The sequence below is a fragment of the Bacillus sp. ISL-75 genome (genome assembly GCF_018613095.1).
In genome coordinates this window covers 1-57671 of the sequence record NZ_JAGGQX010000042.1, presented here as the reverse complement: position 1 = coordinate 57671, position 57671 = coordinate 1, and the positions used below count along the sequence as shown (strand labels likewise).

At 39.0% G+C, this 57671-nt stretch carries 60 protein-coding genes and 1 pseudogene; 8 read left to right on the top strand and 53 right to left on the bottom strand.

Features of this window, described 5'->3' with window-relative positions; translation table 11 throughout:
- Positions 1 to 208: 208 nt before the first annotated feature.
- Both J7E63_RS17810 and rpsU read right to left on the bottom strand, forming a co-directional pair.
- Positions 209 to 655 (bottom strand): GatB/YqeY domain-containing protein, encoded by a 447-nt coding sequence (locus J7E63_RS17810; RefSeq protein WP_088089026.1) that lies wholly within the window; start codon positions 653 to 655, stop codon positions 209 to 211.
- Between the two features lie 15 nt (positions 656 to 670).
- Positions 671 to 844 (bottom strand): 30S ribosomal protein S21, encoded by a 174-nt coding sequence (gene rpsU, locus J7E63_RS17805; RefSeq protein ID WP_007087607.1) that lies wholly within the window; start codon positions 842 to 844, stop codon positions 671 to 673.
- A 216-nt stretch (positions 845 to 1060) separates the two neighbouring features.
- Between rpsU and J7E63_RS17800 the strand changes: the two genes are divergently transcribed.
- Positions 1061 to 2002: a Na/Pi symporter gene (locus J7E63_RS17800; RefSeq protein WP_215014743.1), complete on the top strand. Its 942-nt coding sequence runs from the start codon at positions 1061 to 1063 to the stop codon at positions 2000 to 2002.
- Between the two features lie 63 nt (positions 2003 to 2065).
- Here J7E63_RS17800 and deoC read toward each other — a convergent pair whose 3' ends face one another.
- The 13 genes from deoC to gpr all read right to left on the bottom strand — a co-directional run bounded on the left by deoC (position 2066) and on the right by gpr (position 17053).
- The gene (gene deoC / locus J7E63_RS17795) at positions 2066 to 2740 is read right to left on the bottom strand and encodes a deoxyribose-phosphate aldolase (protein WP_215014740.1); all 675 of its coding nucleotides are present in this window, start codon (positions 2738 to 2740) and stop codon (positions 2066 to 2068) included.
- Between the two features lie 119 nt (positions 2741 to 2859).
- The gene (gene mtaB / locus J7E63_RS17790) at positions 2860 to 4224 is read right to left on the bottom strand and encodes a tRNA (N(6)-L-threonylcarbamoyladenosine(37)-C(2))-methylthiotransferase MtaB (RefSeq protein ID WP_215014737.1); all 1365 of its coding nucleotides are present in this window, start codon (positions 4222 to 4224) and stop codon (positions 2860 to 2862) included.
- Between the two features lie 5 nt (positions 4225 to 4229).
- On the bottom strand, positions 4230 to 4979 hold the full coding sequence (locus tag J7E63_RS17785; RefSeq protein WP_215014735.1) for a 16S rRNA (uracil(1498)-N(3))-methyltransferase: 750 nt from the start codon (positions 4977 to 4979) through the stop codon (positions 4230 to 4232).
- Positions 4980 to 5087: 108 nt separating this feature from the next.
- Entirely contained in the window at positions 5088 to 6029 is a 942-nt protein-coding gene (prmA, locus tag J7E63_RS17780) for a 50S ribosomal protein L11 methyltransferase (RefSeq protein WP_168245124.1), read from the bottom strand.
- Between the two features lie 18 nt (positions 6030 to 6047).
- Positions 6048 to 7178 (bottom strand): molecular chaperone DnaJ, encoded by a 1131-nt coding sequence (gene dnaJ / locus J7E63_RS17775; protein ID WP_168245125.1) that lies wholly within the window; start codon positions 7176 to 7178, stop codon positions 6048 to 6050.
- A 122-nt stretch (positions 7179 to 7300) separates the two neighbouring features.
- Complete coding sequence (gene dnaK / locus J7E63_RS17770; protein WP_088089033.1) at positions 7301 to 9133, bottom strand: molecular chaperone DnaK; 1833 nt, start codon at positions 9131 to 9133, stop codon at positions 7301 to 7303.
- A 31-nt stretch (positions 9134 to 9164) separates the two neighbouring features.
- Positions 9165 to 9764, bottom strand: coding sequence for a nucleotide exchange factor GrpE (grpE, locus tag J7E63_RS17765; RefSeq protein WP_251033596.1), 600 nt, complete (start codon positions 9762 to 9764; stop codon positions 9165 to 9167).
- Positions 9765 to 9895: 131 nt separating this feature from the next.
- On the bottom strand, positions 9896 to 10927 hold the full coding sequence (hrcA, locus tag J7E63_RS17760; protein WP_215014745.1) for a heat-inducible transcriptional repressor HrcA: 1032 nt from the start codon (positions 10925 to 10927) through the stop codon (positions 9896 to 9898).
- A 134-nt stretch (positions 10928 to 11061) separates the two neighbouring features.
- Positions 11062 to 12195: a radical SAM family heme chaperone HemW gene (gene hemW, locus J7E63_RS17755; RefSeq protein ID WP_215014731.1), complete on the bottom strand. Its 1134-nt coding sequence runs from the start codon at positions 12193 to 12195 to the stop codon at positions 11062 to 11064.
- Positions 12196 to 12276: 81 nt separating this feature from the next.
- On the bottom strand, positions 12277 to 14112 hold the full coding sequence (lepA, locus tag J7E63_RS17750; protein ID WP_214731552.1) for a translation elongation factor 4: 1836 nt from the start codon (positions 14110 to 14112) through the stop codon (positions 12277 to 12279).
- Between the two features lie 139 nt (positions 14113 to 14251).
- Positions 14252 to 14578: a DUF3679 domain-containing protein gene (locus tag J7E63_RS17745; RefSeq protein ID WP_088089038.1), complete on the bottom strand. Its 327-nt coding sequence runs from the start codon at positions 14576 to 14578 to the stop codon at positions 14252 to 14254.
- A 20-nt stretch (positions 14579 to 14598) separates the two neighbouring features.
- Positions 14599 to 15801 (bottom strand): stage II sporulation protein P, encoded by a 1203-nt coding sequence (gene spoIIP, locus J7E63_RS17740; protein ID WP_215014723.1) that lies wholly within the window; start codon positions 15799 to 15801, stop codon positions 14599 to 14601.
- Between the two features lie 127 nt (positions 15802 to 15928).
- A complete protein-coding gene (gpr, locus tag J7E63_RS17735; protein WP_214731558.1) occupies positions 15929 to 17053 on the bottom strand; it encodes a GPR endopeptidase in 1125 nt (374 codons plus the stop codon).
- A 217-nt stretch (positions 17054 to 17270) separates the two neighbouring features.
- On the opposite strand from gpr, the gene rpsT reads away from it, so the two are divergent.
- A complete protein-coding gene (rpsT, locus tag J7E63_RS17730) occupies positions 17271 to 17531 on the top strand; it encodes a 30S ribosomal protein S20 (protein ID WP_088089041.1) in 261 nt (86 codons plus the stop codon).
- A 42-nt stretch (positions 17532 to 17573) separates the two neighbouring features.
- On the opposite strand, the gene holA is transcribed toward rpsT, so the two are convergent.
- Entirely contained in the window at positions 17574 to 18590 is a 1017-nt protein-coding gene (holA, locus tag J7E63_RS17725) for a DNA polymerase III subunit delta (protein ID WP_215014721.1), read from the bottom strand.
- A gap of 300 nt (positions 18591 to 18890) precedes the next feature.
- Between holA and J7E63_RS17720 the strand changes: the two genes are divergently transcribed.
- Entirely contained in the window at positions 18891 to 19025 is a 135-nt protein-coding gene (locus tag J7E63_RS17720) for a YqzM family protein (protein ID WP_026563518.1), read from the top strand.
- A 75-nt stretch (positions 19026 to 19100) separates the two neighbouring features.
- On the opposite strand, the gene J7E63_RS17715 is transcribed toward J7E63_RS17720, so the two are convergent.
- From J7E63_RS17715 to J7E63_RS17705, 3 genes and pseudogenes are all read right to left on the bottom strand, one after another.
- Entirely contained in the window at positions 19101 to 21428 is a 2328-nt protein-coding gene (locus J7E63_RS17715; RefSeq protein ID WP_215014719.1) for a DNA internalization-related competence protein ComEC/Rec2, read from the bottom strand.
- A gap of 88 nt (positions 21429 to 21516) precedes the next feature.
- A pseudogene (locus J7E63_RS17710) lies at positions 21517 to 21963 on the bottom strand (ComE operon protein 2); the annotation flags it as partial.
- A 73-nt stretch (positions 21964 to 22036) separates the two neighbouring features.
- Entirely contained in the window at positions 22037 to 22675 is a 639-nt protein-coding gene (locus J7E63_RS17705; protein WP_215014717.1) for a helix-hairpin-helix domain-containing protein, read from the bottom strand.
- Positions 22676 to 22762: 87 nt separating this feature from the next.
- Here J7E63_RS17705 and comER point away from each other — a divergent pair, with 87 nt between their 5' ends.
- Complete coding sequence (gene comER, locus J7E63_RS17700; protein WP_215014715.1) at positions 22763 to 23587, top strand: late competence protein ComER; 825 nt, start codon at positions 22763 to 22765, stop codon at positions 23585 to 23587.
- A gap of 56 nt (positions 23588 to 23643) precedes the next feature.
- Here comER and J7E63_RS17695 read toward each other — a convergent pair whose 3' ends face one another.
- Genes J7E63_RS17695 through J7E63_RS17660 form a run of 8 tightly spaced genes read right to left on the bottom strand, consistent with a single transcriptional unit; the run spans position 23644 to position 28713 of the window.
- Positions 23644 to 24402 (bottom strand): class I SAM-dependent DNA methyltransferase, encoded by a 759-nt coding sequence (locus J7E63_RS17695; protein WP_215014713.1) that lies wholly within the window; start codon positions 24400 to 24402, stop codon positions 23644 to 23646.
- Positions 24399 to 24755, bottom strand: coding sequence for a ribosome silencing factor (rsfS, locus tag J7E63_RS17690; RefSeq protein ID WP_168245136.1), 357 nt, complete (start codon positions 24753 to 24755; stop codon positions 24399 to 24401). Before rsfS ends, J7E63_RS17695 begins: the two co-directional genes overlap by 4 nt.
- 3 nt (positions 24756 to 24758) lie before the next feature.
- Positions 24759 to 25325 carry a bis(5'-nucleosyl)-tetraphosphatase (symmetrical) YqeK gene (gene yqeK, locus J7E63_RS17685; protein ID WP_215014711.1) on the bottom strand — a complete coding sequence of 189 codons (567 nt, stop codon included), beginning with the start codon at positions 25323 to 25325 and terminating at the stop codon, positions 24759 to 24761.
- Positions 25315 to 25884, bottom strand: a complete 570-nt coding sequence (locus tag J7E63_RS17680) for a nicotinate-nucleotide adenylyltransferase (protein ID WP_215014709.1) — start codon at positions 25882 to 25884, stop codon at positions 25315 to 25317. The genes yqeK and J7E63_RS17680 overlap by 11 nt, the downstream gene beginning before the upstream one ends.
- Before the next feature lie 24 nt (positions 25885 to 25908).
- On the bottom strand, positions 25909 to 26199 hold the full coding sequence (gene yhbY, locus J7E63_RS17675) for a ribosome assembly RNA-binding protein YhbY (protein ID WP_088089051.1): 291 nt from the start codon (positions 26197 to 26199) through the stop codon (positions 25909 to 25911).
- On the bottom strand, positions 26193 to 27032 hold the full coding sequence (gene aroE, locus J7E63_RS17670) for a shikimate dehydrogenase (RefSeq protein ID WP_168245140.1): 840 nt from the start codon (positions 27030 to 27032) through the stop codon (positions 26193 to 26195). Before aroE ends, yhbY begins: the two co-directional genes overlap by 7 nt.
- Positions 27033 to 27087: 55 nt before the next feature.
- The gene (gene yqeH, locus J7E63_RS17665) at positions 27088 to 28194 is read right to left on the bottom strand and encodes a ribosome biogenesis GTPase YqeH (protein WP_214731574.1); all 1107 of its coding nucleotides are present in this window, start codon (positions 28192 to 28194) and stop codon (positions 27088 to 27090) included.
- Positions 28195 to 28197: 3 nt separating this feature from the next.
- On the bottom strand, positions 28198 to 28713 hold the full coding sequence (locus tag J7E63_RS17660; protein WP_168245142.1) for a YqeG family HAD IIIA-type phosphatase: 516 nt from the start codon (positions 28711 to 28713) through the stop codon (positions 28198 to 28200).
- A gap of 473 nt (positions 28714 to 29186) precedes the next feature.
- On the opposite strand from J7E63_RS17660, the gene J7E63_RS17655 reads away from it, so the two are divergent.
- Positions 29187 to 29327 carry a sporulation histidine kinase inhibitor Sda gene (locus J7E63_RS17655; protein ID WP_098259603.1) on the top strand — a complete coding sequence of 47 codons (141 nt, stop codon included), beginning with the start codon at positions 29187 to 29189 and terminating at the stop codon, positions 29325 to 29327.
- 72 nt (positions 29328 to 29399) lie between these two features.
- Here J7E63_RS17655 and J7E63_RS17650 read toward each other — a convergent pair whose 3' ends face one another.
- The gene (locus J7E63_RS17650) at positions 29400 to 30185 is read right to left on the bottom strand and encodes a phosphatidylserine decarboxylase (RefSeq protein WP_215014705.1); all 786 of its coding nucleotides are present in this window, start codon (positions 30183 to 30185) and stop codon (positions 29400 to 29402) included.
- A gap of 131 nt (positions 30186 to 30316) precedes the next feature.
- Here J7E63_RS17650 and pssA point away from each other — a divergent pair, with 131 nt between their 5' ends.
- Both pssA and sigK read left to right on the top strand, forming a co-directional pair.
- On the top strand, positions 30317 to 30856 hold the full coding sequence (gene pssA, locus J7E63_RS17645; protein WP_088089057.1) for a CDP-diacylglycerol--serine O-phosphatidyltransferase: 540 nt from the start codon (positions 30317 to 30319) through the stop codon (positions 30854 to 30856).
- A 158-nt stretch (positions 30857 to 31014) separates the two neighbouring features.
- Entirely contained in the window at positions 31015 to 31728 is a 714-nt protein-coding gene (gene sigK, locus J7E63_RS17640) for an RNA polymerase sporulation sigma factor SigK (RefSeq protein ID WP_066257756.1), read from the top strand.
- A 204-nt stretch (positions 31729 to 31932) separates the two neighbouring features.
- Here sigK and J7E63_RS17635 read toward each other — a convergent pair whose 3' ends face one another.
- Together J7E63_RS17635 and J7E63_RS17630 are read right to left on the bottom strand one after the other, a co-directional pair.
- Positions 31933 to 32901, bottom strand: coding sequence for a F510_1955 family glycosylhydrolase (locus J7E63_RS17635; RefSeq protein WP_215014703.1), 969 nt, complete (start codon positions 32899 to 32901; stop codon positions 31933 to 31935).
- Positions 32902 to 32936: 35 nt separating this feature from the next.
- Positions 32937 to 33617: a response regulator transcription factor gene (locus J7E63_RS17630; protein WP_215014701.1), complete on the bottom strand. Its 681-nt coding sequence runs from the start codon at positions 33615 to 33617 to the stop codon at positions 32937 to 32939.
- A gap of 191 nt (positions 33618 to 33808) precedes the next feature.
- Here J7E63_RS17630 and J7E63_RS17625 point away from each other — a divergent pair, with 191 nt between their 5' ends.
- Positions 33809 to 35608, top strand: coding sequence for a M3 family oligoendopeptidase (locus J7E63_RS17625; RefSeq protein WP_215014700.1), 1800 nt, complete (start codon positions 33809 to 33811; stop codon positions 35606 to 35608).
- Between the two features lie 454 nt (positions 35609 to 36062).
- On the opposite strand, the gene J7E63_RS17620 is transcribed toward J7E63_RS17625, so the two are convergent.
- The 23 genes from J7E63_RS17620 to J7E63_RS17515 all read right to left on the bottom strand — a co-directional run bounded on the left by J7E63_RS17620 (position 36063) and on the right by J7E63_RS17515 (position 57581).
- A complete protein-coding gene (locus J7E63_RS17620; protein ID WP_215014698.1) occupies positions 36063 to 36203 on the bottom strand; it encodes a YrzI family small protein in 141 nt (46 codons plus the stop codon).
- A 195-nt stretch (positions 36204 to 36398) separates the two neighbouring features.
- Positions 36399 to 36524 carry a hypothetical protein gene (locus J7E63_RS30200; RefSeq protein WP_285289947.1) on the bottom strand — a complete coding sequence of 42 codons (126 nt, stop codon included), beginning with the start codon at positions 36522 to 36524 and terminating at the stop codon, positions 36399 to 36401.
- A 162-nt stretch (positions 36525 to 36686) separates the two neighbouring features.
- Positions 36687 to 37820, bottom strand: coding sequence for a bifunctional cystathionine gamma-lyase/homocysteine desulfhydrase (locus J7E63_RS17615; protein WP_215014696.1), 1134 nt, complete (start codon positions 37818 to 37820; stop codon positions 36687 to 36689).
- A 1-nt stretch (position 37821) separates the two neighbouring features.
- A complete protein-coding gene (locus J7E63_RS17610; protein WP_215014694.1) occupies positions 37822 to 38745 on the bottom strand; it encodes a PLP-dependent cysteine synthase family protein in 924 nt (307 codons plus the stop codon).
- A gap of 17 nt (positions 38746 to 38762) precedes the next feature.
- Positions 38763 to 39458, bottom strand: coding sequence for a 5'-methylthioadenosine/S-adenosylhomocysteine nucleosidase (gene mtnN / locus J7E63_RS17605; protein ID WP_215014692.1), 696 nt, complete (start codon positions 39456 to 39458; stop codon positions 38763 to 38765).
- 313 nt (positions 39459 to 39771) lie between these two features.
- A complete protein-coding gene (locus J7E63_RS17600; protein ID WP_215014690.1) occupies positions 39772 to 40470 on the bottom strand; it encodes a YrrS family protein in 699 nt (232 codons plus the stop codon).
- A 116-nt stretch (positions 40471 to 40586) separates the two neighbouring features.
- Positions 40587 to 42347 carry a peptidoglycan D,D-transpeptidase FtsI family protein gene (locus J7E63_RS17595; protein WP_215014687.1) on the bottom strand — a complete coding sequence of 587 codons (1761 nt, stop codon included), beginning with the start codon at positions 42345 to 42347 and terminating at the stop codon, positions 40587 to 40589.
- 76 nt (positions 42348 to 42423) lie between these two features.
- The gene (gene greA / locus J7E63_RS17590) at positions 42424 to 42900 is read right to left on the bottom strand and encodes a transcription elongation factor GreA (protein WP_098934406.1); all 477 of its coding nucleotides are present in this window, start codon (positions 42898 to 42900) and stop codon (positions 42424 to 42426) included.
- Positions 42901 to 43063: 163 nt separating this feature from the next.
- A complete protein-coding gene (udk, locus tag J7E63_RS17585; protein ID WP_088089069.1) occupies positions 43064 to 43699 on the bottom strand; it encodes a uridine kinase in 636 nt (211 codons plus the stop codon).
- 1 nt (position 43700) lies between these two features.
- Positions 43701 to 44972 carry a peptidase U32 family protein gene (locus J7E63_RS17580; protein WP_214731598.1) on the bottom strand — a complete coding sequence of 424 codons (1272 nt, stop codon included), beginning with the start codon at positions 44970 to 44972 and terminating at the stop codon, positions 43701 to 43703.
- 14 nt (positions 44973 to 44986) lie between these two features.
- Positions 44987 to 45916 (bottom strand): peptidase U32 family protein, encoded by a 930-nt coding sequence (locus J7E63_RS17575; protein WP_215014685.1) that lies wholly within the window; start codon positions 45914 to 45916, stop codon positions 44987 to 44989.
- On the bottom strand, positions 45913 to 46563 hold the full coding sequence (locus tag J7E63_RS17570; protein ID WP_215014683.1) for an O-methyltransferase: 651 nt from the start codon (positions 46561 to 46563) through the stop codon (positions 45913 to 45915). The genes J7E63_RS17575 and J7E63_RS17570 overlap by 4 nt, the downstream gene beginning before the upstream one ends.
- Positions 46564 to 46863: 300 nt before the next feature.
- A complete protein-coding gene (gene mltG / locus J7E63_RS17565; RefSeq protein ID WP_215014681.1) occupies positions 46864 to 47988 on the bottom strand; it encodes an endolytic transglycosylase MltG in 1125 nt (374 codons plus the stop codon).
- A gap of 204 nt (positions 47989 to 48192) precedes the next feature.
- Complete coding sequence (locus J7E63_RS17560) at positions 48193 to 48507, bottom strand: DUF1292 domain-containing protein (RefSeq protein WP_088089074.1); 315 nt, start codon at positions 48505 to 48507, stop codon at positions 48193 to 48195.
- A gap of 12 nt (positions 48508 to 48519) precedes the next feature.
- The gene (gene ruvX / locus J7E63_RS17555) at positions 48520 to 48936 is read right to left on the bottom strand and encodes a Holliday junction resolvase RuvX (RefSeq protein ID WP_215014679.1); all 417 of its coding nucleotides are present in this window, start codon (positions 48934 to 48936) and stop codon (positions 48520 to 48522) included.
- 3 nt (positions 48937 to 48939) lie between these two features.
- Entirely contained in the window at positions 48940 to 49206 is a 267-nt protein-coding gene (locus J7E63_RS17550) for an IreB family regulatory phosphoprotein (RefSeq protein WP_066257787.1), read from the bottom strand.
- Between the two features lie 113 nt (positions 49207 to 49319).
- Positions 49320 to 51956, bottom strand: coding sequence for an alanine--tRNA ligase (alaS, locus tag J7E63_RS17545; protein ID WP_215014677.1), 2637 nt, complete (start codon positions 51954 to 51956; stop codon positions 49320 to 49322).
- 346 nt (positions 51957 to 52302) lie between these two features.
- On the bottom strand, positions 52303 to 53382 hold the full coding sequence (locus tag J7E63_RS17540; RefSeq protein WP_215014675.1) for an AI-2E family transporter: 1080 nt from the start codon (positions 53380 to 53382) through the stop codon (positions 52303 to 52305).
- Between the two features lie 131 nt (positions 53383 to 53513).
- The gene (locus tag J7E63_RS17535; protein WP_088089078.1) at positions 53514 to 53651 is read right to left on the bottom strand and encodes a YrzQ family protein; all 138 of its coding nucleotides are present in this window, start codon (positions 53649 to 53651) and stop codon (positions 53514 to 53516) included.
- Positions 53652 to 53737: 86 nt separating this feature from the next.
- Positions 53738 to 53929, bottom strand: a complete 192-nt coding sequence (locus J7E63_RS17530) for a hypothetical protein (protein WP_168245164.1) — start codon at positions 53927 to 53929, stop codon at positions 53738 to 53740.
- 11 nt (positions 53930 to 53940) lie between these two features.
- Positions 53941 to 54417 (bottom strand): PRC-barrel domain-containing protein, encoded by a 477-nt coding sequence (locus J7E63_RS17525; protein ID WP_215014673.1) that lies wholly within the window; start codon positions 54415 to 54417, stop codon positions 53941 to 53943.
- A gap of 33 nt (positions 54418 to 54450) precedes the next feature.
- On the bottom strand, positions 54451 to 56895 hold the full coding sequence (gene recD2, locus J7E63_RS17520) for an SF1B family DNA helicase RecD2 (RefSeq protein ID WP_215014671.1): 2445 nt from the start codon (positions 56893 to 56895) through the stop codon (positions 54451 to 54453).
- A gap of 32 nt (positions 56896 to 56927) precedes the next feature.
- Entirely contained in the window at positions 56928 to 57581 is a 654-nt protein-coding gene (locus J7E63_RS17515; protein WP_215014669.1) for a tetratricopeptide repeat protein, read from the bottom strand.
- Between the last annotated feature and the right edge of the window lie 90 nt (positions 57582 to 57671).

Below are 57671 nucleotides of genomic sequence, written 5' to 3'. Positions count from 1 at the left end.
AACCTGTTAGTTTGCTCGCACTCTTCTAGAGAGTTACTTTGTCACAGGGCTTCAACCTTAGAATTTCTTCACCAGTTGCCTGTCAGCTACTAAGCGTCTTGGTACTTACTCAGATTGGACTTTCACCAATTAGCAATTAACGGCTTGCTGGGCACGCAAAATAATAAAAGACCGCAGGCTAAAAGCCTACAGTCTTCCTGTCAGAATACTATGAAAGGTGTTGTTGTACAAGTTTATTTACAAGTGCCCCATCTGCTTTACCCTTTACTTTAGGCATAATCGCAGACATCACTTTTCCCATTTCTGCTTTTGATTTTGCGCCGACTTCAGAAATTGTTTCTTTAACAATTTCCACCAGTTCCTCTTCAGAAAGCTGTTTTGGCATATACAATTCAACGATAGCCAACTCTGTACGCAACTTATCAACTAGGTCATCACGACCAGCTTTACCAAATTCATGGAGGGAGTCTTTGCGTTGTTTTACTTCGCGAGAAAGGACTGTTAACTCCACATCTTCTGCAAGCTCTTTTGTGCCGAGCTTGATAGCTTCATTTTGCAATGAAGCTTTTACCATCCGAATTACTGAGAGTTTGTCTTTTTCCTTGTTTCTCATCGCTTGTTTCATATCATTATTCAAACGCTCGAGAAGACTCATTTATTGCACCCTCTCTTAAAACTTACGTTTTCTAGCTGCTTCAGACTTTTTCTTGCGTTTTACACTTGGCTTTTCATAGAATTCGCGCTTTCTTGCCTCTTGCAAAGTACCAGTTTTTGATACTGTACGTTTGAAGCGACGAAGAGCATCTTCAAGCGATTCGTTTTTACGAACGACGGTTTTAGACATTCTCTTTCCCTCCCTCCGAAACACAACACACTAACATTCAATCCATGTACCTTGCAATTATAATATAACCTTGATACAAGGTCAACTGAAATTCACAGTGATAATACATGCTTTTTATTTTTTATTCAATTAAATAAAGACTTGTCTTAATTTCCCTTAAAAAGTGGCATGTCCCTCCTTCCCCCACCATACAATGAAGCGAGGGGGGCCATACATATGTTATACATATTATTATTTGTTCTTTGCATTTTATTATTTGTCTTTGGAATGACCATTATTAGATTTGCGCTGTTTAATTTATCAGCAAATAAATTAAAGGGCTGGCTGATTAAACTTACTAGTACTCCCTTAAAAGGGATGCTAACAGGGACATTTATTACGGCATTATTACAAAGCAGTACTGCCGTAATGGTGATTACAATTGGATTAATTTCAGCAAAGATCATGACGTTCCCTCAGTCGATTGGGATTATTCTAGGAACAAATATTGGAACTACCTTTAAAACAGAATTAATTACATTTAATATTGATAAAGTCCTCGTTCCACTCGCTATTTGTGGAGCCCTTCTTATATTATTTAAAAATAAAAAAGCGAGAAGTATCGGGATGCTGCTATTTGGAATATCCTCTGTTTTTGCAGCAATGAAAGGCTTCGAAATGCTTGCTGTCCCGTTAACATCGATGAATATGATCAATAATTTTATCCTTTCCATAAATGATCAGATTCTTTTAAGCCTGTTAACCGGTACCATAATGACAGCTATTATTCAATCGAGTACTGCGATGACTGGAATTGCAATGAGCTTCCTAACAGCTGGGCTCTTGCAGCTTGATGCAGGTATTGCTATTGTCCTCGGGGCGAATATTGGGACATGTATTACTGCCCTAGTTGCTTCGATTGGCGGGGGAAAGGAATCGAGATTAGCTGCATTTGCCCACGTTTGGCTTAATGTATTTGGGGTCCTGCTTTTTATCCCGCTCATCCCAACACTTACTGATAATGCCCCACTTCTTGCAGATACAAAAAATGTCCAATTAGCCCATATAAGTGTCATCTTTAATGTTGCCACTTCAATATTGGTCTTACCATTTGCAACGAAGTTTGGGAAAATGATTTTATTTTTACATGATAAAACACCTAAAAATCCAAGTACATGAAAATAAGACGGCATTTTAGCCGTCTTATACTGAATTTATTGGATATTATTAATTGGGATCATCTTAATAATCTGAAGTAGCAGTTTGTCCCTTGACAATGGCGATACTTGAACTGGCCCCAATCCTTGTCGCTCCAGCCTCAATCATTTTTTGGACATCTTCCGTACTTCTAACTCCACCTGAGGCTTTAACACCCAAATCTGGACCGACAGTTTTCCTCATTAAAGCGATGTCTTCCGCTGTCGCTCCTCCAGTTGAAAATCCGGTGGAAGTTTTCACAAAATCTGCACCTGCTTTAACAGCAAGTTCACAGGCGCGAATCTTTTCATCATTTGTTAACAGACTTGTTTCTATAATAACCTTTGTATGTGCTTTGCCCCTTGCAGCCTCAACCACCGCCCGAATATCTTTTTCCACCAACTCATCGTTATGATCCTTTAATGCCCCTATATTTATGACCATATCCACTTCTTCCGCACCATTTTCTATAGCGTTTTTTGTTTCAAACGCTTTAGTTTCAGAAGTAGTCGCTCCTAACGGGAATCCAATTACGGTACAAACCATCACACCACTGCCTTTTAGCAGTTCTTTAGCTGTGCCTACCCATGTTGGATTTACACACACCGAAGCAAATTTATATTCCTTCGCCTCTTGGCATAAAGATTCAATTTGCTGTATCGTTGCTTCCGGCTTCAGTAGGGTGTGGTCAATCATCGCAGCAATATTTGTAGTAGCCATTACCATGCTCCCTTCGATGTCCATTCGAATTAATAACGCTCCACAGTAGATTAGTGTGAAATTTGCGGCTGAAAATAGTTTAACCTAAATACCACAAAAAAAAAGGACCTAAATGGTCCTTATATGGCTGCTTCTTCTATTAACAATTCTGTTTTTGAGACGGAATCCTCAATAACTTTCACAAATTGTCCCTGGTTGTATGGGTAGCCTGCTTTGGAAATCTTTACTTTAACAATTTTACCAATCAAATCTTCTGTCCCTGAGAAAACAACTTTCATGTAATTATCAGTATATCCGATTAGGAAACCAGAATTAGCTTCATCCTTAGATACCTCTTCAGGGATCACTTCTACCACTTCATCCTCAAATTGTGAGGCATATTCCTTTGCCAGCTGATCTGAAAGAGAAATTAAGCGGTGAACTCGTTCATTTTTTACTTCTTCATCGACTTGATCTTCCATGCGGGCTGCTGGTGTTCCTGTACGTTTAGAGTACGGGAATACGTGAAGTTCAGAAAATTTATGGTCATTAATAAAATTAAAAGTTTCCATAAACTCTTCTTCAGTTTCACCTGGGAAACCTACAATTACATCGGAGGTTACTGCTAATCTCGGAAGAACTTCCTTAAGCCGATCCAATCTTTCTCCAAAGAACTCCATCGTATATTTGCGTCGCATTCTTTTTAGAACAGAATTGGAACCAGATTGCAACGGAATATGCAAATGACTGACAACAATAGTTGAATGTTTAATTACTTCAATCACTTCATCCGTAATCTGACTTGCTTCAATGGATGAAATACGTAATCGTTTTAGCCCTATGACTGTTTCCAAGTCACGAAGTAATTGTGCCAGATTGTAATCCTTCATGTCTTCTCCATAACCGCCAGTGTGAATACCAGTCAGAACAATCTCTTGGTAACCAGCATCAACTAATTGTTGGGCTTGACGGATAACTTCCTTGGGATCACGAGATCTCATTAAGCCGCGTGCCCATGGAATAATACAGAAGGTACAGAAATTGTTACAACCTTCTTGGATTTTTAAAGAGGCACGCGTCCGGTCGGTAAAGGACGGGACATCAAGTTCTTCATAGATACGACTTTTCATGATATTGCCTACACCATTAATCGGCTGGCGTTCAAGTTTATATTGCTCAATATATTCCAGCATTTTAATCCGGTCCTGCGTTCCGACCACAACATCCACACCAGGAATTGCCATAATTTCTGCAGGTGATGTTTGCGCATAACAACCTGTTACACAAATTACCGCATCCGGGTTTTTCCTGACTGCGCGACGAATGACCTGCCGGCTTTTTTTGTCGCCGGTATTTGTGACGGTACATGTATTAATAATATAAACGTCCGAAATTGATTCAAAATCAACTCGTTCGTAGCCTTCTTGTTTAAATAATTGCCAAATAGCTTCAGTTTCATAGTGATTAACTTTGCATCCTAATGTATGAAACGCAACTGTTGCCATTATTTTCACCTCATTAATTCAAAATGATAGGAAATAGCCGCTAATGCATATAATGGAGCGGTTTCCGTTCGTAGTATTCTTGGGCCTAACCCACAAACTGCAAAATCGTTATTCTTTAATTGCTGTACTTCTGCATCAGATAAGCCGCCTTCTGGTCCAAAAACCAAAAGAAGAGAATCACCTTTGCTCATTTTATTGAGGGTAGACGCAAAAACGGATGTTTCGCCATTTCTACTCTCTTCTTCAAAAGCAACCAATTTATATTCAAAATCTTTGCTTTTTGAAAGCAATTCTTTAAAGCTAATCGCACTACAAACTTCCGGTAAAAAGGCACGGTGGGATTGCTCCGCAGCTTCTTTTGCTATTTTTTGCCATCTATCTATTTTTTTCGCTGCTTTTTTTTCGTCCCATTTTACAACTGAACGCGCCGCTGAGAATGGGAGAAACTGATGTGCACCCAGTTCTGTTCCTTTTTGAATGATCCATTCCAGCTTGTCTCCCTTGGGTAGTCCGCTAGCAATCGTTATTGAAATCGGAAGCTCTGAGACCTCATCCTTCCATTGTACAACGTCCGCAACAACACTTGTATCGGTAATTTCTGCAAGGGCACATACAGCTTGCTTCCCCTCTGGGTCAACACAAATAATCTGATCACCGAGTTGCATGCGCATAACCTTGACGATATGATGACGGTCCTCTTCATCAATCAAAAAACGATCACCATTTGCTCGTTGTTTAACAAAGTATCGTTGCACACTTCCTGCACCCTCTCTAAACATTTACAATTTATTTTACTAAAGAAAATCTTGATTTAAAAGTATAGCATGAAAAAAAGGGGTAAGTATCACCCCTTTTTTCAACCATTATAACCTTTTGGCAATGATTGCAACCCAATCTTCCATCAAAATCGTTTCGATAATTTCAAAACCAGCCGCTACTAATGAATCTTTAACCTGATCTTTTTTCTGATTGATAATTCCCGAGGTAATAAAAGATCCGCCAGGTTTGACAACCTTGGCAGCATCCTCAGTAAACCGGAGAATTACTTCAGCTAGTATATTAGCAACCACTACATCAGCAGAATTTTCTTCCACGCCATCGAGCAGATTATTTTGTGCTGTTGTTGCACGATCACTCACTTTATTGAGTTTAATGTTCACTCTCGCAGTTGTTACCGCTACCTCATCAAGGTCAAAGGCACGGACATCTTCGGCACCAAGCATTGCTGCTGCAATACTTAATACACCCGAACCTGTTCCCACATCAATAACCCGGTCACCAGGACGAACCGTTCTTTCAAGTGCTTGAATACACAAGACAGTTGTCGGATGTGTACCTGTTCCAAATGCCATTCCTGGATCTAATTCAATAATTAATTCATCACTGCTGACCGGGGTATAAATCTCCCAAGTCGGAACAATTGTAAACTTTTCAGAAATTTTCACAGGATGATAATATTTTTTCCATGCTGTTGCCCATTCTTCTTCATTTACTTCACTTATGGTTACTTTATTTTTACCGATATCGATATTGTGAATAATTAAATTATTAATTGATTCTTTAATTGCATCCACCGTTTCGCCTAAAAAGCTGTTAACCGGAAGATAAGCCTTCAATATTACGCCTTCTTCTGGATAATCATCGGGATTGAGTTGATAGATTTCACCAAATTGATCTTCTCTTTCTTTCGTCAGTTCAAATGGATCTTCAATGACTACACCGCTCGCCCCAGCTTCATGCAAAATATGAGAAATAGGTTCAATCGCCTCATTTGTTGTGTGAATACTGATTTCGGACCATTTCACATCTACCAACTCCAATCCTTACTCGCTTTTAAAGGCTCGTTTTACTTTTGAGAAAAAACTTTCTTCGTGTTCACCAATGGGAGAAGAGCCACTAAGCTCTGCGAATTCTTTTAAAAGTTGCTTTTGTTTATCTGTTAGTTTTGTTGGAGTAATGATTCGAACTAGAATATATTGATCTCCAACACCGTATCCGCGGACGTTAGGAACACCTTTTCCTTTTAATCGGAATTTTTTCCCCGTTTGCGTCCCAGCAGGAATTTTCAACTTTACTTTCCCGTGCAATGTAGGTACTTCAATCTCATCGCCCAAGGATGCTTGAACAAAAGTGATCGGCATTTCACAATATATATCATCGCCATCTCTTTCAAAAAACTCATGCTGTCTCACATGGAAAACAACATAAAGATCTCCAGCTGGCCCACCGTTAACCCCTGCTTCTCCTTGACCTGACATGCGAAGCTGCTGTCCATCATCAATACCCGCAGGGATTTTAACATGAATTTTCTTGCGCTTTTGTACTTTTCCTTTACCACCGCATGTTGAGCACTTATGTTTAATTTCTTTCCCGGTACCATTACAGTGATTACATGTACGACGATTTACAATTCTGCCAAATGGAGTGTTTTGCTCCACATTTAACTGCCCGGTTCCATGACAGTGCTGGCAAGTTTCTGGTTTGGTTCCAGGCTTTGCCCCAGACCCACTGCATGTACCACAGGTTTCTTCACGTGGAATTTCAATATCTGTTTCTTTTCCAAAGGCCGCTTCTTCAAAAGTTACGGTCATCGTATACTGAAGGTCAGCACCTTGTCTTGGTGCGTTCGGATCACGTCTTCTTCCACCTCCACCGCCGCCAAAAAAGGTATTAAAGATATCTTCAAACCCGCCAAAGCCGCCGCCGAAATCTCCACCCCCGCCAAAGCCTTGGTTTGGATCCGTATGACCAAATTGATCATAATGTGCCTTTTTCTGATCATCGCTTAATACTTCAAAAGCTTCAGTTATTTCCTTGAATTTATCCGCCGCATCTGCTTCTTTATTAATATCTGGATGATATTTTTTTGAAAGCTTTCGATAGGCCTTTTTTATTTCATCCTTTGAAGCACTTTTACTAATCCCAAGTACTTCATAGTAATCCCGTTTACTCATGATTACCCACTCCCGAATCTGTCACATAAAGATTATTCTATCATTTTTACCAATGGTATTGCAATAAAAAAGCCAAAGCCCATAGTTCTGACTTTGACTTTTTTCTGAGCTGTAAAAAACTCTTATTTGTCCTCTTTTACTTCTTCAAATTCTGCATCGACAACATCATCTTTACCGGCAGTATTTCCAGCCTCAGGGCCACCCTGTTGTGCTTGCTGCGCAGCTGCTGCTTGCTCATAAAGCTTAACTGTTAAAGCTTGAACGATTTCTTGTAATGCATCCTTTTTCGCACGGATTTCAGTAAGATCGTTTTTCTCAATCGCTTCTTTTAAAGCATCCTTCGCTTCATTCGCTTTCGCAACTTCACCTGCATCTACCTTACCTTCAAGGTCTTTTAAGGTTTTTTCTGTTGTAAAGACAAGTTGGTCTGCTTCATTACGAAGTTCCACTTCTTCTTTGCGAAGCTTATCTGCATCTGCGTTTTCTTCTGCTTCACGGACCATTTTTTGGATTTCTTCGTCTGACAGTCCTGTTGAAGACTTGATGGTAATTTGTTGTTCTTTATTTGTACCAAGATCTTTCGCACGAACATTTACAATACCATTCTTATCAATATCAAAGTTTACTTCAATTTGTGGAATTCCACGTGGTGCTGGTGGAATATCTGATAATTGGAATCGTCCTAGAGTCTTGTTATTGGCCGCCATTGGACGTTCCCCTTGTAGAACATGGATGTCAACAGCTGTTTGGTTATCAGCAGCAGTTGAGAAAACCTGCGATTTAGATGTCGGGATTGTTGTATTACGATCAATTAACTTCGTAAAAACGCCGCCCATTGTTTCAATACCAAGGGATAGTGGTGTAACGTCAAGCAATACAACGTCTTTTACATCACCAGTAATTACACCGCCTTGAATAGCAGCACCCATTGCTACAACTTCATCTGGGTTAACACCACGATGAGGCTCTTGTCCAGTTGCTTGTTTAATTGCTTCTTGAACAGCCGGAATACGTGTTGAACCACCAACCAGGATCACTTTATCAATTTCTGAAGGAGTTAAACCAGCATCGCTTAATGCTTGACGTGTTGGACCCATTGTCCGCTCTACAAGATGCGCAGATAATTCGTCAAATTTTGCTCTAGTCATCGTTACTTCCAGGTGAAGCGGGCCAGCTGGGCCAGCAGTGATAAATGGTAGTGAAATTTGAGTTGAAGTCACACCAGATAAATCCTTTTTCGCCTTTTCAGCTGCATCTTTTAGGCGCTGTAACGCCATTTTATCTTGAGCTAGGTCAATACCATTTTCTTTCTTGAATTGATCAACGAGGTAATCAATAACGACTTGGTCAAAGTCGTCCCCTCCAAGTCGATTATCACCGGCAGTTGACTTAACTTGGAATACACCGTCGCCTAATTCAAGGATTGAAACGTCAAATGTTCCACCGCCAAGGTCATAAACAAGGATTGTTTGATCTTGATCCGTTTTGTCTAATCCATAGGCAAGAGCTGCTGCAGTTGGCTCGTTGATAATACGCTCTACTTCAAGACCAGCAATTTTCCCAGCATCTTTTGTTGCTTGGCGTTCTGCATCATTAAAGTACGCAGGAACTGTAATAACGGCCTTTGTAACTGGTTCGCCTAGATAATCTTCTGCATAAGATTTTAAATATTGAAGAATAATGGCAGACAGTTCTTGTGGTGTGTACTCTTTGCCTTCAATCTCCACTTTATAATTTGTGCCCATATGGCGTTTAATCGACATAATTGTATTTGGGTTTGTAATTGCTTGGCGTTTTGCTACTTCCCCAACTTGGCGTTCCCCATTTTTAAAAGCAATAACTGAAGGAGCCGTACGATTGCCTTCTGGATTTGGAATAACCTTAGGTTCGCCACCCTCAAGGACAGCAACACAAGAGTTGGTTGTACCAAGGTCAATACCGATAATTTTACTCATTTCCTTTTCCTCCTAAAAAAAATATGTAGTTTTATTGATTTACTTTCACCATTGCCGGGCGAATGACACGATCCTTTAACATATAACCTTTTTGAAATTCATCCGTCACAATGTTAGAGCCATAGTTCTCGTCCTCACCCTGCATTACAGCCTGATGCTGATGCGGATCAAACTCTTTGCCTACCGATTCAATAGGTTCAACACCTTCAATTTTTAAGGCATCCAGCAAACTACGGTAAACCATGTCCATCCCTTGCAGAAGTGTCTTTGTTTGTTCATTATCTGCTTCAACTTTCATTGCTCTTTCAAAGTTGTCTATTGCAGGCAGTAAATCTGTAATTAATTTTTGTGCTCTATATTTTTGGCTCGCTTCTAGATCTAATCTAGTACGCCTCCGGAAATTATCAAAATCTGCTTGTAGTCGTAGATATCGATTATCTGCTTCCTCTAACTTTGCCTTCAGCAATTGAATTTCCTGTTCCTTTTCATCAACTGGAAGGACATCAACTTTTTCTGTTGTGCCATCCTCTTCAAAAACAGTCTCAACCGTTTTTTCATCGGTAAGTTCAACATTATCAGTATTTTCAATCTCAACTTCTTCATTTATCGTGTTATTATTCTCATTTGTCAACTTACTCACCTCCCTTAAAGCATTTGCACCCATTTATATTAAAATTCATATTCACAAGAAAGGGTATGAAATATATGGATTTCACCTAGGTGAAATAAACGGTTTTTCACCCTTACTCAATATTTCCAGTGCTATTTATTTTGATACAACTTTGTTAAAACAGCCGTTAAATCCTTACTAAAAAATTGTAATAAGCTAATGACTCGAGAATATTCCATTCTTGTAGGACCAAGGATGGCAATCGTTCCTAAATTTTCAGCCCCTGCTGAATAGGTAGCTGTGATTAGGCTGCAATTATCCATGACACGATTATTATTTTCTCTGCCGATTTTGACGTGAATACCCGCTGAATCATTTCTGATTAAGTTATAGATCCACTCTTCTTGGTCAATCATTGTTAGCAGGCTGCGAAGTTTTGCTACATCATGAAACTCCGGCTGGCTTAACATATTTGTTTTTCCACCAAAGAAAAGTTTTTCATTGCTAGGCATTTTTAATGAATCTGCGATCGGATGCAGCATTAAATCATAATTATGGATATGTTGCCTTAAGAGCATGGCAACTTCCTTATAAATTTTATCATTTAAGTCTTCAAGAGGAACTCCCGCTAAACGATCATTCAAGATATTTACTGTTTTTTCTAAATCACTTGCATCCACGGAGGGCGGTAAAGAAAAGGTCCTGTTTTCAACATGTCCCGTATCTGTTACAAAAATAGCCACCGCGGTTTCTTTATTTAATGGGATGATTTGAATTCTTTTCAACTTATTAATACTTACTGCAGGACCAAGGACAATCGATGTGTAATTGGTTAGTTCCGATAATATTTTTGCTGACCTTTGAATAATTTTTTCGAACTCGAAAATTTTCTCAGCAAAAATCGACTGAATAATGGATACATCATGCTGATTTAACACCTGTGGAGATAGGAGATGATCAACATAATACCGATAACCTTTTTCCGATGGGACACGCCCTGAAGAGGTATGTGTCTTTTCAATATATCCCAACTCTTCAAGGTCGGACATTTCATTGCGAATCGTTGCCGAACTAAAGGAAATTTCCTCTTTTTTCGACAAGCTTCTTGAGCCGACTGGTTGGGCAGATCGAATAAAGTCATCAACAATAACCTGAAGAATTAACAATTGACGATCTGTTAACAACATTCATCACCTCTGTTAGCACTCCTAGTTACCGAGTGCTAATTATATTAATAAATTATCAAAAAAGGGGGGATGGTGTCAATCAAAAAGAAACATAGACGAGCTGAAGTAAGACTGTTAATAAAATCCAATGGTTATCTTAAAAATGCCTGAAAAACTTCATTTCCTAACAACCGGCCCTTTTTTGTTAAAAATATATGATCTTTCCCCACTTCTAACCACTGTTTAGCAGTTAATTCCGCAATCTCTTTTTCGAATAACTGAAGTGGATCAACAGCAAACTTTTCAATAAAGTGACGGACCGATACCCCTGCTGTTTTGCGTAAACCTAAGAACATTTCTTCTTCCATTTGTTCTACTTTTGTGGTCTGATGTTCCTCAATAACAGGGAGTATACCACTATTAATTTGGTCCATATATCTTTTTAATGGACCTGTATTTGAACGTCTTATCCCATTTAAATAACTATGTGCCCCTGCTCCAAACCCATAATAGGGTTCGTTGTTCCAATAGGTTAAGTTATGCCTGCTTTCAAAACCAGGTTTGGAGAAATTACTAATTTCATATTGGTTAAAGCCATGCTTTTCCATTTCTTCCATTAGTAATTCATACATGGCTGCTTCCACATCCTCACCAGGAGTTGGCAGCTTTCCTTTTTTCAGTAAGTTATAAAAGACCGTTTTCGGTTCAATGATTAAGGAATAAGCTGAGTAATGTGAGATATCAAGGGAAAAAGCTTCTGTTAACGTCTCTTTAAAATCAGTTATCGTTTGTGACGGTAAACTGAAGATCAGATCGATGCTGATATTGTCAAAGCCTAAAGATTTTGCGTTATCAATTGTTTGATAAACATCTTTCGCTTTATGAACGCGACCGATTTTTTTTAGTAATTCCTCATTAAAGGTTTGCACACCAAGGGATAGGCGATTTACACCTGCATCTTTTAATATTTGTAATTTTTCTTTCGTTAAATCACCTGGGTTCGCTTCAAAGGTAAATTCCAACTGCTTGCTCTTGGGTAAATTCCTGTTAATACTCTCGCAAAAACGATCCAGTTGCTGCTCATTTAACGATGTCGGCGTACCTCCACCGACAAATATCGTTTGCAGATCACTTGTAGGAAAATGGTTAACCGTCATTTTCATTTCTTGATCAAGTGCATTTAAATAGTCATCTACCGGCTGTCCCTTAAGAAATACTTTATTAAAATCACAATAATGGCAAATATGTTCGCAGAAGGGGATATGGAGATAAGCAGATTTAATCATTTCTTTCACTTCCTCTGTTCTTGTAACAAAAAGAGGCTAGAATTCGCCCGAAAAAATGGCTTGTCCTAACCTCCCGCTAGTTTATTTTTTTGTGTTGTTATCATCCATTTTTAAGACAGCCATGAATGCTTCTTGTGGTACTTCAACGGATCCAACTTGTTTCATCCGCTTCTTACCTTCTTTTTGCTTTTCTAACAATTTACGTTTACGAGAGATATCTCCACCATAACATTTTGCTAATACGTTTTTACGCATGGCTTTAATTGTGGAACGAGCAACAATTTTTTGACCAATGGCAGCCTGAATAGGAACCTCAAACTGTTGTCGTGGAATAAGTTCTTTCAGCTTTTCGACGATGATTTTTCCGCGTTCATACGCAAAATCTTTATGGACAATAAAGCTGAGTGCATCGACCTTTTCAGCATTTAACAATATGTCCATTTTAACCAGACTCGAAGGCTTATAACCAATTAGTTCGTAATCAAAGGATGCATATCCTCTTGTGCTTGATTTTAATTGATCAAAGAAATCGTAAACAATTTCCGCTAATGGCATCTCATAGATGATACTCACCCTATTTTCAGCCAGGTATTCCATCGTAACAAAAATCCCGCGTTTAAGTTGGCAAAGTTCCATAATAGTTCCTACATAATCATTCGGAGCCATCATCGTTGCTTTTACATATGGCTCTTCCACACGGTCTATTTTTTGCGGATCTGGTAAATCTGATGGATTATCCACCTTTATTTCAGAACCATCTGTCATGTGAACGTGATAGATAACACTTGGTGCAGTCGTAATTAAGTCGATTTTGAATTCACGCTCAATCCGCTCTTGAATGATTTCCATATGAAGAAGTCCTAAAAATCCACAACGGAAACCGAATCCAAGTGCTTGCGATGTTTCAGGTTCAAATTGAAGTGATGAATCATTTAACTGCAGCTTTTCAAGCGCTTCACGCAGGTCATTAAATTTCGCTGTATCAATTGGATATAACCCGCAATAAACCATTGGGTTGAGTTTGCGGTAACCAGGAAGGGCTTCTGTTGCCCCATTTTTCGCATTTGTAATCGTATCACCGACGCGAGTGTCACCGACATTTTTAATCGAAGCAGATAAAAAGCCAACATCTCCGACGGTTAACTCATCAAGCAACGTCGCTTTTGGTGTAAATACACCTACCTCATTCACTTCAAATTCTTTCCCAGTAGCCATCATTCTTACTTTGTCGCCAACTTTAACAGTTCCTTCGACAACACGGATGTAGGCAACAACACCACGGTAGGCATCATAGAGGGAATCGAAAATCAGCGCTTTTAATGGTGCTTCCGGATCTCCGGTTGGTGCAGGAACTTTTTGCACAACCTGTTCAAGGATTTCTTCGATCCCGATACCAGCTTTAGCTGAAGCTAATACAGCTTCTGAAGCATCCAAGCCGATGACTTCCTCAATTTCACCGCGGACCCGTTCGGGGTCAGCACTAGGTAAGTCGATTTTATTGATGACTGGTAATATTTCAAGATCGTTATCAAGGGCAAGGTAAACGTTCGCTAGTGTCTGTGCTTCAATTCCTTGTGCAGCGTCAACGACTAAAACAGCCCCTTCACAGGCTGCAAGGCTCCTTGATACCTCATACGTAAAATCGACATGTCCCGGTGTATCAATTAAATGGAAAATATATTCTTCTCCATCTTTTGCTTTGTATTTTAACTGGACGGCATTTAACTTAATGGTAATCCCGCGTTCTCTTTCAAGGTCCATGGAATCTAATAGCTGGTCTTTCATTTCCCGAGAGGTTAAGGCATTGGTTTTTTCCAAAATACGGTCAGCCAATGTTGATTTCCCATGATCGATATGGGCAATTATCGAGAAATTTCTAATCTTTGATTGTCGTTTAAGTCTTTCATTATTGTTCACGGTATTTCACTCCTACTATACTCGCACATATACACTATTTTGAATTATATCAATAGGATTAACAAGATTCAATGGAAACTCTAATAAGATTATTTCCTGAAAAAAAATAACGGCACCCAAAAGGTGCCACTAACACGTTTTAATCAGCTATGAGATCAACTATTTTTTCGGAGGCACCTGATATCCCTTCAGACATCTTCTTTCCCATCGAAGAGAAAAAATTATAAGCACTTATTTCTTCGAGTTTCTTTTTCTTTGCCTCAAGATCATGGCTTGAGATATCATTCCCCAGAAAGGTAGCTCTTAGGTCACTGTCCGTTTCATTTAAACTGACAGCATTTTGAAAATTGGGATCATCATAGCCTTTCATTTTATGAATACCATCATTAGCTAATTGCATTCCTACTAAAACAGAGATTAACATGAGAGCGCTTAAGCATAAGCTTTTTAACATGAACATCTTCATAAAAAATGGCTCCCTTACTTCTATTGTTTATTGGTTGATTGCTCAACATCCTTGTTAACTTTTTCAGCCTGCCAGTAAAATTCACTAAATACATCAGCAAGCGCGTCAGCTGACCGATTTAATTCTTCAAACGTATTATCCACTCCGCCAAATTCAATCAAGATTGCATTATTGGAAAGGTTTTGGTTGTAGATACTATTAGACCCAGCTTCATTTTTAATGATTACTCCCCTGCTTAAACCCTTATATTTTTTTTGCAGTTGATTGTGGAGTTCAGTTGCTAGTTTTGCATTCTTTTCATAATTTGGGTTTTTGCCACCGATTACAAACGCAAGCTTTGCAAAGGACTTTCCATTAATGCTAACTGTTGTTTGGTTCTTGCGGCGTGAATCTCTATGAATATCAATAAAGTAATTTAAATCACGGTTCGATGCCATGGCTGCTTGAACAACCGGGCGAGATTCCTGGTACGATTTTGGGTAACCTAAACCTTTTTTATTTAAGTTCGCCTGTATATCAGTTTTATCAATAAAAGTACCGATTCCTCGATCCTCTAAGCTCGTTTTTAATTGATCGCCAATTTTGGTGACGTTAATTTGTGAATGGTAAGCTTTATCAGGATCTGTCACACCTTTGAGATAGGGTAAATAAGATTCCCGCGTATGTGTAAAATAAACATATACAACCTTGTGATTCCCTGTTGTTTGTCCCGGTGTTGAAGGGGGCTTTTCACCTGATGGCTTCTCGATACCTTCTAAATTTTGCAAAGAAGCCTCCCTCTCTGCTTTCATAATTTCGATAGGAGGTGCAGATTCAATTGGCATATTGGTGTAATTAGTTCCCTCTCCAGCCACAAGAATTTTCCCATCAAATTGAAAGAATCCGGGAAGCTCTCTGCCAAGCAGGCTTCGGGGATCATTTAAATTTATATTGCTTGATAGTTTAAATACTAAGTTGGTTAATTTAGGAGTTGCCGTCCAGTCTTGTCCAACTGATAAAAAATGATGGTTTTCCCAGCCCATTAATTGATAAAGCAATTCTCCATTCACATTTGTTGCAGCCTGATTTACTGAAGATGACATAGGCCGATATTGTGGCTTTAACGAGGTTAATAATCCACTAATAGAGAAAATCATTATCATAAATATTAACAGTAATCCAGCGGCTTTTAGTAAACTTGATCCTTGTACCATAACAAACGTTCCTGAATTTCTAGCTTTCATGGTTCCACCTCGCAAATCGGATTCTAGTAAATGTTATGAAGATACTAGAATCGATAGAACCACTAGTTATATTTTCGAGGCACTTCCTGTAAAACATAGATTTCGAAAGTACCTCTAAAAAATTCTTCTATTTTGTATAATACCCAGCATTCTCTTGGTCCACTGCACTATGAAGCGAGGAATTCAATCCGTTCGCAATCAAATTTGCCATATCTTCAATAAAAACGTCTACTTCCTTTGGAGTGACCATTAAATTATGTCCGATCGGAGATAACACCTCATAAATTAATTTTCTTTTTTCATCATCCTCTAGTGTACCAATCATCCCAAGAAACGTCTTACGGTGCTTTTCCTCAGGTAAATCCTCTTCGGTCAATTTTCGCTTTTCTCCGAAACTCATTCCTGCTGGTGCAAGTGCCCTCGAAGGCCGATTTCCTTCACGAAGTTCTTTCCCAAAATGTTTGAGAATAAAATCAATCGTATCACTTGTAATGGAGACGGCATCGACAACGGTCGGAACTCCAATCGCAATGACAGGAATACCCAAGGTTTCCTTACTCAGTTCTTTTCTTTTATTACCGACACCGGAACCAGGATGAATGCCTGTATCAGAGATTTGGATCGTCGAATTCACTCTTTCAATCGATCGTGATGCTAGTGCATCAATGGCAATCACAAAATCAGGTTTTGTTTTTTCAACAACTCCAAATATGATATCACTTGTCTCAATCCCGGTTAAACCCATAACACCAGGTGATAGTGCACTTACGGATCGATAGCCTTCTTCGACATTTTCCGGCTGAAGCTGAAAAAGATGACGCGTAACCAACAAGTTTTCACATACCATGGGTCCAAGTGCGTCGGGGGTTACATTCCAATTTCCGAGCCCAACAACAAGACATGAATCCGTCTTTTTAATCCCAGTCCCCTCCAAAAAGTAAGCAAACTCTCTAGCGAAAATTTCTTCCACCTTTTGCTGTACCTCTGTATTTTGCTGGCGAATCCCTTGAACTTCCACCGTTAAATATCTACCAGCCTTTTTGCCAAGCTGTTGTTCACCTTGTTTGGTCACTTCAACTAATGAAATCTTTATGTCATCAACATCTTTTTCCTTAATAATCACGCCTTCAATTTGTGAAAGATCCTTCTCTTGCCCGACAGTTCCTTTCTGCTGTGTAAGGACCATTTCCCTTGCTTCAATTGCCAAATCCGTTCGAACAGAGTACTGACTTAAGTCAATCGACTCACCCATTATTATTCACTCCCATCAAAATTTTCCTAAAATCTAGAAACTATTCCCTATTTTTGCCCTTTCCGGCATAAATCATGCAAATGATATTCTTCTTCGTAGAAACAAGTATTGCAATATAGGCTCCTATTTGATAAAATATTTCATGTTCTGAATTATTTTTTATGAATGTTAAGTCGAGTTCATATAGTGTCTCGATTCTTTGTAGGAGGTGAAAGTAATGCCTAATATTAAATCTGCTATTAAGCGTGTAAAAACAAGCGAAGCTCGTAATGCTCAAAATACAACTGCGAAATCTGCAATGCGTACTGCTGTTAAGAAAGTAGAAGCTGCTATTTCTACTAACGACGGTGCTGCTGCTAAAGAAGTATTTGCAACTGCTGCTAGTAAATTAGACAAGGCTGCTGCAAAAGGTCTTATCCACAAAAATGCTGCTGCTCGTAAAAAATCCCGTCTAATGAAAAAAACTAACGCTCTATAATTTAGCGTAAAAAAACGATTCCCTTTAACAGGAATCGTTTTTTTATTTCTTCAAATGAAATAGAAACATCTCAATCAATAAAGCTTTATTCATGCCTCCTGTTTTCATTTGGTAGTCCGCTTCAGCAAGGCGGTCAATTATATTAGACAATTCTTCATCTGTAAATTTAGGAGCTTGACCGAGTGCAAGTTTGACTCGGAATGGGTGTGTTTTCAAGAAACCTGCTATTTGCTGCTGTCCATATCCTCTTCTCGAGAGCTCCTTCACTTGATAAATTAACCTAAATTGTCCTGCCAACAATGCCAGAATCTTAATCGGCTCTTCATTTTGTTTTAACAAATCATAATAAATTCTTAAGGCTTCATCGAGTTTTCGCTGAACCACTTTTTCAATGAGCGTAAAAATATTTTGCTCAAGTGAACGAGCAACTAATTTTTCCACTAGGCTGACATCAATTCTTTTTTCATCTGCAGCGTATAATGCTAATTTGTCCACTTCACCTGTAATCATAAACATATTTGTTCCAACCAATGCGAGCAATTGTTCAATAGCATCAGGTTCGAATTCAATCCCACTTCTTTTCGCCCTGCTCTTTACCCAGTTCCGTAAATCATGTTCATTTAACTTTTTGGCTTCGACTATTTCAGCATTTCTTTTTAATTCTTTCGTTATTTTTTTCCGTTCATCCAATTTTTCATATGGTGCCGAAATAACTAATACTGAGTAGGGTGCCGGCTCTTTTAAATACATTTCGAACCTAGATAAATTGTGATCAATCTTTTCTTTTGATTTTTCAGCCGTTAAAAAAACAGGATTATGTAAAAAGATAACTTTCCTTTCACCTAAAAAAGGAAAAGTTTCCGCATCTTCGATTGCAACCTCAATTGGCGTTTCCTCTAAATCATAGCTTGCAAAATTAAAATCCTTTTCTTCTTCGTTTAAAATATGGTTAAGTAATAATTGCTTTGTTTCATTTATTAAGAATGTCTCTGTTCCAAATAATAAATAAATAGGAGCAATTTCCTTTTGTTTAATTTTTCTCCAAATATCCACTACCATTTGTCAGCGCTCCCCTTCTCCCACTCATATATATGGTAAAGAAGCTTGGACAATTTGACAAGCATTTAAAGGGAATTAGCACTTATCAATAAGTGCTAATTCCCAATCTATAATGAACGCCTGCAATAGAAGCCCTAGGATATTCTATTGTCTGGCGGAGTTCCTTGTGTAAGTTTAGTGTAGCCTTTTATCAGTCTCACTATTTTGACAACTCTTGTCAGTTAAGGAAAGCATTTTGATGTACGCTGGATTTTTTCTTGAGAATGACTTATACTATATGTGAAATAGGAGGGGTAGACTGTGAATGAATTTGAAAAAGATGTGCAAAGTAAACGAAACGACGCGATTGATTCTGGGGTAGGATTTGGGGTTTCCTTTGGTTTTTTTGCCATAATGTTTATTGTTGCTACAGTCATTAAAGTAATCGGTTCATAATGAATGGCTACATATGGGTAATTTTGGAGACTGCATTCGTGCAGTCTTTTTTAATTTTTCTTGAGATGCTTTATCCTATGGTAGATAGGGAGAAATGGTTCCTTTTCCTTGATAAAATTTATAGGTTATTGCTCCTTGCTGATCTGTTCGAAAAATAACTGTATTTGTTTTTCTTAATCGGTTAATCACTTCTGAATGTGGGTGGCCAAAACGATTTTTTTCACCGACCGAAATTAATGCTATTCTTGGGTTAATTTGATTAATAAAAGATTCTGCACTTGATGTTTTACTCCCATGATGACCAGCTTTTAAAACATCAACCTTTAAATTAGGATATTTTTTTATTATTTTCTCTTCCCCCTCTTGATCAAGATCTCCACCAAAAAACCAACTAACTCCCCCTAATTGAGCAATAAAGGCAATGGAGCCGCTGTTTCTTTCACCAGTAAAATTCTTTTCAGGTGAAAGGATATAAAATTCATTTTCCCCGCTAATCCACTTGTCTCCTTCTGACACTTTTATGACAGCAATGTTTTTCTTTTTCGCCTCCTCCAAAATGGCAAGTTCAGTAGTTGATGGCTCAACTACTGAAGGCATTAGGATTTGTTTTACTTCAAGCTCTTTTAATATCGAGAATGTCCCCCCAATATGGTCCATATCCCCATGTGTTAAGATTAGTTTGTCAATCTTGGTAATACCTTGTCCTTTTAAAAAGGGAACCACTACATCCCTTCCTACCTCAAAGGCACTGGCTCGTTCCCTCCACTTTTCTTCTGTATAATTCATTGTCCCGCCTGTATCAATGAGATAGGTTCCTTCACCATGTGCAAGGTGAATCAAAATACTATCCCCTTGGCCAACATCAATCATGGTCACTTCACCATATGGATATAACCAGTTCCAGCCTTGTTGAAAAATAATCAGCACAGCACTCAATACGATTAGATGGATCTTCCTTTTCGGATACGCTTTAGTTTCCCAAATAAAAAAAATCAAAAGCAGGATAAAAATATACATAATGAGTAAAAACCAATTTGGTCTTCCAGGGATAAAGCGGAAGAGGGTAAAATCAGCAAGATATTCTATAAGATAATTGGAGAGGCTAATGATTGTTCTGAAAATACTAATAAGTATAAGCGGAGTTTTTCCGAACATAAACTGGATGATAAACAAAAGGTACAATCCTGGGAGGTATACAAATGAAAAAAGAGGAATATAGACCATATTGGCGATGATACCTATCATTGAAACCTCAAAGTAATGATACAGTAAGAACGGGAGTGCAGCTAATTGAGCAACTAACGAAGTCGCAAGCATACGCGTTATCGTCTTTTCATAGCCTTGCAAAATATATGGAGCAGACAAAATGATCACCAGACTCACTGAGAATGAGAGTTGAAAGCCAGCATCAAAAATCACCATTGGATTAAAAAATAAATAGAAAATAAATGCCAAGCTTATAGCATCCAGGGGAAAAAGCTTCACGCGAGCTCTTAACTTTACAGTAAGTAACACGAGGAAAATCATCATAGCTGAGCGAATAACAGATGGTGAACCGCCTGTCAGAATGACATAAATCGGCAGGATGATGAGAAGAAAATTGATCATAAACTGTCTCGTTAGTCCGAATCGAATGCCGATATAAAAAACCATCGCAATTAATAACGAAACATGGAGTCCAGAAATGGCGAGCAAATGAACAATACCGGTTTTTTGGTACGCAGTTAAAACTTCCGGGTCAAACAAATTTCTGTCACCAAATAGTAAGGCGGCGGAAAGTGAAGCGATTTCTATCGGAAAATGTGACTCAAGATAATTAATACCAGAATATCGAAGTTGTTTTATCAATTCCAATGGAGAAGGATTCATCTGAGAGCAAGTTTGCAATGGGTTTTCTTGTAGCTCGATGATCCAATAAATGTCCTTCCTAGATAAATACTTTCGGTAATTAAAAGCATTGGGGTTTTTGGCAATCGCCGGTTTTTCCAGAGTGCCTGACACCCTGCATAAACAATGATAAAAGGTTTTCGTCTTTAATAGATCTTTTTCTTGTTCTGATTGGATTTTGTAGCGGATGAGGAGTTTTTCCTTGTACCGTGCATCGGCAGCCTGCACTTGTAATAAGTCACCATCAATTTTTGGGTCCTCGGTATATTGAAGATAAAAGGTGGTAGTGGATGGGGGGATGACTGTTTTATTGGTTGAGACTGCGTGTTGACCGATAAACAAGAAGGTCAAAAAACACACAGCTACAAGCCCAAGTTGAAATTTCATAAATCGTTTGTATTTATATAGAAGATAAAGATACAGGGTTTGTAATAAGAAAAAAGGAAGAAATATTAATTGAACACATAACACACCTAATAAAGCTGCAATTGCAAAATAAATATATTTTCCATTCATTTGACTTCTCCATTTAGGTATTTTCATTACAAAATACGGAAGAGCCGGAAATAACCGGCATCAATCCGTAGAATTATTGACTAACCTTCCGTAAATCAATCACTGACTCATGCAGCTCTACCTTCTCAATGGTAACATTTGCCTGCTGAAAAAGTTCAATTGCATACGGGTGATTTTTATAATCCTCCGCGTAATAAACGGTTTTAATACCCGCTTGGATAATCGCTTTACAGCATTGTAAGCAGGGGAAATGGGTAACATAAATTTCAGCTTCTGCAGTCGGCACACCAAATTTAGCACATTGAAGCAGCGCATTCATTTCAGCGTGTATGGTTCTGACACAGTGATTGTCAATCACGAAGCAACCTTCATCAATACAATGGTCTCCACCAGCTATTGAACCATTATAGCCACCAGCAATAATTCGTTTATCCCTTACAATTGTAGCTCCCACTGTCAGCCTAGTACATGTGCTTCTTAGTGCGAGCAAATGGCTTTGTGCCATAAAATATTGATCCCATGAGATTCGTTCCACTTCTCCCACTCCCTTTTATGTTCATTCACTTAAGTTTAATAGTGATTGTCCCTATAGGTCAATTAGAGATTTACTATATAGCAAGTAAATCTTTAAATTTTTCGAATGTTTTGTCCCCGATACCGCTTATATTTTTCAAGTCTTCAATCGCTTTGAAAGGGCCATTTGTATTCCTATATTCAATAATGGCAGCCGCTTTGGCTGGACCAATGCCAGGGAGATTTTGCAATTCAGTTTCATCGGCCTTATTTATATTAATTTTTGATTCTTTTTGATTACCGCTGGTAGTAATTTGGCTGCCGCCCATGGGTGCAGAAGGAAGTCCTTCCTCTCCCTTAGCAGGGATGTAAATAATCATTTCATCTTGGACATGCTCGGCAAAATTCACCTGACCTTGGTCGGCCTTGTCCGTTAAACCACCCGCTCGACTGATAACATCAATAACCCTCTCACTTGTATTTGCTTGGTATACTCCTGGAAGTTTGATTTGGCCCTTGACATCTACCATTATTTTCTCTGGCAATTCCGGAGGATTTGCAGGTTTCGTCTTTTCTGTTTCCTTCTCTTCCCCTTGAAATTTCTCTTCACTACTTAGGGAATTAGTGGGAAGGGGCTCAGGGGCATCATTGACATAAAAAAAATAAAATCCACCGAGTGCAATAATCGCAACAACTACAACAATGATCTTGTGTTCAATCAACCAGTCTTTCACTTGAATCCTTCCTTTCTAAAGGTATATTTCACTTACAGATTTCATATGGTTATAAAAGAAACTTGCATGCGAAGGAGGGTCGGAACAATGAAAATAGGCATTATCGGTACCGGTAATATGGGGAGAATATTGGTGGAGGCCTTGATTGACGGAAAAGCCATTTCCCCTTCCTCTATCATGATTACAAACAGGACAAAATCAAAAGCTATGGTGCTTAAAGATAAATATAGGGAACTAAGGGTTGGAGCGAATCCAAGAGAAGTTGCCGCGGAGTCCGACTTGGTATTTATTTGTGTAAAACCATTAGATGTATTTCAAGTTCTAGATGAAATTAAACCACATTTAAGCCCAGAAAAATGTCTCATTTCTATAACGAGCCCTATCAGTACAAGCCAAATTGAAAAGAAGGTTTCCTGTTCAGCCGTAAGAGTAATCCCAAGTATTACGAATCGCGCATTATCTGGGGTGTCATTGATTACTTATGGGGAAAATTGCAGTGACCATTGGAAAAGGAAAGTGGAGAAATTAATTACGAAGATTGGGGTGCCGTTTCATATTGATGAAAAAATAACTAGGCCTGCCTCTGATATCGTTAGCTGCGGGCCAGCTTTCTTCAGCTATCTTCTCCAAAGTTTCATCCAAGCGGCAGTAAAAGAGACAGAAATTGACGAAGATGCCGCTACAATTATGGCAAGTGAAATGATTGTGGGAATGGGTGAATTATTAAAGCAAGGGCATTATACGCTTTCATCACTGCAGGAAAAGGTATGTGTAAAGGGCGGGATAACCGGTGAAGGTATAAAAGTACTGGATAACGAGCTCGGAGACGTATTTGAGCACCTATTTCAGGCTACGCAGGCAAAATTTAAAGAGGATCTAGATAAAGTAGAGACGCAATTCTCTAATTATTAATTTCGCCATTTACTGACAAATTCCTTCTTTTCTCATAATAAAAAGCCATCTTTTTTTTAGATGGCTTTCTTTATTTTTTTCGCTACAAAAAAGATTCGCTCTGATTGTGTTGAGGGCTTAGCATCTTTAAAATCAGCACAAACCTCCAACAATTCAAAACCAGTCTCGACTAACCAGTCTGAATATTGCTGGACTGGATATGTTCGTTGAAAATGAATCTCATCAAATCGGTCATACTTTCCTGTTCGTTCATCCAAAACAAAAAAGCTTAACTCATGTTCCACACTATTCGAACTTTCTCCAGAGAAGCTATTCCAGATAAATGAGACATGATCCTCACTAGAAGCAAAGGTTTGATTAATGAATAAATGAGAAATTTTATAAATTGAATGAACATCAAAAATCAAAATGCCTTCATCGCTCAAATGCTGGAAGGCGTTTGAAAAGGTCGCCATAACTTCTTGCTCGCTCTGAAGATAATTTAACGAATCACAAAAAATACCGATGACATCAAATTCCCCCTGGCCCTCCAAATCAGCCATATTCTGCTGAAAAAACGGAATTTTAACCCCATCAGCCTCGGCCTTCACCTGTGCCACAGCTAGCATATCCTCAGATAAATCCACTCCCGTTACTTGAAAGCCGTCTTTCGCTAACCGGACGGAGAGCTCACCTGTCCCACATGCTAGGTCCAGCAAGCGAGTGCCAGTAACGTTATAGTTCACGCATTTATCTTTGACAAACTGGACCCACTCATCATATGGTGCGTCCTTCATCAGTTCATCATAGAGATAGGCAAATTGCTGATAGCTCATGTATTTAGCGCACTGTGGATGTCTTCCAACGGCGCATCGCCCCATAGACGCTCCAATTTGTAATAGCTTCTTTCGTCACGATGGAATACGTGGGCAACAACATCGCCAAGATCAATCAACACCCATCTTGCTTCATCATAACCCTCAATTCTTTTTACGTCATATCCATGTTCTTGGGCTTTTTCTTTCATTTCCTTTGCAATCGCCTGTACTTGTTTATCTGAGTTTCCGTGACAAATGATAAAGTAATCAGCAATTAAAGAAATCCCCTTCATATTTAGGGCTAAAATGTCTTCAGCACGTTTGTCATCCGCTGCTTTAACAGCAATTTTTAGTAGTTCTTGATTATCCATTAATCAATCCTCCAGTTTTTTGATTAGATCATTGTACGTATAGAATGTATCAGGGTATATTGTTTGATTCTTTTTTAATAAAAACATGATCGTATTTTGAATGGCCTTAATTAGTGCTTTATCTAAATTTTCTTTAGCCATATCTCGTACCTCTTCCACACCTGGAAAATGACGGCCTGGTTCAATGTAATCGGCTAAATAAATAATTTTATCCAGTAAAGTCATTCCTGGTCTTCCCGATGTATGATAACGGATTGCTTCCAAAACTTCACGGTCGCTGATGTCCGCTTCTTTTTCCACCAAGTAGGCCCCTGCAGGTGCATGCCACAATTCCGAATTAAATTCAAGCAAATCCTGCGGAAATCCTTGGCCAGTAATAATTTCCTTCATTTCGTCTTTTGGACGAAATTTGGCATAATCATGAAATATCGCAGCTAATTCCGCTTTTTGTTCATTGCCGCCATATTGCTTTGCAAGTGCTATTGCTGTCTCCATTACTCCCAAAGTATGTTGATAGCGATGATCGGTTAATTGTTCCTTTACAAGCTTTAACGCCTCTTCACGTTCCATATAAATGCTTCTCCTCGATATATTGAACGACCGGATCAGGCAGTAGATAACGAACGGTCTTTCCGTTTTTCACCCTATCTCTAATCATACTAGATGAAACATCCAGTGCCGGAACATCTACATAAAGGATAGGGTAGTCTGTCTGACTACTATATGCCGGTCTTTCAACTCCAACAAATTGGACAAGTTTAATAAGTTCGTCAATTTTATGCCATTTCGGCAGATATTCAATCATATCCGCCCCAATAATAAAGAAAAACTGATGATCTGGAAACTGGTCATTAATCATTTTCATGGTATCAACTGTATAAGAAGGGCCTTGCCTATGAAGTTCAATCGTTTCCACTCGAAAAGCAGCATTTCCACCGATTGCTAATTCCAGCATTTGCAGGCGATCTTCGTTTTTAATCGATTCTGATTTTCTCTTATGGGGAGGCTCTTGGTTTGGCATAAACCAAATTTCATCAAGCTGAAGAGTGGAAAGAACCTCATTTGCAATTAAAAGATGTCCATAATGCGGAGGATCAAAGGTTCCTCCCAATATTCCCACCTTCAACATGCGATCGTCTCCTTATACATTCAATTATGGAAGTTTAATTGTTTTCTTTTCCACAGACTCTTTATAAAGGACAATGGTATTTCCGATAAGTTGAACAATTTCTGCACCCGTACCTTCAGCTAACTGCTCAGCAACGGCCGCTTTGTCTTCTTCACAATTTTGCAAAATGCTGACTTTAAATAGCTCTCTTGCTTCGAGTGCATCAGCAACTTGTTTAATCATATTTTCGTTTACTCCACCTTTACCTACTTGAAATATCGGATCTAGGTGGTGCGCCTTTGAACGTAAAAAACTTTTTTGCTTACCTGTTAACATGTTCTTCCTCCTAATTGTTTTAACACATTATCTCTCATTCTTTCCACATCAGGGAAAATTCCCGTCCATTTTTCAAAAGCAAGTGCTCCCTGATATACAAACATATCTATCCCGTTTTGGATGCTTGCTCCATTAAGACGCGCTTCTTGTAAAAATTGCGTTTCAAGCGGATTGTATATGATATCACAAAAGACGGTTTGATTCTTTATTTTATTTAGTGGGAATGGCTGCTCATTAATTTTTGGGGACATGCCAATCAGTGTCGTTTGAATAACTAAATCATATTCCCCTAATGATTCACTTGCCTCTTCAAACGAACAAGCACTAGAAAAAACTGAATAAGGACATTCTTTGATTAGTTCCCAGGCTTTCTCTATCGTGCGATTGGCAATGTTCAAGACGAGCGGGTTTTCCTTTGCCAAAGTTAAATAGATGGCTCTCGCAGCCCCGCCTGCTCCAATAATCAGAACCTTTTGGTCTGTTATTTTAGGCAGAAAAGCATTTAAGCCTTTTAGAAAACCAGGGCCATCTGTGTTATAGCCAATTAGTTGACCGTTTTCATTTACAACGGTATTCACCGCCCCGATGTTCGCTGCCAATTCATCTATGCCATCCAGAAAGGGAATAATTTTACTTTTATGTGGAACAGTTACATTAAATCCACTGACGCCCAGCGCTTTTAATCCCTTGACAGCATCATGTAAATCCACTTCCTTAACTTGAAATGGCAGATAGGCTGCATCGATGTTATAAAATGAAAATAAATCATTGATCATAACCGGAGACATACTATGTCCGATTGGATTCCCCAAAACAGCAAATAATTTCTTCATCTGAATTCCCCCCACCCAGATCAGCAAATGAAAACCTGACCTTAAAGATATCTATTTATATTAAGGATTTTCGAATTAATGCTTGTACACCTTTTGGTACATAGGCCGCTACTTTTGCACCCGCCTCATTTACGGTAATCCAACCAAGTCCTGAGAAAACGATATCCGTTTTTGCTTCTTTCACAATAAATTCCTGTTTCACAAGCTCAGGAAAAGATTCTAATTGTTCCATACGAGGCGGTGTCAGCATTTCCCCCACATGCTTTTCGTAGAGTTCGTCCGCATTCTCGATTTTGGTCCTGTGAATATTCAATTCATTGGAAACATAACAAACAAAGGATCTTCGGCCGCCACTAATATAATCAAAGCGGGCCAAGCCGCCAAAGAATAAGGTCTGTCCTTCATTCAATTGAAACACTTTTGGCTTGATTTCTTTTTTGGGGGTGATAATTTTTAAATCCCTCTTATCAACATAATGCGCCATTTGATGATGGTTGATAATACCTGGCGAATCAATTAATGATTTTTCATCATCAAGTGGAATTTTGATAATATCCAACGTCGTTCCCGGAAAATGGGAGGTGGTAATAACATCGGATTCTCCTGTTACTTCTTTAATGATTCGATTGATAAACGTAGATTTCCCAACATTAGTACACCCAACCACATAGACGTCTTTACCATTTCGGTGTTCATCAATGGCCGCCGCCGTTTCCTTAACAAATAAGCCTTTCGCAGCACTTACAAGGAATACATCTTCTGGCTTTAAGCCCAGTTCTTTGGCTTCATGCTTCATCCAGTGAATTAGCTTACTATGCTTCACAGATTTAGGCAATAAATCTACCTTATTTCCAACAAGAAGCACTTTATTGCTTCCTACAAAACGGTGTAAACCTGGAAGCCAGCTGCCATTAAAATCAAAAATGTCAACAATCATCACGATTAAGGCATCTGACTTTCCCATTTCATTTAATATTTTTAAAAAATCATCGTCGGTTAAGCTAACATCCTGAACCTCATTATAGTGCTTAAGACGAAAACATCGCTGGCAAATAATCATTTCTTTTTCCAAGGCCGATGTTGGGGCGTATCCTAGTTCCTCTGGGTTTTCTGTTTGGACCTTTACTCCACAACCCATACAAATATGTTGATGTTCACTCACACATTAATCCTCCCATTGAAGCATACCTTTTTTTCGAAACCAATTTAAAATTCTTCTCTCGGCAAAGCGGTTAAATTTTGTAAAAAATCCGTCAGTCTGTGCAACAGGGACAACCAGGATCGTATGAAAACCACCCCGGTTCCCGCCAAGTACATCTGTCAGTAACTGATCTCCAATTACCACTGCCTCTTCTTTTTTAATTCCCATTTGTGAAATGGCCTTGTGAAAGGCAATGGCAAACGGCTTCCTAGCTCTAAAAATAAAGGGGATTTTTAAAGGATCAGAAAAGGCTTTGACACGTTCTTCATTATTATTAGAAACAATTGTCACGAGGATATTATGTTTTCGAATTTCATCAAACCATTTGATTAATTGAGGAGTGGCATTGGGGCGATCCCATTCCACTAACGTATTATCCAAATCAGTAATGATCCCCTTAATCCCTTTTGCATTCAACTGTTCAGCGGATATATCAAGAATGCTTTTAACATGTTCATTCGGTAAAAATTGTTTTAGCACTAAGCTTACACCTCATTGAATTCCAAATATAATCGTTCAATATTTTTTTCTTGTACAATCATAACCAATTTTAACCTTTGTTTCAAAGATTAAATGTAATTTGTTTATAGTCTTATTATTCATCAAAAACTGATAATACATGATTTTTAAATTTGATTACTCGCTCTAAGAGAGACTAAATCTTTCAAAAATAGGATGTGATTAAAAAAATGAAAAATATTTTTCGACAAATATCTTCATTTCACACAATTGTGGATAAAGTTATTAACATTATACCCATTGAATCATACACTTTTCATCATTTTATAAACAAAGTAATCACAAGTTATCCACCAGAACCTGTGGATAGTTAGAACGATTGTTCTATAGGAATAAATTTGGTAGATTTAGGGTACACCAATTGAACATACCATTTTATGTTTTTGATTCATATATTAGAACAATTTATTTTCAAGTCGGAGGTGGATTCTGCCGTGCGGAAACTGTCAGATGAATTATTAATTGAGTCATATTTTAAAGCAAGAGAATTAAACTTAAGCCCTGATTTTATTGGACTTATTGAGTCAGAAATGCTCAGACGCTCCTTATACCATAAAATAAAAATGTCATCATAAAATTAGCAATAGCCCTATTAGGGCTTTTCTTTTTGTCTAGCCTCAAGCCCAAGTCTCTGAGGATGTTTTTCGTTACTGATTTCTCAAAACCCCAAGTTTTTCTCCAACCTTAATGTCCTTAGGTGTCTGAACGTTTGAATCCATTTGAAAAATATCTTTTTCGAATAACAGGACTACGGTCGAACCAAAACTAAAATAAGCCATTTCGCCGCCCTTCACTAATTCTGATCCCTTGTGTGTGGTTTCAATTGAATTAACAAACATAGCCCCTACCTTCACGATTGCAACATGCCCATAATCCGTTTTCACTTCAGTTATAACTCGAAAATTCTTGGCGAGTGTTCTAACCCCATATTTTAGCCCCAGCTTATTGACTGGATATGATTTTGAACCAAGCGTCCATTGTTTGGTGACGATTCCATTGACAGGGCTGTGAATACGATGATAATGACTTGGACTTAAATAAAGAATCATGTATGTACCATTTAAATACTTGGTTAACAGTTGTTGATTTCCCAGCATTTCTTCAATTGAATACGTCTTTCCTTTGACATGAATATCACTCGTCTCTTTAATCGGACCCACATCTTCGATAACCGCATCCACCGGACTGACAACTGAATTCTCACCTTTATCAATTTCTCTTGCATCCTTTTTCAATGTCCTGACAAATAAATCATGAAGAGTAGGGTACTCTGACAAGCCCTTCTCCATTTCTTCTTGATTTAAATGATAAATCTTTGCAAAGGATGGTACCACGAAACGACTGACATGTGAACGAGCAAACCTTCTTAAAATTCCTGATGTCCACCTTCCATTTGTTAACTCAATCAATAGACGATAAAAGCCCTGGATCATCTAACTACCCCCAAATAGTGTAAAAATACTCTTTACGAAAAGACATAAAACGCTTAAAATTAAATAATATATAGAATGAATGTAAGAAATTGATTTACCTTCCGGCTTGTAAGAAAGGAGTGGTGTGGAGCATGTTTTTATTAGACGTACTAGATCAAACAATAAAAAAACTTAAATCACAAACAGCTAATGTTATCACTTTAACAAACTTATCATTGGGCGGTTTTGCCATTGTATTCGGTCTTCATGGGAATTTGAGATTAAGCCTGCTGTTAATTTTTATTGCCGCATTGGCCGATCGTTTTGACGGCATGATTGCAAGAAAATTTAATATTGAATCCGAGTTAGGAAAACAATTGGATTCCATGAGTGATATTATATCATTTGGCGTGGCACCTGCACTATTACTATATCAAGGAATTTTACATGAATTTGGCGGACCGGGTTCATTTTTTACGGTTTTCTACATCGGTTGTGGCGCCTTCAGATTAGCACGCTTCAATATAACGGAAAGCAATGGCTATTTTACTGGTCTACCAATTACAGCAGCAGGATGCTTGGCAACCTTAAGCTTTTTAGCCATTCCCTATATCCCTTCCCAAACATTCTTATTTATCATCATCATTCTATCATTCCTAATGGTCAGTCCATTTAAACTGAAAAAAGTATAGAAATAGCAAGAAAGCATCAATCAGTCCATGGTTGATGCTTTTTTTCACAAAAAAATTCCTACTTAAATAAAAAAGTTTATGGACAGACACAATTTCCCTTTTCCTTCATAGGAATTAATAATAGGCGAATAAGCCAAAAAAGACGGGGGTAGATGTGGATGTCTGGAATCTTAACAGCTCTCGGATATTTAATGAAGGAATTCTTATTTCTTGTTTCCTATGTAAAAAATAATGCCTTTCCTCAACCCCTATCTGCCGCAGAAGAAAGAAAATATCTTCGATTGATGGCAGAGGGAGATTCCCATGCGCGCAATATGTTAATTGAACACAACCTAAGATTGGTCGCGCATATAGTAAAAAAATTCGAAAACACTGGGGAGGATTCGGAAGATTTAATATCAATTGGAACCATTGGGTTAATTAAAGCGATTGAGAGTTACTCCGAGGGGAAAGGAACAAAGCTCGCCACCTATGCCGCACGTTGTATTGAGAATGAAATTTTAATGCATTTACGAGCTCTTAAGAAAACAAAAAAAGATGTTTCCTTGCATGATCCAATTGGTCAAGATAAGGAAGGAAACGAAATATCATTAATCGATGTGCTTAAATCAGAATCAGAAGATGTGATTGATACGATTCAGCTGAACATGGAGCTGGAGAAAGTGAAAAAATATATTGAAGTGCTGGATGACCGAGAAAAGGAAGTAATCATCGGGCGATTTGGTCTTGACCTACAAAAAGAAAAAACACAACGGGAGATTGCCAAAGAATTAGGAATATCACGAAGTTATGTTTCAAGGATTGAAAAACGCGCCTTAATGAAAATGTTCCATGAATTCTATCGAGCCGAAAAAGAGAAGAAGAAAAAGTAGAAAAGCGGAAGCGCCCGTTTAGCGGCGTATGGACTGGAGCGCTTCGACTGAGATAAAGGAAACACGGAGAGCGTAGCGATCCGATGTTGACTTATCGTAGGGAGAAGAGCGAAGTCCACTAGCCGCTGGGCGCTGGAGCTAGACAGTTATCTAAGTTCAAAATTTTATATTTTTAATTTTAAGCAAAAAAAACAGAGCTAAAGTTTATTTCAGCTCTGTTTTTCCATTTTGTAAAGGATTATTCCACTTCATTCCACCATCAATAGATTCATATACATCATTCTTATAAGTAGTGAAGGCTATTTGGTTCGGATCTCTTGGATTAATCGCTAAATAAGTAATTGGATTATCATAATCAAGGAATGGGAAAGCGATATTCTTTTGTTCTCCAGTTGCAGGATTGATTGTTTTTAATAGTACTTTTTCGTTTTCCACACTTGAAAATAAAATCGAGTCTCCACTAAATGTAAGTGCAGTAACCATAAATGGATCTGTAATTTGCTTCATGGTGTTCCCATTGTCGGTCGAATAAAAAATACCAGACCTTGTCGACATCGCGATGATATTGCCATTTTTCGGATGAACCGCGATCATCCCAAATGAATCCGCGTTAAAATCCTTTAATGCACTTTTTTTCCACGTCGCTCCATTATCCAGAGAATAATTCACGCCTTGACCCAATTTTCCATTAGGTTCTTCGTTAATTACATAAAGACCTTTTCCTGAAAAACTCGCACCCACGAAATGGAACAGCGACTGATTATAAAAGGATAATTTCTTGAGGGTTTGTCCTTTATCAACACTCTGAATTATACCGAGTGGGTCCTTAAGACCCGATCCTTTTTGAGGTTGACCACTTGCGATAAAACCAGCACTTATCGCTTGAAAGCCAAAGTAATCATGTTGGTTCGTTGTTGTTTCATACCATTCAGAACCATTATACATTTTTAGGCCGTTATCTGTAGCTACGTACAAAGCAAAATCATTTCCTGGATAGCCAATACCAAGAATCTGACCTACTTTTAATGATTTCGCCTGGATAATATCAAAGTTTACTTTTGCTATCTTTTCCTTTTCAGGTTTCTGTTCTTGGCTTTTATTTGTGCAGCCTGAGGACAAAATCAGCATGATTCCTGTCAAAATAGCAAGATAGACTTTCATTGTAATCTTCACTTTTTTCCCTCCATATTAAACTATGAGGTATTCATTTATGAATCCTTATCCATCCACTTATACCCCAGTCCCCATACGGTTGTCAAATAGTGGTCAACAGGAAATCCCGTTTTCCGTAATTTATCCCGTAAATTCCGAACATGGGAATCAATCGTCCGGTCTTCTGTTGGAGCGGCATAGCCCCATATCGTCGTCAATAGATGTTCCCGGGTAAACACTTTGTTATGATTCTTTAGTAAAAGCGCTAATAAAGAAAATTCCTTTGGTGTGACAGGTATATGCTGATTCTTGTATGAAACATCAAAAGAATCCTCGTTTAATGAAAGACCATTAAAGTCAATGAATGCTGGATGACCTGTTTGTCTTCTTAAGACAGCGTCGATACGAGCAGTTAACTCCTCTTCGTCGAATGGTTTAGAAATATAATCATCAGCACCCATTTTTAGGCCTTTAACAATATCATTTTTTTCACTGCGTGCGGTTAGCATAATGATCGGGATGTCCCAGTTTTTTCGAATCTCCATACACGCTTCCCACCCGTCCATTTCGGGCATCATAACATCTAACAAGATTATATCTGCTTTCCCCTTTTCCAAGTAACAAATTGCCTTGAGAGCGGAAGACATTTTAATGCAGTTATACCCTTTGGGAGTTAAATAAAGAGAAAGTAAATCTAACATTCTTGTTTCATCATCAACGAGCAGTATTTTTTTCACTAGTTTCCTCTCCCGCATATTAAATCTAGAATTAAATTATACTACATACGGTTGAAAAACAAATTTGAAGATTAGGTGAATTACTTTTTTATTCCCTTTTGCATCCCATCCTTCGGGAAGCGTAATGTATAGAATTTTTAGAAAAATAACTATATAATAATGAAAGTACATAAATAAAGGAGGTATATAGAATGACAGCCACTCCATATTCGGATGTGTGGGACCTGGAAATAATTTTTAAAGGCGGCAGTGACTCCAAAGAATTTGCAGACCACTTAACTCTTACTTCAGAGTTAATTGATCTTTTCCAAGCAAAAGCTAGCAGTTGGACTCCACTCAATACAACCGAGGATTCAAAATTCCTACAAGAGTTACTTGAAGACTTTGAGCATGCCGCCAAAAAGCTTCGTCAAGCCGGTGCCTTTGTTGGATGTTTGCAGGCACAAAATACCGAAGACAAGAAAGCATATAACCTGGAAGCAAGAGTGACCAGTTTAAGTGCTGCTTTCCAAACTGCTCTTAGTAGATTTGATAGCTTATTAACAACAATCAACGATGACGTTTGGGTACAGTTGTTAGCAGATGAAAAACTCAAAGTGCTCTCTTACATATTAAATGAACGACGCGATCGTGCAAAAGATAAGCTCTCTAAAGAAGAAGAAGCTATTATCAGCGCCCTTGGTGTGGACGGTTACCATAGCTGGGGTCAACTGTATGATTTAATCGTTGGAAAAATTAAAATCTCGTTTAACGAAAATGGCAAAGAGAAACTACTCTCTGTCGGGCAGGCTTTCAACAAATTTTCCAGCCCAGACAGGGAAATTCGAAAAGCTATTTTTGAAAATTGGGAAAAAGCTTGGGGAGATCAAGCAGACATCTTGGCTAAAACACTTAATCATCTTTCTGGTTTCCGTTTAAGTGTCTACAAAAAGCGTGGCTGGGAGGATGTTTTGAAGGAACCGCTTAGTATTAACCGCATGGATAAGAGAACGCTGGAAACAATGTGGACAGTTATTTCGGAAAATAAACAAATGCTGGTTAAATACCTAGAGCGTAAAGCTACGCTGTTAGGACTTGAAAAATTAAGTTGGTATGATTTAGATGCTCCATATGGAAAAACAGCCTCAAAGGTTTCTTATCAAGAAGGTGCTGAATTTATCGAACAGAACTTTGCTATCTTTGGTGAGAAAATGGCTTCATTTGCCCAGAAGGCGTTTAAAGAACAATGGATCGAAGGAGAAGATCGCCCTGGAAAAGCACCTGGCGGCTTTTGTACTTTCTTCCCTGAAAGTAATCAATCCCGTATTTTCATGACTTATTCAGGCACTCCATCTAACGTCTCAACCCTTGCACATGAATTGGGACACGGATTCCATACATTCGCAATGAAGGGTGTTCATCATCTCAATCGCAATTATGCGATGAACGTTGCTGAAACCGCCTCAACCTTTGCCGAAATGATTGTAGCTGACGCGGCAGTGAAGAATGCGAAGGACGAAGAAGAAAAGCTCGTTTTATTAGATGATAAAATTCAAAGAACGGTTGCGCTATTAATGAATATACATGCCCGTTTCTTGTTTGAAACGCGTTTTTATGAAGAAAGAAAGCAAGGTCCTGTTGCAGTGGAACGGTTGAATGAATTGATGCTTGCCGCACAAAAAGAGGCATATAGCAATGCTTTGGAAGAATATCATCCGTTATTCTGGGCTTCGAAGCTCCACTTCTTTATAACAAATGTTCCATTCTATAACTTCCCATATACATTTGGTTATCTTTTTTCACTTGGTATCTATGCTCAGGCTCTTGAGGAAGGCAGGGGTTATGAAGATAAGTACATTGCCTTGTTAAAGGATACAGCCTCAATGTCGGTCGAGGACCTAGCGCAGAAACATTTACAAGTAGATTTGACGCAACCGGACTTTTGGGAGAAGGCAGTCCGTATTTGTCTTGATGATATTGATGAATTCCTGGCTTTAACTGAAGATAAATAAGATGAAAAAATAAAGCATCGACCGATTATTTTGGTCGATGCTTCTTAATTATTCCGCACTAAGTTCAGCTGAAATAACGCAGCTGATTGCCGCAGTAATGACGATAGCCATCACAACCATGAACATACTCTCCACCCCTTAGATAGATCCTGTTCTTTCTAATTTGAATTTATCATATTTTCACAGAAACTAGCTTAAGGAAATGTGGAGATTTTGTTAACAAACACTTACGGTTATTAGCAATTCGATTTCAATATGATATCATTATGACCCTTTTTCTTTGGTATAAAGAATAGCGACAATAATAAGATATGCAGCGGCATGATTGTTACCTCCTAATTTTTATGACTAGCTAGGTGGTATCCTTCGAAACCCAGAGACTAGCGCCACGACCTTGCATTAGTAAAAACAACATAGTTAAAACCACCTTTCTTATCAGCAAATTTTTTTCTAATTACATCCCACGGTACATAGATGCTTGACGGTCTTTGTTTTGTTCGTAGAGCTTCTCAACCATTTCTTGATGAATAGCTTCTTCCGTGCTTACTTTTCGTTTCTTAATTGTAATTGAAATGAAGAATATATTTAGAGTCATGTCTTACCACCTCCTTAAGAATATTTAGTGTTGAACTCCAGCAACATTTCAACATATGCAATGCATATCCCTTGTGCTCGTAAAAAGGGCACAAAAAGGCCGCAGAAGAGTATCCCTGCGGCGCTGGTTTTTTAGGCACAAAAATACCGCAAGGCGTCATTCTCCCTGCGGCATGGATATGTATAGCAACTTAATTTAAAAAATTAAGCAATCCATTCCAGACTGGTCGAATGTTTGATATTCATATTCAATTGTTACGTTCATTCCAGCTGCTGATACCATACCGTTTAACGCAATCGCTCCAGTTAATGTAAACATCATTTTCCTCGACCTCCTTTTTGGAATTTTTTACTTACTACGGTAATTATATCCATACACAAATACTTTGTAAACCTTTTTGTGGAAACTTTTTTTAAATTAAATCAAAAGCCTAAAAAGGTGTCAGGCACCATGTGAATTTTTCACATGGTGCCTGACACCCAATCATTTTAATGCATTCTCTAGGTCTTCAATAAGGTCTTCTACGTCTTCTAGGCCTACTGAGATTCTTACTAGGCCATCGGTAATCCCTAGTTCAGTTCGGCGCTCTGCTGGAATTGACGCATGGGTCATCCTTGCTGGTACTGAGATTAAGCTTTCAACTGCTCCAAGGCTTTCTGCCAAGGTAAAATATTTCACTTTACTAAGTAATTTGTCTGCATTATCAGCACTCCCGACATCAAACGAAACCATTCCGCCAAACCCTCTTGTTTGTTTTTTAGCGATCTGATGATTGGGATGAGTTTCAATTCCAGGGTAGTAAACTTTTTTTACATTTGTGTGCCCTTGTAGGAATTCAACAATTGCTTTTGTATTTGCTTCCATCTCTTCTAAGCGAATTCCGAGTGTTCTAATTCCGCGAATTAACAGCCATGAATCTTGCGGTCCCAAGATCCCACCGGTAGAATTTTGCACAAAATGGAGCTCCTCAGCAAGCTTTTCACTATTTACCACAGCTAAACCTGCGACCACATCACTGTGCCCGCCAAGGTATTTTGTGGCACTATGCAAGACAATATCCGCCCCAAGTTCGATAGGGTTTTGCCAATATGGCGTCGAAAACGTGTTATCAACAATAGTTAAAAGATTATGTTCTTTCGCAAGCTTTGCGACAGCTTCAATGTCAGTAATCTTTAGAAGCGGGTTTGTAGGTGTTTCTAAATGAATGGCTCTTGTATTTGGTCGAATCGCGCTTAATATCGTTTCAGATTTACTTGTATCCACAAAGGTAGAGTCAATTCCCAATCGATTCAATACTTTCGTCATTACCCGAAATGAGCCGCCGTAAACATCATCAGTTAAGATCACATGATCCCCACTGTTAAACAGCATCATCACAGCTGTCATGGCTGCCATTCCAGAACCAAAGGCAAATCCAGCTTTGCCTCCTTCAAGCTCTTTGATCAATTCCTCAAGCGCATGTCTGGTCGGATTTCCTGTTCGTGAATATTCGAAGCCTTTATGTCCGCCGACACCTTCTTGCTTAAATGTACTCACTTGATAAATAGGAAAGGTAACTGCACCAGTAGCTGGATCGTTACTAATTCCTCCATGAATAAGTTGCGTTTTTCTTTTCATGCTAAATCCCTCCTTCAAAAATCTTCTTACTTAAGTAACGCTCACTGCCGTCTGGAAAAATAACCACAATATTTGTTCCAGGCATTGCCTTTTCTGCCTCTTTAAGTGCAGCATAAAAAGCTGCCCCAGAAGAACTGCCGACTAGAAGTCCTTCCTTTACAACTAATTCCTTTACATGGTTGAAGGCTGTCACATCCGGAACAGTATGGATTGCATCAAAGTAGTCCGGGTCCATATACCCTGGCAAGAATTCCATTCCGATGCCTTCGGTCCGATGCGGACCAGATTCCCCGCCATTTAGGATCGATCCTTCCGGTTCAACGATAACCGTTTTAACTGCTTTTTTATGCTCCTTTAAATACCGAGCAGTCCCCATAAATGTTCCGCCTGTACCTGCGCCAGCAACAAAGATATCAATTTGACCGTCCATTTGATCCCAGAGTTCAGGGCCAAGCGTTTTATAATACGTAGCGGGGTTAGCAGGGTTGGCAAATTGCTGGGGGCAATAAGACCCTGGAATTTCTTTTAGAAGCTCCTCAGCCTTTGCAATCGCGCCCTTCATCCCCATTTCTGTTGGCGTGTGAACGATTTTGGCCCCTAGTGCTTTCATCAGCTCTTGCTTTTCGATACTAAACTTTTCAGGAACACATAATATTACTTGAATTCCTTTGTTTATAGCCGCAAGCGCTAGGCCAATCCCGGTATTCCCTGCCGTTGGCTCAATAACTGTTCCGCCCGCCTGCAATTTCCCACTTGAAAAAGCTTCGTTTAACAGTTCGATCCCAAGGCGGTCTTTTACACTGCCTCCAGGGTTCATAAATTCTAGTTTTGCAAAAATACGAACTCCCTCAGACAAAGGAAATTGTGTAATCTCGACAATAGGTGTATGCCCAATTAGTTCATGTACATTTTTGTAAACCTTCATTTTTCCACCTCTACTAACTATCGTAAAGCTGCCACCATTTTCATAACTAATGTCGCAGAATTAGTTGCCGCTTTATCGATAAATTGGTCAAAAGAAACCTCAGATTCTTTTCCAGCAATATCAGAAAGTGAGCGAATAATGACAAAAGGTACGCCAAAACGGTGAGCCACTTGTGCGATTGCTGCTGCTTCCATTTCGACAGCTTGCAGGTCATGAAATTTTGACCGGACAAAATCGACACGGACAGGGTCCTCCATAAAAGAATCTCCAGTGACAATTAGGCCTTTGACAATTTGGAAGTTTTCAAGTTCTGATGCTGCTTCTTCTGCGACTGTAATTAATTTTTCGTCCGCTAAAAAGGCAGCTGGCAACTGCGGAACCTGGCCATATTCATAACCAAAAGCAGTTACATCTACATCATGATGGCGAACCTCCGTTGAAATAACGGCATCACCTACATTTAGTGCAGGATTAAAGCCACCAGCAGACCCTGTATTGATGATGCAATCAGGCTTATATTTTTCAAGCAGAATAGTAGATGACATGGCAGCGTTGACCTTACCAATTCCAGAACGAAGCAGAATGACATCCACTCCATGCATTTTTCCAAAGGTAAATTCACAGCCTGCTATAGTTTCCTGTGTTTGATTGTCGATATTGTCTCTAAGTAAAGTTACTTCTTCTTCCATTGCTCCAATGATTGCTATTTTCATACTGTGACCTCTTTCTTGTATTCATAATTATTATCAGATTTACTGCTTATAATCTTCCTCGGAACCATACATTGTATCCGCAAACACTATTCTACCGCTTTTGTAATGAGCATGCTACAATGTGCTGCACCTTCTTACATATTCACTCCTAATTGAATACATCAATCCTATGAGTATACTATGGGTTCGTGAAAAACCTGTTCCCAACTTATCATATTTTGCAAATTCGTCACTATTTTATTGTGAGATTGTCTCGAAATGTCTAAAATCACAAAAAACCTCTCGAGATTTCGAGAGGTTTTTTCAATATCGATTACTGATTTAATTCAGCCAGTTCTTCCACCTTGGTAGGTTTCCAACCTTGACCATCAACCCATTGGAGATATACATTAAACTTTTGCTGTTTATCTTTTGAAGCGACGGTGCCAAACGAGCCATTTGTGGTAGACCTATCTCTTCCCAGCCAATAAACGGTCATATTACCTTTGTCTAAACCAGTTGCATAAGAAATGGCATTTAACATTTCTTGCCAGTCAGCGGAAGACTCGTCATAAACTGGAGTATGCTCGCCTGTTTGCGAAGTACCAACAGGCTGCCAAGCTGGATTTTCGGTTGCTTTTATCACATTCGAATTGCCGTCTCCCTCTGTCACCACAGCCTGTGATTCATCTGCATCTTCCGGTGTCGTAGTATCCTCCGATGTGGAAGAATCCTCTGGTGTCGCAGCATCTTCACTTAGTTCTTCTTCTTCTGCAGCAGGATCAGTTACACTGTCATCGTCATTTGTAGTGACAGTTTCAGACTCTTTTTGTTCATCTTTATTTTCCTTTTGCTCTGTTTTTGTACTTTCCTTTTTTGGTGATGCATTGTCATTTCCAGTAGCAAAGATATTATATGCGACAAAAATAATTAGTAAGAGCACAACGATGATTAAACTATTTAAGACGATATTGGTCTTTTTTCTTTTCGAACGGTAACCTGAACGCGAATTAGAATTCAAATCATTAGTCAAATTAATTCCCTCCTAAAATAAAATACGGAAGCTCCCCTTGGTACAAGGAGCCAGACATTTATAGACTCTCAATATTCTAACATGATTTTATGAGAACTTGAAGGAAAAACCATTACCTATTGCATCCCCTTATCTTTTTCATACAGCATTTTAACAATATCAGCAAATAACAAATTTACCCCGCCCTCTGAATCTAGTACATCCAAATTCACTGCCACCAGTACATATTTGGGGTTCTCGTAAGGGAAATAACCGGCGAACCATTTATTATGCAACTGCCTGCCTGCTTCATATTTTCCTGTTTCAGCTGTGCCTGATTTTCCTGCTACCTCATAAGGCAAGTCCTTAAACCATCTTCCTGTGCCGTTCGGGTTCAAGACAACTTCCCGCAATAACTTTTGCAACTTCATCGCGGTATAGGGAGAAATGGTATCTCCTTTTAAGCTTTGCTCCGGAAAATTAACCATCGTCGTACCGTTTTTGTATTCAATTTTTGATACGGCCCTAACCATCTCTTTTTCACCACCTCTTGCGATCGTCGCCATCATATTAGCGACGGCTAGAGGGGTAGCCCGTACTTCATGTTGTCCAATTCCGGACATCGCGGCGAAATTAGCGTCCTTCCTAGCGTCCTCAGAAAGAAACACTCTTCCTTTATCCTCATCCGCGAGCTGTTTAAAATCATTCGTATGATAGATATCCCCCTGCCAGCCAACCGAACCGGTAAGTGACAATTTTTCTGCATAATCTTCTAAAAGATTGGGATTCATTTTTTGTAATTCACTAGCTAGCTCTCCAAAGGTACGATTACAACTCCTTGCAAAGCTATTCGTGAAATCCAACATTCCATAATTGTATTTTAACTCTGGTTTACCATTGATTTTCTTACTGCAATCAAATAGACGCTTCGGGTCATCAAGATTATGGTCTATGGCTGCAGCCGCTACAACCGTTTTGAAAACTGAGCCCATTATCTGTTGCTTCAACATCATATTTGTCATTCCAGCACCATTGTAGGGGTCATTTTTATTAATCGTTGGCCGCGAAACAAGTGACAACACGCTATTATCCTGAATATTAAGGAGAACCAAGCCCCCTTTTTTTATCTGATAGTGGTCAACTAAATTCTCCGCTTTTTGCTGAAGTGTCCTATCCAGGGTTGTCCGAATATTGACAGGATAAAACGGATTGGCCGGATCTACATATCTTACATTAATTCCAAAAAGCGGTGCACCACCGCCGTCAACATGATAAACCAGCTTTGATTTACCTTCAGGGAGCAGGAATTCATCAAAACTTTCCTCCAGCCCTGACACGCCAATTAAGGTTTTCTCCGACAATTCCTTACTCGGATATCGCTTCTTTAACTCTTTAGAATTTTCACCTGTCATCCCAAGCAACTGTTCCGCTGGTACTTGGGCACGTTCAAACTTTTTTTCTATCGCAAATACACCAGGTATTTTTAAGCTATTGATTCTTTCCATTTGTGAACTAGTAAGTTCATATGGTTCAGGGTCACCATAGGCAAAAGGCTTTTTCGCCCCTTCAACAGCCATTTTAAGGACAGTTACTGGTATTCCAGAAATACTTGAAACCTTGTCGGCCTCCCAATCCATTTTTTTCAAAAAGGGAAAAAGGACGAGAACTGCCACCTTTTTATGCGTGAGCATTGCACCATTTCGGTCAAGAAAGTTACCTCTGCCATTATCAATTACCAGTTCTTGAGTTCTTTGTTTGACACTTTCTTCGAGTAAATTTACGTTATGTTTAGAAAAGGTTTCTGTCTCAATTAACTGAATTTGCATTAAACGTACTAAAAGCAACAACAAACCTGTAATAGAAATAATAAGCCACCCAATGGCTCGTCTTCGCCACATAAAAAACACCTCGTCAAAAGTTTTGACGAGGTTTTCTTATTTCAAACAATATTCAAAAGAATAGTTATAATTTCGATTATTTAATGCTGACGATACGGACGCTCATTTCACCGCCGGGAGTTTGAACCGAAACTTGGTCGCCTACTTTTTTACCTAAAAGGCTTTTGGCGATTGGTGAATCGTTTGATATCTTCCCTTCAAATGGATCAGCTTCAGCGCTTCCAACAATGGAATACGTTTCTTCATCCCCATCTGGGAGCTCAACAAATGTAACGGAACTTCCTAATGTTACAGAGTCACTCGCCATAGCGGCCTCTGCAATAATCTTCGCATTGCGAACCATATTTTCTAAAGTTGTTATACGCCCTTCAACAAAAGCCTGTTCTTCTTTCGCAGAATCATACTCAGAGTTTTCAGATAAATCCCCGAAACTTCTTGCGATTTTTATTCTTTCAACCACTTCTTTACGTTTCACTGATTTTAAGTATTCAAGTTCTTGGACAAGTTTTTCTTTACCTGCTTGTGTCATTGGAAATACTTTCTCTGTTGCCAAAACCCTCACTCCTTCTAGTCATTAAGAATTGTGTATGTAAAATATGTAATATTATGCCAATCAGCATAATAGATAGTAGCGCGTCCTTTAATAAAAGGGCGCGCAACAAAAATAATTTTTCCAGTCTGAATTTTTCTATTTAGACTTATCTTTTGCTATTGTTTCATAAAATTGACTTTTGTTCAAGAATTGTTTGAATTTTTGTGACCATTAAATCAATCGCCACATGGTTATGGCCGCCTTCAGGGATAATAATATCTGCATATCGTTTCGTAGGCTCAATAAATTGATTATGCATCGGACGAACAACATTTAAGTATTGGTCAATGACAGAATCAAACGTCCGACCGCGATCTCTAATATCACGAGTCAAACGGCGGATTATTCTTAAATCAGCATCTGTATCAACGTACAACTTGATGTCCATTAAATTCCGGAGCCGCTCGTCCTCAAGGACTAAGATTCCCTCTAAAATAATAACATCTTGGGGTTGAACTGGAATCACTTTGTCAGAACGGGTGTGAATTGAATAATCATAAACCGGTTTTTGAATCGTCTCATAGCGTAAAAGCTTTTCGATATGTTCGATCAGTAAGTCGTTATCAAAGGCAAGTGGATGATCGTAATTTGTTTTTAAACGTGCTTCAAATGGTAAATCACTCTGGTCCTTATAATAATAATCCTGTTCTAGCACCAAAATGGAATGATCTTTCAAACTTTCATAAATTGCTTTTGTTACACTGGTTTTTCCGGAGCCGGAGCCGCCGGTTACACCAATAACAACGGGTTTGCGCATCATGCTAGTTCTCCTTTCGCATCATGTTGTTAGGGTAGACCGGTTTGTCCACTTTAAATTGTACAATTTGAAGTGGATGTCTTGCTGCGTCCAATTCAATACCTTTTTCATCCCAGATTTTATCAATGACATGGGTAAAGTTTTGAATTTCAGGTCCGAAAAACTCTACTTCTTCCCCTGGTTTAAAATGATTACGTTGTTGAAGTGTAACCATTTTTGTTTCTTCGTCATAATTCAGAACAAGTCCTACAAATTCAAAATTTGTCTTCTTGCTATGATTACCAAACATTTGCTCTTTATACCCTGGCACACCTTCAAAAAATGCAGGAGCCGTTTCCCGGTTTGCACATTTGTCTAGTTCCAATAGCCAGTCTTTCTGAATGACAAAATTCTCAGGATCCGCGCAATAGGCATCGATCACTTTACGATAAACACTGACAACTGTTGCGATATAATGAATCGATTTCATTCGGCCTTCGATTTTCAAACTATCGATACCTAGTTCGATCATTTGTGGAATGGCTTGAATTAGATTAAGATCCTTCGGGCTCATTGCAAACGGTGCGTCACCTTCTTCATAAAGGGCAACTTCCTGGTTGCTGCCTTCTAACTTGTAAAGGTCATAATCCCAGCGGCATGATTGACAGCAGCCACCGCGGTTCGAATCCCTTGCAGTCATATGGTTGCTCAATGTACAACGTCCGGAATAGGCAATACACATCGCCCCATGAATAAAGGTTTCAATCTCAACATCGACCTTTTCTTTCATTTCTCTAATTTCTTCTGCACTTACTTCACGTGCCAAGACAACACGTTCTGCCCCTGCCTCTTTCCAAAACTGGGCAGCTTTCCAGTTGGAGAGTGATTGCTGTGTGCTTATATGGATTTCAATTTCCGGAGCAAGACGGCGGCAAGTTTCAATAATTAACGGGTCAGCGACAATTATTCCCGCAATCCCAGTTTCCTTCAACCCAAGGATATATTCATCTAAACCGTCCAAATTTTCATTATGAGCGAAAATGTTGGTGGTCACGTAAATTCTTGCTCCGTATTCTCTCGCAAACTCCACTCCTTCCTTCATTTCTTCGAAGGTAAAGTTATCGGCATTTGAACGAAGTCCATATTCTTGGCCGCCGATAAATACGGCATCTGCACCATAATGGACAGCAATTTTTAATTTTTCAAGATTACCTGCTGGAGCAAGGAGTTCCGGCTTCTTTACAATGACACGTTTTCCGTCGATAATTTCAGAAATCTTATCTTTAACTGTATTCACAGCTGAACCCCTCCTTAATAAACCGTCTCTTTGAAATAAAATCCTGTATCTAATGAACGATTGGCCGGCTGAATTTCTTCAATTGCCGCTAACAACTCGTCCTTTTTATCTTCATAAGCATCCGGATCTTCGCTAAACAAATCAATTGCTTCACGGTAAGCCTTTGTTACTGCAAGAATATATTCAGAGCTTTTTAGGATTCCGTCGATTTTAAAAGAGTCGACACCCGCTTCAAGCATCTCTTGAAGTTCATCAATGATACAAATATCATTAGGACTCATAATATGTGTACCGTTTTCGTCTTCAAAGATTGGATATTTATTTTCTCGTTCCTTATCATGTAAAAACATGTTTTCTTGCATATTTCGATTTTCAATTTCCATTACTTTTCCTTGGTACTCATAATAATTTCCTAGCAGCGAACGTTTGGATTGGAACATACAGCTCATGCCGTGAACCTGTACTTCGATTTCCACTTCCGCATTTTCTTTCATTTCAACGATCGCATCCATATTAATTTCTCGTGCTAACACTGCCCGTTTCGCACCTTTTCTGCCCCAATAATTGCAGGTGTACCAGTTTGTTCCTGTTGTTTCGGTGCTCCAGTGCAGTTTCATATCTGGGGCAACTTCTCTTGCCGTCATTAAAACGGCAGGATCACCAAAAATTATCGCATCAGCCTTTGCCGCTGATACAAATTGAATATAATCGCCGAGCTCTTCAATTTTTTCATTATGAAAAATCGCATTCATGGCCACATATACTTTTTTCCCTTTTGAGTGGGCTAGTTCGATCGCCTTTTGGACATCTTCTCGGTTAAATTCCCCTGCAAGTCGTAAGCCATACCGTTGTTCACCGACCACAAACGCGTCTGCACCAGCTTCACATAATGGCAAGATATCATTGACAGTCAAAGGAGTTACCAGTAATTCTGATTTTTTCATATCCTATCACCTCTCCTTTTGCTTATCGCAACCCCGTCCCCGACGGGTAATATAACAGAATCAAAATCCGGATGATTCATTAACCAGTGATTAAATTCATCAATCTTTTTGACGAGATTACGTATTCTTTTTGTTTCAATAACAGGTTCAGCAACCAGGCCTTTAAACAAAACATTATCGGTAATAATCAGCCCATTATTCGTTAGATATTTAGAATAGATTTCAAAAAACTTTTTATATTGACCTTTCGCTGCATCAATAAAAATCGCGTCAAAAGAGGCATGTCCTCTTACGGCATCCTCAACCTCTAGTGCATCACCCTCGATTAAAGTGATTTGATGACTATGTTCCGAACGACTGATAAACTGTTCAGCCAAGTGTATACGGTCAACATCGCGCTCGATTGTAACAATATGGGCATTGGGGAGCGCCTCTGCCATCCGTAAAGCAGAGTAACCTATCGCTGTTCCCACCTCAAGTATTTTCTTTGAATCGTTAATTCGTAATAATTGCAGCATCGTTTCTATACCTGACAGTTCCATAATAGGAACATTATGAACACTCGCATAGTTTTCCATTTCTGTAAACAATAGATTTCGTTCAGAAATAAGACCTTCAATATAAGAATGCAGCTTCTCATTTAACAAGCTGCCCTCACCTCTATCCCTAATAAGAATTGCGCTTGGGCTAGCAATTCTCTAAGTCAAATACTTTTATTATCTCTATAGATAAAACTATTTAGACATGAAAAAATAGCGTTCACAGTAATCTTCAGCATTAACGGGTAGAATTCCGACATAATGCGTTCCAGGCAGCTATGGCCAGGTTACCTTACTGTGAGTTACGCTATGGATCATTTATTAAAACACTTGAACTATTTTAACATAGATCAGTATAATATTTCAACAGAAAAACGGAGGAATGATAACATTTCCTCCGTAATGCAATTAATTTTTACTTGTAATATGCTTTGCTTTTTCCTTATTATGCTCTTCCAGAGTTTTTGTAAAAATAACATCACCATCTGCCGTTGCCAAGAAATAATAATAGTCAGTCTTCTCAGGCTCAAGTGATGCTTCAATCGAAGATTTTCCGGCATTGGCAATTGGACCTGGAGGCAGACCCGTATTTTGGTATGTGTTATATGGTGAATCCACTTCAAGATCTTCATATAACACCCTTTCCTTGTGTTTCCCTTGAGCATAGAGAACGGTTGGATCGGTTTGGAGCATCATACCCTTTTCGATCCGATTATAAAAAACACTCGCAATCGTTTTACGGTCCGATTTTTCGGTCGCTTCCTCTTCAACCAATGAGGCCATGGTTAATAGTTGATGAACAGATAGCTTTTTTTTCTTACTTTGCTCTGAATAGGCAGATACAATCGTCCGGGTTTTATCAAGCATAGCAGTGACCATTTCTTCAACAGTGGGATTATGTTTGTAGAACGGATAGGTCGCCGGGAATAAATAACCTTCCAGTGGATATTTTACTGAAGAATTTAAGATTTCCTCGGTTAAAATATCCGGATATTTTGCCATTAGCGTTTTAATAAATTCTTTGTCATTTAATTTATTAAAAACAACATCTTCCTTCTGTTTTGTTGCTTTCGCCATCATGGCTGCAATTTCTTTCAGTTGTTTTCCTTCAGGAATTGTAATTTTGAAACTGGCCTTAGCCAGTACCTTACCGGTTTTTAGACGGCTAACGATTTCGGGGACATCCATGGAAGGACTTAGTTGATACTCCCCTGCCATAAACCCGCCTTCATTCTTAAGCTTTACATAATATTTAAATACTTTTGCACTTTTTATGATCCCGCTTGATTCTAACTTTTCGCCGATACCTGTGACTGATGAGCCAATCGGAATATCCACTGTTTTCAGTTTCTTACTACCTGCGTCAACAGGATTAAGTGCTGATTCTATGTACAAATATCCTCCACCACTAATTAAAACTATTAATAATAGCAATATAATTGAAATAATCAAAACAATTTTTCTGACAACTTTTGCTTCGTTTTGATGTTCAAGCATTTTTTTACGGATAACATCTTTTTTGTCTGTTGTCATTTGACTCCCCCTTCCCTTTATACCAACGCATATCTAGGTTTTGCAAACTATTAATGTGTAACATTAAAAAAATAGACATCTTAATTATTTCAGCACATAGTAAGAAAAATGTCAATTTAACAATAAATTTGTCAGTTTTTAATACGAAAAATTAGGTAAAGACCAAAAAAAACCGGCTATTAAATCAGCCGGTTTATCCATATTCTATTCTTCTTCCGCTTCTTGGTCCTCATTGAAGGTATTGAATACTTCTTCAACCATGTCCCATTCTTCGTCCGTTTCAATTTGCAATAACGGACCATATCCGCCATCTTCCGTAGGAATATAAGCGTAAACATGAATATCAACATCTTCTTCATCATCATCAAAAGATCCTACAGGATAAAAGAATACATAAGATTTTTCGAACTCATCAGAATCAAAAGTAAAAAGCACTTCATGTAATTGTTCGTTACCATTTTCGTCTACCAGTGTAATAAATTGTTCTTCATCATGTTCGTGTTCGTGATCGTGTGCCATTTCTTCACCTCATTAATTTTTACTATCCAGATAGCCTTGCAGGATCATCACCGCAGCCATCTTATCAATTACTTTCTTACGTTTTTTCCGACTCACATCGGCTTCAAGTAATACGCGCTCAGCTGCCATTGTTGTTAGACGCTCATCCCAAAGGACAGTTGGCACTGCAAATTTACTTTCAATTTCTTTTGCATATTGCATACTCGCTTCTGCGCGCGGTCCAATCGTCCCGTTCATGTTCTTAGGCAGACCGATGACAACCGTATCTACTTGATACTCTTTTATTAATTGACCAATTTCCTCAAAACCAAACACATTTTTTTCTTCATTGATTTTGAGAGTTGTAAGGCCCTGGGCAGTCCAGCCAAATTCATCGCTTAAAGCGACACCGACTGTTTTAGTGCCTACATCTAAACCCAATACGCGCATTCATTAACCCTCTCGCTGTTGTTTTAGATAGGATTTCACTAATTCTTCAATAATTTCATCTCGTTCAAGTTTGCGAATAATATTGCGGGCATCGCGATGACGCGGAATATAGGCAGGATCTCCTGATAAAAGATAACCAACAATTTGGTTGATCGGATTGTAGCCTTTTTCCTGCAAAGCTTCATAAACTTGAAGAAGAACGTCATTTATATCATGCTCAAACGGTTCTTCAGGAAAATTAAATCGCATCGTTTTGTCAAATGAGCTCATTGCATACACCTCGCTTTTTATTTGAGGAGAGAATTGTATTGTCTAGCGGAAGCGCCTGGGCACTTCCGCTTTTTAGCTTAGTTACCTACATTTTACACTACTTTGTCCTATTATCAAATGGATTTTACCCATTCATCAACGAATTGAAGTGCAGCATCCAATTTTTCCGGATCCTTACCACCTGCCTGAGCCATGTCAGGACGACCGCCGCCGCCGCCGCCGCAGCGAGAAGCAACTTCTTTGATTAACTTTCCAGCATGATAACCTTTTTCAATTAAATCCTTGGTAACTGCTGCAATTAAGTTAACCTTTCCTTCATGGGCACTACCTAGAACAATTACGACAGAGCCCAGTTTTTGCTTCAAATCATCAGCCATATTTCTTAAGTTATTCATATCAGCACCTTGAACATTTGCAGCTAACACTGTTACCCCATCAATTTCTTTCGCCTTTGATACGAGATTTCCGGCTTCAATATTCCCAAGTTTTGTTGAAAGAGATTCGTTTTCTCTGTGAAGTTGTTTGATTTCTAGCATTAAACTATCAATTCTATTAACAATTTCTTTCGGATTGGTTTTTAGTTTCTCAGCTGCATCCTTTAACAAGCTCACTTGCTCATTTAATGATTTGTAAGCTGACTCCCCGGTTACCGCTTCAATCCTTCTCGTTCCAGCACCAATTCCGCCTTCAGAAATAATTTTAAACAACCCAATCACAGATGTATTTGGAACATGGCAGCCGCCGCAAAGCTCTAGGCTATAATCGCCAACCCTTACTACACGGACAATATCACCATATTTTTCTCCAAAAAGAGCCATTGCCCCCATTTCTTTTGCTTCAGCAATTGGCTTTAAGCTGATGTCAAGCTCGATGTTTCTCCAGATTTTTTCATTAACGATTTTCTCGACTTGTTCAAGTTCTTCTGGTTTAATTTGACCAAAATGCGAAAAGTCAAAGCGGAGACGATCTGGTTCTACAAGGGAACCAGCTTGGTTTACATGTTCGCCTAGAACGTCTTTTAAGGCTTGATGTAACAAATGGGTTGCTGTATGGTTTTTAATAATCTTCACGCGGTTTTCAGCATCAACCTCAGCAGTCACCTTGTCGTTCGTTGTTAAGGTTCCTGATTTAACAACGACTTGGTGAAGGTTTTGACCATTTGGTGCTTTTTGAACATCCTTAACCGTTATGCTAGAATCTACACCTGTTATCAAACCGCGGTCAGCAATTTGCCCACCGCTCTCTGCATAAAACGGTGTCACATCTAGAATTAATTGTACTTCCTCGCCACTAGATGCTTTGTCGACAAGTTCACCATTTTTAATGATTGCTGCCACAGTAGAATTCGTTTTAAGTTCGTCATAGCCGACAAACTTACTTTCAACCTTAACATCTCTAAGGACACCGCCTTGGACCTGCATCGAGTCGACATCTTGTCTTGCTGCCCGGGCACGGTCACGCTGTTGCTCCATTTCTACTTCAAAGCCTTCATGATCAACCTTCATGCCCTCTTCTTCAGCATATTCCTCTGTTAATTCAACCGGGAACCCATATGTGTCATAAAGTCGGAAAATATCAGCACCAGTGATGGTTTCACTGCCTTTCTCTTTTTCCTTCTTAATCACAGTTGCTAAAATCGCTAAGCCTTCATGAAGTGTTTCATGGAAGCGTTCTTCCTCACTTTTGATGACTTTTTGAATAAAATCGGTCTTGTCTTTCACTTCCGGATAGAAATCATCCATAATTTCGCCTACGACAGGAACGAGTTCGAACATAAATGGACGATTAATATTAATTTGTTTAGCATACCGAACAGCCCTGCGAAGCAAGCGGCGCAGTACATAGCCACGACCTTCATTTGAAGGCAATGCCCCATCGCCGACCGCAAAGGCAACCGTACGAATATGGTCTGCAATTACTTTGAACGCAACATCGGTCTCTTTGTTCTGTCCGTATTTTTCGCCGGAAATCTCTTCTGTTGCACGAATAATAGGGATAAATAAATCTGTATCAAAATTAGTAGGCACGTTTTGAACAACGGAAGCCATTCGTTCTAAGCCCATCCCCGTATCAATATTTTTCTTTGGCAGCGGTGTATAGGTACCATCCGGGTTATGGTTAAATTGAGAAAATACTAGGTTCCAGACTTCAAGATAACGGTCATTTTCACCACCAGGGTAGAGTTCAGTATCCGTAGGATCATTTCCATACTCTGGACCGCGGTCATAGAAAATTTCTGTATTCGGACCACTTGGGCCTTCGCCAATATCCCAGAAGTTCCCTTCAAGACGAATAATGCGCTCCTCTGGCAGACCAATGGTGTTATGCCAAATTTCATAGGCTTCGTGATCTTCAGGATGGATCGTAACCGAGAGAAGTTCTGGATCCCAGCCAATCCATTTTTCAGACGTTAAGAACTCCCATGCCCATTCAATAGCTTCTACTTTAAAATATTCACCGATTGAAAAGTTACCAAGCATTTCAAAGAATGTATGGTGGCGAGCTGTTTTTCCGACATTTTCAATGTCATTGGTTCTGATAGATTTCTGCGCATTTGTAATTCTAGGATTTTCAGGAACGACACGGCCATCAAAATACTTCTTTAAAGTTGCGACCCCACTGTTAATCCATAATAGTGATGGATCATCATGCGGCACAAGTGAAGCACTCGGTTCAATAGTATGACCTTTTTCTTTACTAAAAAACTCTAAAAACATCGAACGAATTTGTGAACCTGTTAAATTTTTCATTAGTAGACCCTCCTTTTTTATAAAAAAGCATACAAAAAAGCCCTCATCCCAAAAACAGGGACGAAAGCTTGTCTCGCGGTACCACCCTGATTACGGATACACAACACGTATCCATCTCTCAATAATCCTGTAACGCAGGAATACGGCAGTGGTTAGCTGCACTCCAGATTAGCTTTCTGTCGTCCTTCATCTAGAGCTTCTTTCAGCCAGGGAAGCTCCTCTCTTCTACGCAAATGCGTTACAGATGGTCTACAACATACTCAATCCTTCAACATTTTCATACAAATAATCATTCTATATCACGAATTATAGCTACCCGAAAAAAGTTTGTCAATCTATCACCCGCTTATGTGGAAGGTTCTTTTGCTTTCCTGCGAATAAAATGATTTTTCGCGTGAATAATAGCCACTTTTATTACCACTAAAACAGGAACAGCCAAGATAAGTCCAAGTATTCCACCGACTTCCCCCCCAGCGGTTAACGCCATCATGATTATTAAGGGGTGCATATGAAGACTTTTACCTACAATAAATGGAGATAGGATGTTTCCTTCTAGAAATTGAAGCCCAAAAACAATCACCATTGTAATCACAACTAATTTTACGGACGATGTGGCAGCGATGATGACTGCTGGAACAGCTCCGATGATGGGTCCAAAATAGGGAATGACATTGGTCACTCCAACAATCAAGCCTAAAATTAAAGAGTATTTTAGATGAAATATCCAAAACAAAAGGGCTGAGACACTGCCAATGATCACACATACCAGAAGTTGCCCTCTTATGTAACTGCCCAGCGATTCATCAACGTCTTTTAGGAAAAGTGTCCCCTTCTTCCGCCACTGTTTAGGGGTAATATACCATAGGGATCGTTTAATCAATTGAAAATCCTTTAGCATATAAAAGGCAATGAACGGAATGATCATCATAATTAATGCAGAATTAAAAAAACTAATTAAAATATTTACAATGACTGACAAAAGAGAATCGAGCTTTTTTTCAAACGCATCAATTCCATCATTAATTCTAGTTTGCAAGCCGTCGGGCCATTCTCTTGTGTGCGATTGAAGCTTATTAACCCATCCTCTGTATTGCTCTGCTAAAACTGGCGCGCTCTCGGAGAGGTCTTTTATTTGGTCGATCATCGCCGGAACTCCCTTATATACGCAAATACCCAGACCACCAAAAAATAAAATATAGATAAGAAAAATAGCAAGTCCTCGATGCAAGCCTTTTTGATGTAATTTTTCGACAATTGGATGCAGCAAATAGGTGATAAATCCTCCAATCACAAAAGGGAGGATAATAATTGTTGCTACCCTAAAGACAGGCATCCAAACAAAGCGGATTTTTAGAAACACATAGATGGCAATTAATAAAAGGAGTAAAAACCCGATGCGGTAATACCATTTCATTTGAATCTCCACGTTTTTAGCCTCCCATTTATGTTAGTTTTAGAGACACTTGGTGGAATTATGCATCAGAAAAGCGGTAGCGCATGTTAACAGGTATGAACCGAAACGCAAAAATCCCCCTCGAAATTGAGGGGGATTCAGTTCTAAAATATCGCGCGTCTTACTTTCTTTGTCATTCTTTTCATATTTCGGGCTGACATCATATTGTTTCTTGAGGCCACAGTATAGGCAGCCATCCCAGCACCAATAGCAATCATCGTCGTCGTCATCATTTTATTCATACGTTTCACCTCTTTAATAGACGTTAAATAAGTTTACATGGTTAACTTTGATAACGGTCTAACACAAGCGCTTCCGCTTTTTTATCTTAAAGGGTGTAACGACGCTCTTCTTCTTCAAACAAATCATCTAAGGAACTAAGTGACCCGTCTTCTTCGACTTGATGGGTACTGATTAGGCCTTTGTTTACTGTAAGTTCAATAAAGCAATTCCAGCAATAATATTGGTTGATACCAATTTTACCGATATCCTTGCTTTGACAATTGGGACACTTAAACATGGAAAGACACCTCACGTATTATTTACATCTACGATAATGGCATCCTTTCCGATAGCTAAGGGCTTCCCGGATTGAATGACTTGTTTGCCTTCCGTAAGATCCGAAAAGAAGCCATCCGTGATTTCGTACCCTATGATTGTGCCCAATTCTTCCTGAAAATATACATCTTTTAACAATCCAAGCGATTCCCCGCTCTTAGATAGCATCATCATTCCATCTAGTGAATGTTGATGAGTAAGTGTATATTCTGGGTCATCTTTCAGTTTTACCAAATGGCCGTCGTCATCAATCATTATTCCATCTAAGCCGAAGGAAGCCACTTTCTCGATGTCCAGAAAAAAGGATTGTTTGAAAAAAACGCCTTTTTTAATCAGTAAGCCATTTACCTTACCGTTACTTGAGATACATAAATCACAAACCTCACCAATTTTCTGGCCGCTTTTTGTATTAAAAACAGACTGTCCTTTCAGTAACGAAAATGTCCGCAAAGAGTGTCCCACCTCCTGTGAACATTTATAGTGTTAGTCATTTAACATAAAATCATAAGGTGAAACGTTTTCCATGCCAATCATTGGATCTTCCTGTATGAATAAATCCTCGTAGGACAAGCCACCGGTAGAATTTTCACCTTCTGCTGCTTTAAGAACGGTTGATTCATGATTTTCTTCAGCATTTGGTCTAGCTGTAATCGATTCCTGGAGCTTTTGGCATAGGGTTGTTTGTCTAGAGAGTTCATCCGCTCTTTCAACGCCCAGTTTAAGCGCATCTACTTCGCCGCAAAGGATCAAGGATTGTTTACTTCTGGTAATCGCTGTATAGATCAAATTTCTACGTAACATCCGATAATAACTTCTTGTCACCGGTAAGATGACAATCGGAAATTCACTGCCCTGCGATTTATGAACAGAACAGCAATACGCATGCGTGATTTGATTTAAGTCCTGCTTTGTATACTCAACTTCATTGCCTTCATAGGAAATATAAATCATATCCTGCTTTTCGGTATTTTCCTTCGCATAAATAATCGAGATGATTTCCCCAATATCCCCGTTAAAAACATTACTTTCTGGTTGGTTTACAAGCTGTAGAACCTTATCACCAATCCGATACTTCACCTCGCCAAAAGCAATTTCTTTCCTCTTGCCGTCAGGGTTGGGATTAAATATTTCTTGCAGCAATACATTTAAACGGTCGATTCCGGCAGGACCCCTATACATAGGGGCTAATACTTGAATATCCTTTGCCGAATATCCTTTATTCTTGGCATTTAGAGCTACTTTTTCTACAACCTGAGATACCTGCGCTGTTGAACATTTGATAAATGAACGGTCTGCTTGCTTCACCGTTATATCGGCAGGTAAATAACCCTTTTTGATTTCATGGGCAAGCTCGATTATTGACGAACCTTCTGCCTGGCGATAAATATCGGTTAGGCGGACCGTGGGAATCCGTTCAGATTCCAGCATATCCTTTAAAACTTGGCCTGGTCCTACGGAGGGCAATTGATCCTCATCCCCGACTAGAATGACTTGAATATTTTCAGGGAGTGCCTTAAACAGTTGATTAGCAAGCCAAATATCAAGCATCGACGTTTCATCGACAATGATAATTTTCCCTTCAAGCGGGCTCGCGTCATCACGGTCAAATCCTTCCTGCCCATTAAATCCGAGAAGACGATGAATGGTTACCGCTGGAAGTCCCGTCGATTCACTCATTCTTTTTGCCGCTCTACCAGTCGGTGCTGCAAGCAAAAATGGGAATGGCTCCCCCTTTTTATGGTAATCCTTAGGCTCTAAAGTACAGCCATGCAATTCGGCATAAAGCTCAACAATCCCTTTAATAACAGTCGTTTTCCCTGTTCCGGGTCCACCTGTTAAAATCAACATCGGCGACATTAACGCCGTTTGGATGGCTTCTCGCTGCGTCGGTGCATATTGGACCCCAAGCCGTTCCTCTAAACTTCCTAACGATAGCAGAAACTCAGATTCGGGAAATTGATCTTTATATTCGGTTTGTTCAAGGATCCGGTGGATATTCGTCACAAGCCCTTTTTCTGCAAAATATAAAGAAGGCAAGTAAACTCGTTTCTCTTCCCCCATTAATTTACCCTCTTCTTGCAGCTTAATGACCTCATTGGATATATCTATGTAGTCGATTTGATCTCGCTTGTTATCTTCTAATAATGCTTTTACCTGCTCCAATAAGTCTTCAGCATTTATGTATACATGCCCTGTTTGCATGCTTTCATTTTCAAGGATGTAGAGACAGGCTGCTTTGATCCGGTCAGGATGGTTTCCGGAAATACCCAGCTGGTAGCCAAGCTCATCGGCCCTCCCAAAACCGATTCCTTCAATATCCTCAACCAGTTGATATGGATTTTTCTGCATAATGTCAAGTGTTTCATCTTTATAGGCTTGATAAATCCGCATCGATATCTGCGGTCCAAATCCATACTGATTTAAAGCAACCATCACTTGCTCGAGTCCTTGATGCTCCATCAACGTATCGTAAAGTAATTTTGCTTTTTCAGGAGGGAGTTTTGGTATGGAATCCATCAAAGACGGCTGATTAAGAATTTTGGATATGGCGTCTTCTCCTAAGGTTTCTACAATGTTTTCAGCGGTTTTTTTTCCGATCCCTTTGAACATTTCTCCAGATAAATAGTTGATAACCCCTTGTTTCGTTTGGGGCATGTCCTTGCGAAAATGATTGGTATGAAATTGCATCCCAAACTTTGGATGATCCTTAAATTCTCCGAAAAAGATATAGGTCTCTTGTTCATGAATTTTCGGAAAATAACCGGTGACCACTGCTTCTTTGTCCTCATAAGGATGATTCGTTTCATCGACGCGAATCCTTAGCACCGTGTAAAGGTTTTGTTCATTGTGAAAAATGGTCACAATCGGTCTTCCTTTTACGAATTTTCCTTGTTCAGTAAATAAATCAAGTGTATCTTGCTTTTCCATTTGGCTCCCTCCTTTCTGAAAAATAAGAAGAATTACTGGTTACCTTCGATTAACTTTTTCGCGTGACCAGCAAGTAAATGGTCGGGTTGAATTTCAAGTGCTTTATTAAACATTTCAACTGCTTTCTCAGGATTTTCTTGAAAAGCGCAGGTTACACCTAAATTATAATAGGCATCGGAATGTTCCGGATCTAGTTCGATACATTTTTCAAATTGAATCAGCGCTTCAGAAATTAACTCAAGCTGTGCAAGGCATAACCCATATTGAAAACGTGCTTCCGCATCATTTTCATTTAACTCGACGCTTCTTTGTAAATATGGAAGCGCAAATTTCCCTTGGTCCAACTGAACAAGTGTCAGCCCCAACATGAAGTAATTGTCACTTGATTGCAGGCCTTTCTTCATAGCAGTCTCAAACATATTCTTTGCTTCGTTGAAGAGGTCGTTACTAAATAGCAAGGTTCCAATACTATAATAAGCCGCCGCAGCGTTTTCATCTATTTCAATTGCTTTTTGATAAAAATTAAGTGCCTTTTCGTCGTCCCCAACAGCGGAAAGTACATTTCCGAAATTAATATAGGCAACAGGGTCGTTTGGGTTTTCTTGAATGGCTTCATTAAAGGCCTTTGCCGCCTCTTCCAGGTTGCCATCCTGCATATATTTCACACCTAATTGGTTTTTATCCATTTAAATCAGCTCCAATCCTAAGTGAAAGTATATCATATTTTATTAAAAAAAAAGCCTGACTCCTAGAATGAACTGTAACCCATAATATGG

Bases quoted from the DNA above. Each gene is read 5' to 3' on its own strand.
- J7E63_RS17810 (WP_088089026.1), bottom strand. From the start codon at position 655: ATGAGTCTTCTCGAGCGTTTGAATAATGATATGAAACAAGCGATGAGA.
- rpsU (WP_007087607.1), bottom strand. From the start codon at position 844: ATGTCTAAAACCGTCGTTCGTAAAAACGAATCGCTTGAAGATGCTCTT.
- J7E63_RS17800 (WP_215014743.1), top strand. From the start codon at position 1,061: ATGTTATACATATTATTATTTGTTCTTTGCATTTTATTATTTGTCTTT.
- deoC (WP_215014740.1), bottom strand. From the start codon at position 2,740: ATGGCTACTACAAATATTGCTGCGATGATTGACCACACCCTACTGAAG.
- mtaB (WP_215014737.1), bottom strand. From the start codon at position 4,224: ATGGCAACAGTTGCGTTTCATACATTAGGATGCAAAGTTAATCACTAT.
- dnaJ (WP_168245125.1), bottom strand. From the start codon at position 7,178: ATGAGTAAACGGGATTACTATGAAGTACTTGGGATTAGTAAAAGTGCT.
- dnaK (WP_088089033.1), bottom strand. From the start codon at position 9,133: ATGAGTAAAATTATCGGTATTGACCTTGGTACAACCAACTCTTGTGTT.
- hemW (WP_215014731.1), bottom strand. From the start codon at position 12,195: ATGATTAAATCTGCTTATCTCCATATCCCCTTCTGCGAACATATTTGC.
- J7E63_RS17745 (WP_088089038.1), bottom strand. From the start codon at position 14,578: ATGAAGATGTTCATGTTAAAAAGCTTATGCTTAAGCGCTCTCATGTTA.
- spoIIP (WP_215014723.1), bottom strand. From the start codon at position 15,801: ATGAAAGCTAGAAATTCAGGAACGTTTGTTATGGTACAAGGATCAAGT.
- gpr (WP_214731558.1), bottom strand. From the start codon at position 17,053: ATGGGTGAGTCGATTGACTTAAGTCAGTACTCTGTTCGAACGGATTTG.
- rpsT (WP_088089041.1), top strand. From the start codon at position 17,271: ATGCCTAATATTAAATCTGCTATTAAGCGTGTAAAAACAAGCGAAGCT.
- holA (WP_215014721.1), bottom strand. From the start codon at position 18,590: ATGGTAGTGGATATTTGGAGAAAAATTAAACAAAAGGAAATTGCTCCT.
- J7E63_RS17715 (WP_215014719.1), bottom strand. From the start codon at position 21,428: ATGAATGGAAAATATATTTATTTTGCAATTGCAGCTTTATTAGGTGTG.
- comER (WP_215014715.1), top strand. From the start codon at position 22,763: ATGAAAATAGGCATTATCGGTACCGGTAATATGGGGAGAATATTGGTG.
- J7E63_RS17695 (WP_215014713.1), bottom strand. From the start codon at position 24,402: ATGAGCTATCAGCAATTTGCCTATCTCTATGATGAACTGATGAAGGAC.
- rsfS (WP_168245136.1), bottom strand. From the start codon at position 24,755: ATGGATAATCAAGAACTACTAAAAATTGCTGTTAAAGCAGCGGATGAC.
- yqeK (WP_215014711.1), bottom strand. From the start codon at position 25,325: ATGGAACGTGAAGAGGCGTTAAAGCTTGTAAAGGAACAATTAACCGAT.
- J7E63_RS17680 (WP_215014709.1), bottom strand. From the start codon at position 25,884: ATGTTGAAGGTGGGAATATTGGGAGGAACCTTTGATCCTCCGCATTAT.
- yhbY (WP_088089051.1), bottom strand. From the start codon at position 26,199: ATGTTAACAGGTAAGCAAAAAAGTTTTTTACGTTCAAAGGCGCACCAC.
- aroE (WP_168245140.1), bottom strand. From the start codon at position 27,032: ATGAAGAAATTATTTGCTGTTTTGGGGAATCCAATCGGACATAGTATG.
- J7E63_RS17650 (WP_215014705.1), bottom strand. From the start codon at position 30,185: ATGATCCAGGGCTTTTATCGTCTATTGATTGAGTTAACAAATGGAAGG.
- pssA (WP_088089057.1), top strand. From the start codon at position 30,317: ATGTTTTTATTAGACGTACTAGATCAAACAATAAAAAAACTTAAATCA.
- sigK (WP_066257756.1), top strand. From the start codon at position 31,015: ATGTCTGGAATCTTAACAGCTCTCGGATATTTAATGAAGGAATTCTTA.
- J7E63_RS17625 (WP_215014700.1), top strand. From the start codon at position 33,809: ATGACAGCCACTCCATATTCGGATGTGTGGGACCTGGAAATAATTTTT.
- J7E63_RS17620 (WP_215014698.1), bottom strand. From the start codon at position 36,203: ATGACTCTAAATATATTCTTCATTTCAATTACAATTAAGAAACGAAAA.
- J7E63_RS30200 (WP_285289947.1), bottom strand. From the start codon at position 36,524: ATGATGTTTACATTAACTGGAGCGATTGCGTTAAACGGTATGGTATCA.
- J7E63_RS17615 (WP_215014696.1), bottom strand. From the start codon at position 37,820: ATGAAAAGAAAAACGCAACTTATTCATGGAGGAATTAGTAACGATCCA.
- J7E63_RS17610 (WP_215014694.1), bottom strand. From the start codon at position 38,745: ATGAAGGTTTACAAAAATGTACATGAACTAATTGGGCATACACCTATT.
- mtnN (WP_215014692.1), bottom strand. From the start codon at position 39,458: ATGAAAATAGCAATCATTGGAGCAATGGAAGAAGAAGTAACTTTACTT.
- J7E63_RS17595 (WP_215014687.1), bottom strand. From the start codon at position 42,347: ATGTGGCGAAGACGAGCCATTGGGTGGCTTATTATTTCTATTACAGGT.
- udk (WP_088089069.1), bottom strand. From the start codon at position 43,699: ATGATGCGCAAACCCGTTGTTATTGGTGTAACCGGCGGCTCCGGCTCC.
- J7E63_RS17575 (WP_215014685.1), bottom strand. From the start codon at position 45,916: ATGAAAAAATCAGAATTACTGGTAACTCCTTTGACTGTCAATGATATC.
- mltG (WP_215014681.1), bottom strand. From the start codon at position 47,988: ATGACAACAGACAAAAAAGATGTTATCCGTAAAAAAATGCTTGAACAT.
- J7E63_RS17560 (WP_088089074.1), bottom strand. From the start codon at position 48,507: ATGGCACACGATCACGAACACGAACATGATGAAGAACAATTTATTACA.
- ruvX (WP_215014679.1), bottom strand. From the start codon at position 48,936: ATGCGCGTATTGGGTTTAGATGTAGGCACTAAAACAGTCGGTGTCGCT.
- J7E63_RS17550 (WP_066257787.1), bottom strand. From the start codon at position 49,206: ATGAGCTCATTTGACAAAACGATGCGATTTAATTTTCCTGAAGAACCG.
- alaS (WP_215014677.1), bottom strand. From the start codon at position 51,956: ATGAAAAATTTAACAGGTTCACAAATTCGTTCGATGTTTTTAGAGTTT.
- J7E63_RS17535 (WP_088089078.1), bottom strand. From the start codon at position 53,651: ATGAATAAAATGATGACGACGACGATGATTGCTATTGGTGCTGGGATG.
- J7E63_RS17530 (WP_168245164.1), bottom strand. From the start codon at position 53,929: ATGTTTAAGTGTCCCAATTGTCAAAGCAAGGATATCGGTAAAATTGGT.
- recD2 (WP_215014671.1), bottom strand. From the start codon at position 56,895: ATGGAAAAGCAAGATACACTTGATTTATTTACTGAACAAGGAAAATTC.
- J7E63_RS17515 (WP_215014669.1), bottom strand. From the start codon at position 57,581: ATGGATAAAAACCAATTAGGTGTGAAATATATGCAGGATGGCAACCTG.